The 57,671-nt window shown below is 34.3% G+C and carries 58 protein-coding genes and 1 tRNA gene (1 of these 59 running past the window's edge); 29 read left to right on the top strand and 30 right to left on the bottom strand.

Going from position 1 to position 57,671, the window contains the following annotated elements:
• Nucleotides 1–290 carry the 5' end (the start) of a DNA (cytosine-5-)-methyltransferase gene (gene dcm / locus B0A68_RS19550; RefSeq protein WP_035681686.1) on the bottom strand. It extends 706 nt beyond the left edge of the window, so 290 of the gene's 996 nt are visible here — the first part of the coding sequence; it begins with the start codon at nt 288–290; its stop codon lies off the left edge, out of view.
• 613 nt (nt 291–903) lie between these two features.
• Between dcm and B0A68_RS19545 the strand changes: the two genes are divergently transcribed.
• Nucleotides 904–1,146: a hypothetical protein gene (locus tag B0A68_RS19545; RefSeq protein ID WP_035681689.1), complete on the top strand. Its 243-nt coding sequence runs from the start codon at nt 904–906 to the stop codon at nt 1,144–1,146.
• Between the two features lie 32 nt (nt 1,147–1,178).
• Here B0A68_RS19545 and B0A68_RS19540 read toward each other — a convergent pair whose 3' ends face one another.
• On the bottom strand, nt 1,179–1,769 hold the full coding sequence (locus B0A68_RS19540; RefSeq protein ID WP_035681691.1) for a riboflavin synthase: 591 nt from the start codon (nt 1,767–1,769) through the stop codon (nt 1,179–1,181).
• A gap of 57 nt (nt 1,770–1,826) precedes the next feature.
• Here B0A68_RS19540 and pdxA point away from each other — a divergent pair, with 57 nt between their 5' ends.
• From pdxA to B0A68_RS19480, 12 genes are all read left to right on the top strand, one after another.
• Complete coding sequence (pdxA, locus tag B0A68_RS19535) at nt 1,827–2,876, top strand: 4-hydroxythreonine-4-phosphate dehydrogenase PdxA (protein WP_035681693.1); 1,050 nt, start codon at nt 1,827–1,829, stop codon at nt 2,874–2,876.
• 105 nt (nt 2,877–2,981) lie between these two features.
• Nucleotides 2,982–3,524 (top strand): YceD family protein, encoded by a 543-nt coding sequence (locus B0A68_RS19530; protein ID WP_035681695.1) that lies wholly within the window; start codon nt 2,982–2,984, stop codon nt 3,522–3,524.
• Nucleotides 3,525–3,533: 9 nt separating this feature from the next.
• Nucleotides 3,534–3,728 carry a 50S ribosomal protein L32 gene (gene rpmF, locus B0A68_RS19525; RefSeq protein WP_031455170.1) on the top strand — a complete coding sequence of 65 codons (195 nt, stop codon included), beginning with the start codon at nt 3,534–3,536 and terminating at the stop codon, nt 3,726–3,728.
• 173 nt (nt 3,729–3,901) lie between these two features.
• Complete coding sequence (locus tag B0A68_RS19520) at nt 3,902–4,900, top strand: beta-ketoacyl-ACP synthase III (protein ID WP_035681698.1); 999 nt, start codon at nt 3,902–3,904, stop codon at nt 4,898–4,900.
• Nucleotides 4,901–4,923: 23 nt separating this feature from the next.
• The gene (gene accB / locus B0A68_RS19515) at nt 4,924–5,406 is read left to right on the top strand and encodes an acetyl-CoA carboxylase biotin carboxyl carrier protein (protein ID WP_035681701.1); all 483 of its coding nucleotides are present in this window, start codon (nt 4,924–4,926) and stop codon (nt 5,404–5,406) included.
• Between the two features lie 112 nt (nt 5,407–5,518).
• Nucleotides 5,519–6,865 (top strand): acetyl-CoA carboxylase biotin carboxylase subunit, encoded by a 1,347-nt coding sequence (gene accC, locus B0A68_RS19510; RefSeq protein WP_035681704.1) that lies wholly within the window; start codon nt 5,519–5,521, stop codon nt 6,863–6,865.
• Nucleotides 6,866–7,194: 329 nt separating this feature from the next.
• The gene (locus B0A68_RS19505; protein WP_035681705.1) at nt 7,195–7,491 is read left to right on the top strand and encodes a hypothetical protein; all 297 of its coding nucleotides are present in this window, start codon (nt 7,195–7,197) and stop codon (nt 7,489–7,491) included.
• Between the two features lie 51 nt (nt 7,492–7,542).
• Complete coding sequence (locus B0A68_RS19500) at nt 7,543–7,839, top strand: hypothetical protein (protein WP_035681706.1); 297 nt, start codon at nt 7,543–7,545, stop codon at nt 7,837–7,839.
• Between the two features lie 24 nt (nt 7,840–7,863).
• Nucleotides 7,864–8,154, top strand: coding sequence for a hypothetical protein (locus B0A68_RS19495; protein WP_035681709.1), 291 nt, complete (start codon nt 7,864–7,866; stop codon nt 8,152–8,154).
• Between the two features lie 18 nt (nt 8,155–8,172).
• Nucleotides 8,173–8,469 (top strand): PepSY-like domain-containing protein, encoded by a 297-nt coding sequence (locus B0A68_RS19490; protein WP_035681712.1) that lies wholly within the window; start codon nt 8,173–8,175, stop codon nt 8,467–8,469.
• A gap of 18 nt (nt 8,470–8,487) precedes the next feature.
• Nucleotides 8,488–8,790 (top strand): hypothetical protein, encoded by a 303-nt coding sequence (locus B0A68_RS19485; RefSeq protein ID WP_035681716.1) that lies wholly within the window; start codon nt 8,488–8,490, stop codon nt 8,788–8,790.
• Between the two features lie 128 nt (nt 8,791–8,918).
• Nucleotides 8,919–10,265, top strand: coding sequence for a sigma-54-dependent transcriptional regulator (locus B0A68_RS19480; protein WP_035681718.1), 1,347 nt, complete (start codon nt 8,919–8,921; stop codon nt 10,263–10,265).
• Here B0A68_RS19480 and B0A68_RS19475 read toward each other — a convergent pair.
• Both B0A68_RS19475 and B0A68_RS19470 read right to left on the bottom strand, forming a co-directional pair.
• Complete coding sequence (locus B0A68_RS19475) at nt 10,262–12,703, bottom strand: ATP-binding protein (protein WP_035681719.1); 2,442 nt, start codon at nt 12,701–12,703, stop codon at nt 10,262–10,264. The genes B0A68_RS19480 and B0A68_RS19475 overlap by 4 nt on opposite strands.
• 181 nt (nt 12,704–12,884) lie before the next feature.
• Entirely contained in the window at nt 12,885–14,786 is a 1,902-nt protein-coding gene (locus B0A68_RS19470; RefSeq protein WP_035681721.1) for a S9 family peptidase, read from the bottom strand.
• Between the two features lie 254 nt (nt 14,787–15,040).
• Between B0A68_RS19470 and B0A68_RS19465 the strand changes: the two genes are divergently transcribed.
• The 4 genes from B0A68_RS19465 to B0A68_RS24535 all read left to right on the top strand — a co-directional run bounded on the left by B0A68_RS19465 (nt 15,041) and on the right by B0A68_RS24535 (nt 18,204).
• A complete protein-coding gene (locus tag B0A68_RS19465) occupies nt 15,041–16,153 on the top strand; it encodes an NAD(P)/FAD-dependent oxidoreductase (protein ID WP_035687774.1) in 1,113 nt (370 codons plus the stop codon).
• Nucleotides 16,153–16,926: a monofunctional biosynthetic peptidoglycan transglycosylase gene (gene mtgA, locus B0A68_RS19460; RefSeq protein WP_035681724.1), complete on the top strand. Its 774-nt coding sequence runs from the start codon at nt 16,153–16,155 to the stop codon at nt 16,924–16,926. Before B0A68_RS19465 ends, mtgA begins: the two co-directional genes overlap by 1 nt.
• The gene (locus B0A68_RS19455; protein ID WP_035681727.1) at nt 16,913–17,872 is read left to right on the top strand and encodes a lipid A deacylase LpxR family protein; all 960 of its coding nucleotides are present in this window, start codon (nt 16,913–16,915) and stop codon (nt 17,870–17,872) included. Before mtgA ends, B0A68_RS19455 begins: the two co-directional genes overlap by 14 nt.
• Nucleotides 17,873–18,048: 176 nt before the next feature.
• Nucleotides 18,049–18,204 (top strand): hypothetical protein, encoded by a 156-nt coding sequence (locus tag B0A68_RS24535; RefSeq protein ID WP_165571321.1) that lies wholly within the window; start codon nt 18,049–18,051, stop codon nt 18,202–18,204.
• A 240-nt stretch (nt 18,205–18,444) separates the two neighbouring features.
• On the opposite strand, the gene tnpA is transcribed toward B0A68_RS24535, so the two are convergent.
• The 5 genes from tnpA to B0A68_RS19425 all read right to left on the bottom strand — a co-directional run bounded on the left by tnpA (nt 18,445) and on the right by B0A68_RS19425 (nt 21,605).
• Nucleotides 18,445–18,897 (bottom strand): IS200/IS605 family transposase, encoded by a 453-nt coding sequence (gene tnpA / locus B0A68_RS19450; RefSeq protein WP_035681730.1) that lies wholly within the window; start codon nt 18,895–18,897, stop codon nt 18,445–18,447.
• A gap of 632 nt (nt 18,898–19,529) precedes the next feature.
• Entirely contained in the window at nt 19,530–19,793 is a 264-nt protein-coding gene (locus B0A68_RS19440) for a hypothetical protein (protein ID WP_035687777.1), read from the bottom strand.
• Nucleotides 19,794–19,822: 29 nt separating this feature from the next.
• Nucleotides 19,823–20,635 (bottom strand): tetratricopeptide repeat protein, encoded by an 813-nt coding sequence (locus B0A68_RS24635; RefSeq protein WP_051892450.1) that lies wholly within the window; start codon nt 20,633–20,635, stop codon nt 19,823–19,825.
• A 32-nt stretch (nt 20,636–20,667) separates the two neighbouring features.
• Nucleotides 20,668–21,276, bottom strand: coding sequence for a DUF6000 family protein (locus B0A68_RS19430; protein ID WP_035681735.1), 609 nt, complete (start codon nt 21,274–21,276; stop codon nt 20,668–20,670).
• A 255-nt stretch (nt 21,277–21,531) separates the two neighbouring features.
• Nucleotides 21,532–21,605, bottom strand: a tRNA-Ala gene (locus B0A68_RS19425).
• Between the two features lie 103 nt (nt 21,606–21,708).
• On the opposite strand from B0A68_RS19425, the gene B0A68_RS19420 reads away from it, so the two are divergent.
• The 4 genes from B0A68_RS19420 (at nt 21,709) to B0A68_RS19410 (ending at nt 24,149) form a co-directional block, all read left to right on the top strand.
• Nucleotides 21,709–22,473, top strand: coding sequence for an enoyl-CoA hydratase/isomerase family protein (locus tag B0A68_RS19420; protein WP_035681737.1), 765 nt, complete (start codon nt 21,709–21,711; stop codon nt 22,471–22,473).
• A gap of 177 nt (nt 22,474–22,650) precedes the next feature.
• Complete coding sequence (locus B0A68_RS24530; protein ID WP_165571322.1) at nt 22,651–22,827, top strand: hypothetical protein; 177 nt, start codon at nt 22,651–22,653, stop codon at nt 22,825–22,827.
• A gap of 31 nt (nt 22,828–22,858) precedes the next feature.
• On the top strand, nt 22,859–23,308 hold the full coding sequence (locus tag B0A68_RS19415; RefSeq protein WP_035681740.1) for a 6-pyruvoyl trahydropterin synthase family protein: 450 nt from the start codon (nt 22,859–22,861) through the stop codon (nt 23,306–23,308).
• Nucleotides 23,309–23,405: 97 nt separating this feature from the next.
• Nucleotides 23,406–24,149, top strand: coding sequence for a UDP-2,3-diacylglucosamine diphosphatase (locus tag B0A68_RS19410; RefSeq protein ID WP_035681742.1), 744 nt, complete (start codon nt 23,406–23,408; stop codon nt 24,147–24,149).
• A 176-nt stretch (nt 24,150–24,325) separates the two neighbouring features.
• Here B0A68_RS19410 and B0A68_RS19405 read toward each other — a convergent pair whose 3' ends face one another.
• The 8 genes from B0A68_RS19405 to B0A68_RS19370 all read right to left on the bottom strand — a co-directional run bounded on the left by B0A68_RS19405 (nt 24,326) and on the right by B0A68_RS19370 (nt 32,772).
• Entirely contained in the window at nt 24,326–25,534 is a 1,209-nt protein-coding gene (locus B0A68_RS19405) for a cytochrome c3 family protein (RefSeq protein ID WP_035681745.1), read from the bottom strand.
• An 82-nt stretch (nt 25,535–25,616) separates the two neighbouring features.
• Nucleotides 25,617–25,973: a hypothetical protein gene (locus tag B0A68_RS19400; protein ID WP_035681747.1), complete on the bottom strand. Its 357-nt coding sequence runs from the start codon at nt 25,971–25,973 to the stop codon at nt 25,617–25,619.
• A gap of 241 nt (nt 25,974–26,214) precedes the next feature.
• Nucleotides 26,215–27,129: an alpha/beta hydrolase gene (locus tag B0A68_RS19395; RefSeq protein WP_035681749.1), complete on the bottom strand. Its 915-nt coding sequence runs from the start codon at nt 27,127–27,129 to the stop codon at nt 26,215–26,217.
• Nucleotides 27,130–28,410: an MFS transporter gene (locus tag B0A68_RS19390; RefSeq protein WP_035681752.1), complete on the bottom strand. Its 1,281-nt coding sequence runs from the start codon at nt 28,408–28,410 to the stop codon at nt 27,130–27,132.
• Nucleotides 28,400–30,109: a single-stranded-DNA-specific exonuclease RecJ gene (gene recJ / locus B0A68_RS19385; protein WP_035681757.1), complete on the bottom strand. Its 1,710-nt coding sequence runs from the start codon at nt 30,107–30,109 to the stop codon at nt 28,400–28,402. The genes B0A68_RS19390 and recJ overlap by 11 nt, the downstream gene beginning before the upstream one ends.
• Nucleotides 30,110–30,396: 287 nt before the next feature.
• Nucleotides 30,397–30,741 carry a HopJ type III effector protein gene (locus B0A68_RS19380; RefSeq protein WP_035681760.1) on the bottom strand — a complete coding sequence of 115 codons (345 nt, stop codon included), beginning with the start codon at nt 30,739–30,741 and terminating at the stop codon, nt 30,397–30,399.
• 151 nt (nt 30,742–30,892) lie between these two features.
• Entirely contained in the window at nt 30,893–31,609 is a 717-nt protein-coding gene (rsmI, locus tag B0A68_RS19375) for a 16S rRNA (cytidine(1402)-2'-O)-methyltransferase (RefSeq protein ID WP_035687783.1), read from the bottom strand.
• Between the two features lie 104 nt (nt 31,610–31,713).
• On the bottom strand, nt 31,714–32,772 hold the full coding sequence (locus B0A68_RS19370; RefSeq protein ID WP_035681762.1) for a hypothetical protein: 1,059 nt from the start codon (nt 32,770–32,772) through the stop codon (nt 31,714–31,716).
• A gap of 236 nt (nt 32,773–33,008) precedes the next feature.
• Here B0A68_RS19370 and B0A68_RS19365 point away from each other — a divergent pair, with 236 nt between their 5' ends.
• Together B0A68_RS19365 and B0A68_RS19360 are read left to right on the top strand one after the other, a co-directional pair.
• Nucleotides 33,009–33,599, top strand: a complete 591-nt coding sequence (locus B0A68_RS19365; RefSeq protein WP_035687786.1) for a thymidine kinase — start codon at nt 33,009–33,011, stop codon at nt 33,597–33,599.
• Nucleotides 33,600–33,640: 41 nt separating this feature from the next.
• The gene (locus B0A68_RS19360; protein WP_035681767.1) at nt 33,641–34,078 is read left to right on the top strand and encodes a hypothetical protein; all 438 of its coding nucleotides are present in this window, start codon (nt 33,641–33,643) and stop codon (nt 34,076–34,078) included.
• 227 nt (nt 34,079–34,305) lie between these two features.
• On the opposite strand, the gene rpoN is transcribed toward B0A68_RS19360, so the two are convergent.
• The 4 genes from rpoN to B0A68_RS19340 form a co-directional block, all read right to left on the bottom strand.
• Nucleotides 34,306–35,766, bottom strand: a complete 1,461-nt coding sequence (gene rpoN / locus B0A68_RS19355; RefSeq protein ID WP_035681769.1) for an RNA polymerase factor sigma-54 — start codon at nt 35,764–35,766, stop codon at nt 34,306–34,308.
• A 149-nt stretch (nt 35,767–35,915) separates the two neighbouring features.
• Complete coding sequence (gene asnS, locus B0A68_RS19350) at nt 35,916–37,361, bottom strand: asparagine--tRNA ligase (RefSeq protein WP_035681772.1); 1,446 nt, start codon at nt 37,359–37,361, stop codon at nt 35,916–35,918.
• Nucleotides 37,362–37,590: 229 nt separating this feature from the next.
• Entirely contained in the window at nt 37,591–38,436 is an 846-nt protein-coding gene (locus B0A68_RS19345; RefSeq protein WP_123947529.1) for a hypothetical protein, read from the bottom strand.
• A gap of 38 nt (nt 38,437–38,474) precedes the next feature.
• On the bottom strand, nt 38,475–40,841 hold the full coding sequence (locus B0A68_RS19340; RefSeq protein ID WP_035681774.1) for an efflux RND transporter permease subunit: 2,367 nt from the start codon (nt 40,839–40,841) through the stop codon (nt 38,475–38,477).
• A 180-nt stretch (nt 40,842–41,021) separates the two neighbouring features.
• Between B0A68_RS19340 and B0A68_RS19335 the strand changes: the two genes are divergently transcribed.
• The 5 genes from B0A68_RS19335 (at nt 41,022) to B0A68_RS19315 (ending at nt 45,740) form a co-directional block, all read left to right on the top strand.
• Entirely contained in the window at nt 41,022–41,351 is a 330-nt protein-coding gene (locus B0A68_RS19335) for a DMT family transporter (RefSeq protein ID WP_035681776.1), read from the top strand.
• Between the two features lie 37 nt (nt 41,352–41,388).
• Nucleotides 41,389–41,832: a hypothetical protein gene (locus B0A68_RS19330; RefSeq protein ID WP_035681779.1), complete on the top strand. Its 444-nt coding sequence runs from the start codon at nt 41,389–41,391 to the stop codon at nt 41,830–41,832.
• 4 nt (nt 41,833–41,836) lie between these two features.
• Entirely contained in the window at nt 41,837–42,598 is a 762-nt protein-coding gene (locus B0A68_RS19325; RefSeq protein WP_035681782.1) for a histidine kinase, read from the top strand.
• A complete protein-coding gene (locus tag B0A68_RS19320; RefSeq protein ID WP_035687790.1) occupies nt 42,561–43,280 on the top strand; it encodes a LytR/AlgR family response regulator transcription factor in 720 nt (239 codons plus the stop codon). The genes B0A68_RS19325 and B0A68_RS19320 overlap by 38 nt, the downstream gene beginning before the upstream one ends.
• A 189-nt stretch (nt 43,281–43,469) precedes the next feature.
• Complete coding sequence (locus B0A68_RS19315; RefSeq protein WP_035681783.1) at nt 43,470–45,740, top strand: cation:proton antiporter; 2,271 nt, start codon at nt 43,470–43,472, stop codon at nt 45,738–45,740.
• A 205-nt stretch (nt 45,741–45,945) separates the two neighbouring features.
• Here the strand turns inward: B0A68_RS19315 and B0A68_RS19310 are convergent, their stop codons facing one another.
• The 3 genes from B0A68_RS19310 to pyrH form a co-directional block, all read right to left on the bottom strand.
• On the bottom strand, nt 45,946–48,441 hold the full coding sequence (locus B0A68_RS19310) for a DUF5686 family protein (RefSeq protein ID WP_035681784.1): 2,496 nt from the start codon (nt 48,439–48,441) through the stop codon (nt 45,946–45,948).
• Between the two features lie 119 nt (nt 48,442–48,560).
• Nucleotides 48,561–49,124, bottom strand: coding sequence for a ribosome recycling factor (frr, locus tag B0A68_RS19305; protein WP_035681785.1), 564 nt, complete (start codon nt 49,122–49,124; stop codon nt 48,561–48,563).
• A 114-nt stretch (nt 49,125–49,238) separates the two neighbouring features.
• Nucleotides 49,239–49,946, bottom strand: a complete 708-nt coding sequence (gene pyrH / locus B0A68_RS19300) for a UMP kinase (RefSeq protein WP_035681787.1) — start codon at nt 49,944–49,946, stop codon at nt 49,239–49,241.
• Nucleotides 49,947–50,141: 195 nt separating this feature from the next.
• On the opposite strand from pyrH, the gene B0A68_RS19295 reads away from it, so the two are divergent.
• Nucleotides 50,142–50,759, top strand: coding sequence for a thioredoxin family protein (locus B0A68_RS19295; protein ID WP_035681790.1), 618 nt, complete (start codon nt 50,142–50,144; stop codon nt 50,757–50,759).
• Nucleotides 50,760–51,109: 350 nt separating this feature from the next.
• Here B0A68_RS19295 and truB read toward each other — a convergent pair whose 3' ends face one another.
• The 6 genes from truB to B0A68_RS19265 form a co-directional block, all read right to left on the bottom strand.
• Nucleotides 51,110–51,799 carry a tRNA pseudouridine(55) synthase TruB gene (gene truB / locus B0A68_RS19290; RefSeq protein WP_035681792.1) on the bottom strand — a complete coding sequence of 230 codons (690 nt, stop codon included), beginning with the start codon at nt 51,797–51,799 and terminating at the stop codon, nt 51,110–51,112.
• On the bottom strand, nt 51,799–52,596 hold the full coding sequence (locus B0A68_RS19285) for an undecaprenyl-diphosphate phosphatase (RefSeq protein ID WP_035681795.1): 798 nt from the start codon (nt 52,594–52,596) through the stop codon (nt 51,799–51,801). Before B0A68_RS19285 ends, truB begins: the two co-directional genes overlap by 1 nt.
• Nucleotides 52,597–52,730: 134 nt before the next feature.
• A complete protein-coding gene (locus B0A68_RS19280) occupies nt 52,731–52,979 on the bottom strand; it encodes a DUF3098 domain-containing protein (protein ID WP_035681798.1) in 249 nt (82 codons plus the stop codon).
• A gap of 79 nt (nt 52,980–53,058) precedes the next feature.
• Nucleotides 53,059–53,934, bottom strand: a complete 876-nt coding sequence (locus B0A68_RS19275; RefSeq protein WP_035681801.1) for a cell division protein FtsX — start codon at nt 53,932–53,934, stop codon at nt 53,059–53,061.
• Between the two features lie 442 nt (nt 53,935–54,376).
• Nucleotides 54,377–56,938, bottom strand: coding sequence for a TonB-dependent receptor (locus tag B0A68_RS19270; RefSeq protein ID WP_035681802.1), 2,562 nt, complete (start codon nt 56,936–56,938; stop codon nt 54,377–54,379).
• 215 nt (nt 56,939–57,153) lie between these two features.
• Entirely contained in the window at nt 57,154–57,501 is a 348-nt protein-coding gene (locus tag B0A68_RS19265; RefSeq protein WP_035681804.1) for a winged helix-turn-helix domain-containing protein, read from the bottom strand.
• Nucleotides 57,502–57,671 lie beyond the last annotated feature (170 nt).

The following is a 57,671-nucleotide window of genomic DNA, read 5'->3' as shown; positions in this document are numbered from 1 at the left end:
TTAAAAAAATGATTACCTCTGCTGTCTTCAAAACCTTTTCTGTAACCTGCCACAGAAAATGGCTGGCACGGAAATCCTGCAGTCAGAATATCGATTTTTTTTAGAGCACTTACATCCAGAGACATCACATCTCCTTCGATAAGATTATGTTCAAAATTGTTTTTATAAGTAATACAAGCATTTTTATCAAATTCATTTGCCCATTCTAGTTTAAAACCAGCATTTTGAAAACCTAAACATATACCGCCGACACCAGCATATAAACTTCCTACTGTATATTTATCTTTCATCTATTTTGTTTGATATAATGAATTCTGATTCTTTAAATTAAAGAATAAAATCTTAAAGGCAATTTGAAATTAGTTTTCAAAAAGGTATTTTTTATTTTATGCAAATATATTAATTCGGCAGCATTGTTTTGCCGAATCGACAATTTAAAAGAAAGGCGACTTTTAAAATTTTAAAAAGAAAATGACCTTCACAGTTTTTTCTTATTTATTTAAAAGAGCAGTATGTTCCTGCAAATTTATAAGGAGTAAATATTTTTATTAGTTTAAAATTTTAAATTTAACATTATTTACTATTTTATAACTTACAGTGTATGTTTTTAAAAGTCATAGTAAGGAAGTGTTCCTTGTTTATAAGGCTTTGAAAAGGATAAAATAAATAAAACCATAAGACTGATCTTTACGTATATTAAAACGATTTCGTAATTGAATCTGCAGTGTTTTATAAAGAAATGGTTAGATTTTTGCAGACCTTTTTTTACTTTAAAAGTTGCATTTCTGCGAAAATCTTATACTTTTGTCAAAGATTTTCGATGTAAGCATAATGTTTGTGCGAAATTTCTATTAAGTAAGATTATTAATAATATATAATACTGCTCGCTTGCAGTTTAGTTTTATGAAGATAATAAAAACTTTATTTCTGGTATTTGTTTTAATTTTATTAAATGCGTCAAATGCCGCTGCTGCCGATATGCCGACTCCTGAAACTAATGCTTCAGCCGATGACGACTGTCCAGCTTGTCCGCCTGATCAAAATCAGGTGCCGATCAATCAAAATATTACTTTGTTATTAATAGGAGGCTTAGTTTTAGGAGCCTTTGTAGTATATAATAATAAAATAAAAAAAGCTTCAGTATAAACTGAAGCTTTTTTTATGAGTAGTTGCTGCCATTACTTATTTATGGCATAAAGTCGGGAAATGTATTTTCCGACTACATCAAATTCTAAATTTATTTTTGTTCCTTCTTTAAAACTTTTAAAGTTTGTATGCTCATACGTATACGGAATAATCGATACGCTGAATTCATTTGTTTTAGAGTTTACAACAGTAAGGCTGACTCCGTTTACCGTAATAGATCCTTTTTCTATGGTAATGTTGTTGAGATCTTTGTCGTATTCAAAAGTATAATTCCAGCTTCCGTTTGCTTCTTCAATTTTAATGCAGGTTCCGGTTTGATCTACGTGGCCTTGTACGATATGCCCGTCCAGACGATCTCCAAGTTTCATTCCTCGTTCCAGATTTACAATATCATTGGTTTTCCATTCGCCAATATTGGTCTTTAAAATTGTTTCTTCAATTGCAGTTACGGTATAAAAAGAGTCTTTAACAGCCACGACCGTTAAGCAGATTCCATTATGCGAAACACTTTGGTCAATTTTTAATTCGTTAGTTATAGAAGAATCTACCGTAATATGAAGATTGTTTTGATCTTTTTGTATTTCGTGAATCCTTCCGAGGGTTTCTATAATTCCTGTAAACATTGTAGTTTTATTTTACTAAATTTGCACATCAAAATTAGTAATAAATAACCTCAGGTCATGAATAAAAAAGCAGAAAATATAATTGTTGGAATTTCAGTAGGAGATTTAAACGGTATTGGAAGCGAAGTTATCTTAAAAACATTCGAAGATGCCCGCATGTTAGAAATGTGTACGCCGGTTATTTTTGCCAATGCCAAAATACTCTCTTTTGTAAAAAAGAGCTTTACTTCAACAGTTCAGTTTCATGGAATTGATAAACTGGATCAGGCTTTACCGGGAAAAGTAAATGTTTACAATCTTTGGAAAGAAGGTGTTGATATTAATTTTGGAGTTAATGATGAGAAAATTGGAGAGTATGCCGTAAAATCTTTTTTAGCAGCAACCAAAGCATTAAAAAACGAAGAAATTGATGTTTTAGTTACCGCTCCAATAAATAAATATAATATTCAGTCAGAAGGGTTTAAATTTCCTGGACATACAGATTATTTAGATCAGGAACTAGAAGGCAATGCGTTAATGATGATGGTGCAGGATAATCTGAGAGTTGGTCTTTTGACCGATCATGTGCCTTTGAGTGAAGTTACTTCACATCTGACAGAAGAATTAATTACGAGAAAAATTGAGACTGTAAGAAAATCCCTGATTCAGGATTTTAGTATAGTAAAACCAAAAATTGCTGTTTTAGGATTAAATCCACATGCAGGCGACGGCGGTGTAATAGGAAAAGAAGATGATTTGGTTTTGAAACCAGTAATTAAAAAAATCTTTGAAAGCGGTACTATGGTCTTTGGTCCATTTCCTGCCGATGGTTTTTTTGGAAGCGCTCAGTTTGAGAAATATGACGCCGTTGTGGCTGCATATCACGATCAGGGATTGATTCCTTTTAAAACACTTTCATTTGGTAAAGGCGTTAATTATACAGCGGGATTAAACAGAGTAAGAACGTCGCCGGATCACGGAACGGCTTTCGATATTGCTGGAAAAGATATGGCAGATTTTAATTCTTTTAAAGAAGCAGTTTATCTCGCAATTGATATTTATCGCTCGCGTAATCTGTATGAGGAGATTAGCCAAAAACCTCTTAAAATAAAAGAAAAACAGTTATAAACAAAAAAAGGTGAATAAGATTATTAGATTTATAATAATTTTATATCTTTGCACCCCAATTCAGATATCTGTTTTTAGATCTGAATTGATCAAATTGATGTTGAAATGAGCAAAACAAAAGAATTTTTAATTCCTTTCGTAGGATTAAAACTAGGAAAACACCATTTTGAGTATCAGATAAATAATGCGTTCTTTGAGAACTTTGAGTATGAAGAATTTCAAAATTCGGATATCAAAGTAAATTTAGTTTTAGATAAGAAGAGCACTATGCTGGAGTTAGATTTTAAACACAAAGGAACTGTAAATGTACCTTGTGATCTAACGGGAGAAGATTTTGATCTTCCCTTAAAAGGTAAAATGAAGCTGATTGTTCGTTTTGGAGATGAATTCAATAACGATAATGAAGAATTGCTGATTCTGCCTCACGGAGAGTTTGAAATAGATGTAGCACAATACATTTATGAGATGATTGCTCTTTCAGTGCCGCTAAAACGAGTTCATCCAGGTGTTAAAGACGGAAGTTTACAAACAGAAGCCCTGACCAAACTGAATGAGCTAAGAGTCAAAGAAGAAAAAATTGAGAATAAACAAGAAGAAGATATTGACCCGCGCTGGGAAAAATTAAAGAAACTATTAACGGATAAATAATATAGTAAAATGGCACATCCTAAGAGAAAAATCTCGAAAACAAGAAGAGATAAGAGAAGAACACATTATAAAGCTACTGTAGCTCAGATCGCTACATGTCCTATTACTGGAGAAGCACATTTATACCACAGAGCTTACTGGCATGAAGGTAAAATGTATTACAGAGGGCAAGTTGTTATCGATAAATCTGAAGCGGTTGCTTAATACGTTTTTGTAAATTATACTGGAACTCTCACATAGTGAGAGTTTTTTTTGTTGGTTATAATTTTTGTTTTTTAGGAAAATATAGACAAATTCGCTTCGTTTTTTTTTGTAATTTTCAAGTCTTTTAAAAATTTTTCAAATAATATATATTTGGAAGGAAATAATAGAATATAATGAATACAATCACAGCCGCAATTACCGCTGTTGGAGCTTACGTTCCTGATTTTGTACTTTCGAACAAAGTATTAGAAACAATGGTTGATACCAATGACGAATGGATTACCACTCGTACCGGAATCAAAGAAAGAAGAATTCTTAAAGATGCTGATAAAGGAACATCCTATCTTGCTATAAAAGCAGCACAAGATTTAATAGCAAAAGCCAATATAGATCCTTTAGAGATTGATATGGTAATAATGGCAACAGCAACGCCAGATATGATGGTAGCTGCTACAGGAGTGTATGTTGCTACAGAAATTGGAGCTGTAAATGCATTCGCGTACGATTTGCAGGCTGCATGCTCAAGTTTCTTGTACGGAATGTCAACCGCTGCTGCATATGTGCAGTCGGGCCGTTATAAAAAAGTATTACTAATTGGTGCAGATAAAATGTCATCAATTGTAGATTATACTGATAGAGCAACTTGTATTATTTTTGGAGATGGAGCGGGTGCCGTTTTATTCGAACCAAATTATGAAGGCTTAGGCTTACAAGATGAATACTTACGCAGTGATGGAGTAGGACGTGATTTTCTTAAAATTCCTGCTGGAGGATCTTTAATTCCTGCTTCTGAAGAAACCATAAAAAACAGGCAGCATAATATTATGCAGGACGGTAAAACCGTTTTTAAATATGCTGTTACCAATATGGCAGATGCAAGCGAATTGATTTTGCAAAGAAATAATCTGACAAAGGAAGATGTAAGCTGGCTGGTGCCGCATCAGGCAAACAAACGTATTATTGATGCAACTGCCGGAAGATTAGATCTGGACGAATCTAAAGTGTTAGTAAATATCGAAAGATATGGTAACACAACTTCAGGAACTTTGCCTTTAGTGTTAGCAGATTTTGAACACTTGCTTAAAAAAGGAGATAATGTTATTTTTGCCGCTTTCGGCGGTGGATTCACTTGGGGATCTATTTACCTTAAATGGGCTTACGATAAGAAATAAATTAAAACTAAAAACGAATCATTATGGATTTAAAAGAAATTCAAAACCTAATCAAATTTGTTGCAAATTCGGGCGTTGCAGAAGTGAAGTTAGAAATGGATGATGTAAAAATCACTATCAGAACAACTTTAGAAACAAATGTAACCGAAGCAACTTACGTGCAGCAATTACCTGCTCAGGCAGTATTGCCACAAGCTGCTCAGCAAGTTACTGCTCCTACAGTTGTAAATGTAACTCCAGAAGCGCCGGCAGCCAACGATTCTAAATATGTAACTATAAAATCTCCAATCATTGGAACTTTTTATAGAAAACCGTCTCCAGACAAAGCTGTTTTTACTGAAGTAGGAAACACAATCGCTAAAGGTGATGTTCTTTGTGTAATTGAAGCAATGAAATTATTCAACGAAATCGAATCGGAAATTTCAGGTAAAATTGTAAAAATTCTTGTTGATGATATGTCTCCAGTAGAATTTGATCAACCTTTATTCTTAGTAGATCCATCATAAATAAATTTAGATTTTAGATTTTAGATTTTAGATCGATCTACATTAAAGTAATTTTGTTAATCATCTAAAATTATCTAATTATCAAATTGTCTAATTATCTAATTAAAATAAGATGTTTAAAAAAATATTAATTGCGAATAGGGGAGAAATAGCACTTCGCGTAATTCGTACATGTAAAGAAATGGGAATCAAAACTGTAGCAGTTTACTCTACAGCAGATGCAGAAAGCCTACATGTTAAATTTGCTGACGAAGCGGTTTGTATCGGACCTCCTCCAAGTAACTTATCGTATTTGAAAATGTCAAATATTATTGCTGCTGCAGAAATTACAAATGCAGACGCAATTCACCCAGGATACGGTTTTCTTTCTGAGAATGCTAAATTCTCTAAAATTTGTCAAGAGCACGGAATCAAATTTATTGGTGCCGCTCCTGAAATGATTGATAAAATGGGAGATAAAGCTTCTGCAAAAGCTACAATGAAGGCTGCAGGAGTACCATGTGTACCAGGTTCAGACGGATTATTAGAATCTTTCGAACAAACAGAAAAACTGGCCAAAGAATTTGGTTACCCAGTAATGCTTAAAGCTACCGCTGGTGGTGGTGGAAAAGGAATGCGTGCTGTCTGGAAAGAAGAAGATCTTTTGAAAGCCTGGGAAAGTGCACGTCAGGAAGCTGCTGCTGCTTTTGGAAATGATGGTATGTACATGGAGAAACTTATTGAAGAACCTCGTCATATCGAAATTCAGGTAGTTGGAGATTCTTACGGAAAAGCTTGTCACCTTTCTGAAAGAGATTGTTCTGTACAGCGTCGTCACCAAAAACTAACTGAAGAAACACCTTCACCTTTCATGACAGACGAATTGCGTGCTGCAATGGGAGCGGCTGCTGTAAAAGCTGCTGAGTTTATTAAATATGAAGGAGCTGGAACAGTAGAATTTCTGGTTGACAAACATAGAAATTTCTATTTCATGGAAATGAATACCCGTATTCAGGTAGAGCATCCAATTACAGAACAAGTTATTGATTATGATTTGATCCGTGAGCAGATTATGGTGGCTGCTGGAATTCCGATTTCAGGAAAAAACTATTTACCAGAATTACACGCTATAGAATGTCGTATTAATGCAGAAGATCCATATAATGATTTTCGTCCTTCACCAGGAAAAATTACTACGCTTCATATGCCGGGAGGACATGGTGTACGTTTAGATACTCACGTTTATTCAGGTTATACAATTCCGCCAAATTACGATTCAATGATTGCCAAGTTAATTACAACGGCGCAGTCTCGTGAAGAAGCGATCAGCAAAATGCGAAGAGCTTTGGATGAATTTGTTATCGAAGGCGTAAAAACTACAATCCCTTTCCATAGACAATTAATGGATGATCCAAAATATATTGAAGGAGATTATACTACTGCATTTATGGATACTTTTAAAATGAATCCAATCGAATAATTTAAAGGCTGTCAATTTTGACAGCCTTTTTTATTAAACTTATATATTACAGTAACCCGACAGGTTTTTAAAACCTGTCGGGTTTATTTGTTACTGAAAAAGAAGATCTTAAAAACTATTTTCACCAAGTATACACATTTTGTGTATACTTTTTACGCACTTTTTTGTTTAAGTAAACACATTTTTGATTTTTTTGTTTTTGGTATATTTTAAATAAATCCTTTAAAATAAAGGCTTTAGCCAGTTTGGCATACTAGTTTTTGATTACGGCATAATATTTTCATTATCTAAAGCGTAAACAACTAGTAAATAATTAAAATATACACATTATGAAAAATCTATTTTTATCAGCCGCAATTGTTTTAGGAAGTTTAACTTCATTCGCTTCAACTTCTCCGATTACAAATACTATCGTAAAAGTTGTTTCTGTTGAAGACGAATACACAGAAATTAAATTAGAAGAATTACCATCAGCTATCTCAGAATCTTTGAAAAAAGCATATCCGGAAGCGGTAATTACTAAAGCCTATAAAAACGAAAAATCAGAATATAAATTAGACGTTACCGTTGGTGACAAAGTAGGAAATCTTTTTGCAAATGCAGATGGATCTTGGATTAAAAAATAAGCAGCTTTCTTACAATCTAATTTCAATTATTAATACTTAAATATACACATTATGAAAAATTTATTTTTATCAGCCGCAATAGTTTTGGGAGGTTTAACTTCATTTGCTTCAACTTCACCAATAACAAATACAATCGTAAAAACAATTTCTATTCAGGACGAATACACAGAAATTAAATTAGAAGAACTTCCGACAGCGGTAACAGACGCTCTTAAAAAAGCATATCCGGATGCAGTTCTTTCTAAAGCATACAAAAATGCAAAATCAGAGTACAAATTAGATGTAACTGTTGGAGATAAAACAGGAAATCTTTTTGCAAATGCAGACGGTACCTGGATTAAAAAATAAAACATTAACTAAAAAACTACTATTATGAAAAAGTTAATCTTATCGGCAGCAATTGTTCTAGGAACATTGTCGATGCAGGCAGAGAATGTTGTTGTAAATAGTGCAGCGTTTCAATCCGTAAATGTTCAGGACGATTATAAAGAAGTTGATGCTGTTCCGGCAGCCATCAAAACAGCTCTAGATAACGAGTATCCAGGTGTAAAATTAGAAAAAGCCTGGGTAAACGATAAAAAAGAATACAAAATCGAAGTAACTGTTCGTGGAGAAAAATCAATTGTTTACACAGATGCTTCAGGAAAAATTATTAAAAAATAATTTAAACTATAAACTATCATGAAAAAGCTAATCTTATCAGCAGCAATTGTTTTAGGAGGTTTGTCAGTTCAGGCTGCAGCTCCATCCCTGGCCACTAAAATGGCTCAATCTGTAACTATTCAAGATGAATTTACTGAAGTTGGCGCAGATGCTGTACCAGCAGCTGTAAAGTCAACAATAGAAAAATCATTTCCGAATACTAAGCTCGAAAAAGCATATAAAAATGCTAAAAATGAGTACAAGTTAGAGATTTCAAGTGGAGACAAAAAGTATGTTGTATATACTGATGCTTCGGGAAATATCATTAAAAAATAATAAATAAAAATCAGCATTATGAAAAAGTTAATCTTATCGACAGCTATCATTTTAGGGAGTTTGTCTATCTACGCAAGTACATCAACAACTACTGAAAAGACAGAAGTAACGACTGTTTCTGTACAGCAAAAAGAATATACAGAAGTTAGTGCTGACGCTGTTCCCGCAGCTGTAAAAACAGCATTGCAAACTGCTTACCCTGGTGCTAAACTAGAAAAAGCTTACGTGAATGAAAAAAAAGAGTATAAACTCGAAATATCAGTTGGAGACCAAAAGGCTACTGTGTATTCAGATGTCAATGGTAACTGGTTGAAGATATAATTAGGTGAATTTAGATTTATGTTTTTGGTGAAAAAGAGATTGCTTACAGCAATCTCTTTTTTTTTGCATAATTTTGTGAAAAGACAATTTTAATAGTCTTATTTTAGCAAAAAAGTCCCAAAAAGCAAATGCCAAAGATATTATTAATAGAAGATGACATTTCGTTTTGCAAATTATTAGAAAAATTTCTAGTTAAAAAAGCATACGATGTAACGATAGCTTTCTCTGCTGCAGAGGCACGGCTTGCGATTAAAAACGAATCTTTTGATTTGATTTTGACCGATCTGCGCCTGCCTGATTCTGATGGCATTGGACTAATGTCTGAAATCAAAAATGATTATCCTGAAATTCCCGTAATCTTAATGACGGGCTACTCTGATGTAAATACTGCCGTTAAAGCAATTAAGAACGGTGCTGCAGATTATATCTCCAAACCTTTTAATCCGGATGAAGTTTTACTGGTTATTACAAATGCATTACAGCTTCCAAAAGAAGAAAAAGAAACGCCGGTAAAAGAGAAGAAATCAAATAAAAAGCCCGCAGCAGTTGAAAATGAATTTGTAAAAGGAATTTCTACTGCCTCAAAAAAATTATTAGATCATATTCAATTGGTAAGTCCAACAGATATGTCAGTTTTAATTATTGGCGAAAGCGGCACAGGAAAAGAAATTATTGCCAAAAGTATTCATCAGCAGAGCAATAGAAAAAACAACAATTTTATTGCAGTCGATTGTGGTGCAATTCCAAAAGAATTGGCGGCCAGTGAATTTTTTGGTCACTTAAAGGGATCTTTCACCGGAGCAATCAGTGATAAAATGGGATATTTTGAAGCAGCAAACGGCGGAACATTGTTCTTGGATGAAATAGGAAACCTTTCTTATGAAAACCAGATTCAGCTATTGCGTGCGCTTCAGGAACGAAAAATAAAACCTGTTGGAAGCAATAAAGAAATAAACGTCGATATAAGAATTATTACCGCTACAAACGAAGATTTACGGGAAGCAGTAAAAAACGGTGATTTTAGAGAAGATTTATACCATAGAATCAACGAGTTTTCGATTCAGTCGCCATCTTTAAAAGACCGAGAAGAAGATTTGATGGTTTTTGCTGATTATTTTCTGGAAAAAGCCAATCAGCAGCTCAATAAAGACATCGTCGGATTTTCTCCAGAAGTTGTTACTATATTTCAAAATTACAGCTGGCCGGGAAATTTACGTGAATTGCAAAACTGCGTTAAACGAGCTACACTTTTATCTCAGGGCGATTTTATACAAACAGATGTACTGCCGGCAGAATTTTTTCAAATACAAAGATCACAAAGCTCAGGAGGTAATTTTTCATTATCAGAAAATGAAAAAGAAGCCATTATTCACGCTTTATCTAAAGCGCAGAATAACAAATCTGAAGCTGCAAAACTGCTTAAAATTACCAGAAAAACACTTTACAATAAATTGAAGCAATACAATATAGACTAAGCCAATTCCTGTTTTAGCTCAGCAAACAGCAAATCGGTTCTGTTTTTTAGATCTTTGTACATGACGTTCATCTCAGAAATATCAATTTCCTGTTTTTCTATTCTTTTCAGCATTTCACCAATTTCACGTGCCTGAATTTGTTTAAACATAGGTGCAATTCGGTGCGCAATAGATCTGGCTTCCTCTGTATTCTGTTCTGCAATAGCAGTTTGCAAAAGAGCAAGATTTTCTATGCTACTGTCTATAAAGGATTTTATAACTTCTTTTAAAGCTTCGTTGTCATTGCCTAAAAACTCGTAAAGAGTATCCAGCGAATACAATTGAGACGAATTATGATCTTCGATATCACTAATCTCAACATTTGGAAGCACATCATTATCTAAAATATGATGAATGGTTTCTAACAATATCTTTGGAGAATAAGGTTTTTTTACCACCGTAGTAAAACCCGCATCTTTGTACACAGAAAAATCTAAATCTGTTCTTCCTGTTAAAGCAATTACAGGCTGTTTATCATACACAGACCCGGGAAGTTTTTTTAGTTTTTCCAGAAACATAAAACCATCCATTTCCGGCATCTGAATGTCGGTAATCACAAAATCATAATTCGTGCTCTGAATTGCCTCAAGTGCTTTTGCAGCATTATTAAAGGATAAAACTTTATGGTTTTCCTGTTTTAAAACGCTGCTGGTTAAATTTAAAAGATTGATGTCGTCGTCTACAACAACAAAGGTTTGCTGCGTAGTATTTCTTAAAATAGGTTTTTTAACTTCTTCAATCGTATTTTGACTGTGGTCGAAAAGCAGCGGAAGCGTAACTTCAAAGGTGCTTCCCTTTCCAAATGTACTTTCCAGATTTAATTTTCCGCCCAGAATCGAAATTATTTTCTGGCAGATTGCCAATCCTAAACCTGTTCCGCCGTATTTTTTTTCAATGTTTTCATTCGCCTGCGCAAATTCTTCAAAAACCAATTTTTGATTTCCTTTTTCAATTCCAATTCCGGTATCTTCAATATTTACTACAAAAAAGTTATTGTCGTCTGTTATGTAAGCGCCAATTTTGATGTAGCCTGTTTCTGTAAATTTATAAGCATTCCCGATAATGTTGGTTAAAACCTGCTTCAATCGAAACGGATCTCCAACAATTCTGGTCTGCAGTTTTTCATCAACATTAATAATTAAATCAATGTTTTTCTGTTTGTAAACGGTTTGAATGTTACGCGCAACATCTTCAACAATTTCCGGAAGTAAAAACGGAACTTTTTCTATTGTAATTTTTCCGGCTTCAATCTGAGAAAAATCCAATAAATCCTGTACCAATTGTGTAATGTACTCTGACGAATTTTTGATGTTTTTTATAAAATAAGACTGCTTCGTATTTACCTCTGAATTCCCTAAAAGTTCAGAATAACCTACAATCGTACTCAACGGTGTTTTTAAATCGTGGCTTACGGTTGAGATTAATTGTTCACGACTTTTTAGAAGATTTTTGGTTTTAAAGTTGGCAATTTCCAGCTGTTTTTTATACAACTGAGATTTAGTCGAATCGCTTACAATAAGAATTGAGAAAAATACAGTAAGCAATAAACCGATTACGGCAGAAGCAGTAACAATCTCGTTGACCCTTTTTAATGATTTCTCTTTAAGTGAATTATTTTTTATGGAGTTGATTATGATTTCGCGCTCAATAATTCTAAGAACTTTTCTAAGCTGATCAGAAATCGCCATTTCGGTCTGCAGTAATTTATTCTCTTCAAAATCCAGTGATTCTTTCTTTTTTTCGGCACGCAGTTTTACCGAACTCAAGAGTTTCTTCGAATTAGCCAAAATAGAATCTGAGGCTCGTTTGCTCAAAGTATTAGTGCTGTCGTCAGGAATATTTTGATTGAGATAATCTACATACTGCTGCAAGACATTACGCTGGTAACTCCCAAGCTGATTCGGATTTTTGGTAAAATCCTGAAGTTCTAATTTACGTAAGTTAAACTCCATTTTTGTAATCTCGTCAATGGCCGAGTTTACAGAAACTTCGTCATCTGCCTTGTTTTTTATTTCTTTTAACTGCTTTATATTCTTGGTTTTTTCAGCCAATAAATAGGTTACGCTGTCTAGCAGTGTTTTCTGATATTGCGTCGTAACAATTTGTTTTAAAGTATCTATACGCAGACGCAGCGAATCGGTTTCGATCAGGTAATTATTAAAATCTTTTTGCGAATTGTTTTGAATGGTTTGTCTCGCTAAACTCTCCGTTTTATATACGTTAGAAAACAATTTGCTAACTCTCAAAATTTTGGTTTTTTCAAACGCAATCTTGTCTTCCAGTTTATTATAAACTACATTTTCAGAATATAAAAACCAACCTACAGTAACTACCAATGCCAATAAAGCAACATAACTAAAGAGAACCTTGACTGGCATGTAATTTTTTTTGCTTTCCATAAATGCGGCGTTGGATTTGTGGTGTTATTCTGTGTCTGTAAACATTTGCAATTTATCTAAAAAATCTATTTAAAAGATAAAATGCCAACTCAAAGTTTTATATAATTTTAATTTTTTGAAAACAAAAAAGCCGTAGATTATATAATAAATCTACGGCTTTGCTGTGTTTGTCTGAATTAAATTACAAGGTCTCGTTCAGCCATTTAAAAAATTCTCCCTGCCAAACCTGAGCATTTTGCGGGTGTAAAACCCAGTGATTTTCATCTGGAAAATATACAAATCTGCTTTTGATTCCTCTTAACTGTGCAGCCTGAAAAGCTTCTTGCCCTTGTCCAATCGGCACACGGTAATCTTTTCCTCCCTGAAAAATCAAAATTGGTTTGTTCCAGTTTTGCACCAAAGTTGCAGGATTAAAAGTAGTATAAGCTTTTTGTGCTGCCACATTATCTTTTTCCCAGTACGGTCCGCCAAAATCCCAGTTGTTAAAGAAAACTTCTTCTGTAGTTCCCAACATACTTACAGTATTAAAAACTCCGTCATGAGCGATAAAGGTTTTGAAACGATTTTTGTGGATTCCAGCCAGATAAAACACAGAATATCCTCCGTAACTTGCACCCACACAACCTACACGGCTTTTATCAACGTAGCTTTCTTTAGAAACATCATCAATTGCAGAAAGGTAATCGTCCATAACCTGTCCGCCCCAGTCTTTACTAATCTGTTCGTTCCATTCAACACCATGACCCGGCATCCCGCGGCGGTTTGGCGCTACTACTACATAACCTTTTGCAGCCATCAAAGAGAAATTCCAACGGAAAGAATACGATTGTGTCAGCGGACTTTGTGGTCCTCCCTGACAGAATAATAAAGTTGGATATTTTTTAGACGCATCAAAATTTGGAGGAAGGATCACCCATACCAGCATTTTTTTGCCGTCTGTAGTCGTAACATAACGTTTCTCGGTTTTGCTTAACGTCAATGTTTTATAAGTTTCAGTATTTACATTAGACAATTGTTTCCAGCTATTTTTCTTTAAGTTGAAAGAAAAAATTTCTGCAGCATGATTCATATCAGTGCGGGTTACAATAATCTCATCGCCAGAAAAACCAACCAAATCATTTACATCAAAATCACCATTGGTAAGCTGGCGAACCTGAACTGCAATTTTGGTCAGTCCGGGAAAGTTTACTTCAAAAAGTTGTTTTGTACCGTCGGTTGCTGCAACAAAAAATACTTTTTTGCCATCTTTACTCCAGATAAAATGATCTACAGTTCCGTCCCAATTAGCTGTTAAGTTCATTTTCATTCCCTTAAACTCTACAATCAAATTGTTTTTATCCGCCTCATAACCGTCGCGTTTCATTTGCAGCCAGGTTAGATTTCCTGTTGGAGAAAATTGAGGAGCCGTGTCGTAACCCAAATTGTCTTCGGTTCTGTTTATTGTTTTTTGAGTTTCTAAATTGTACTCATAAATATTAGTATTTGTAGAAATAGCATAATCAGTTCCGGCTTTTTTCTTGCATACATACAAAATGCTTTTGCTGTCCGGCGACCAGATGTAATCTTCGTCGCCACCAAAAGGTTTCTGAGGACTGCCAAAAGTTTCACCTTTTAAAATGTCGATTCCGGCAGCACCGTTTTTGTTTTCTTTATAAAAAACATGATTAAATTTACCTTCGTTCCACGTATCCCAATGGCGATAATCTAAACCGTCATAAATCTGGGCATCAGATTTGTCTAGGCTTGGGTAAAAATCTTTTCCTAAAACTTTCTCGATTTTTACTTCTTCATTGTACACTAAAAATTTTCCGTCTGGCGAAATATTTTTGTCTTTCAATAATTCTTTGATTTCCTTAACTTCAGTTGCAGTTCCGCCGTTTACGGGCAGAATGTAGAATTTAGAATTCGACTTGTTTTCTGCTACAGAAGGTGTAGAAACTTTAAAAACAATATTTTTTTCATCTTTAGAAAGACCAAGCGGTGTTACTCTTCCTAATTTCCATAACAATTCTGGTGACATTACATTTTGTCCGATAGCATTTAAACTCATCATTATTAAGGTTGTTACTACTATTTTTTTCATATAAAAAATCTATTTTTTTGTGGCGCTAAAAATACGAATATAATTTTGCAACAAAATGTTAAAAAAGGTTAAACCATGTAAGTTATATAAGTTCATCAAATTTAGATTTTTAAATATTTTATTCGCCAGATTAACAAGCAATACTTAATTTTCTTCATCTCTTAATGGTAAAGAATAAAGATTTAGAATGTTTAAATGAACTTATATTACTCATATGGTTCAAAAAAATTATTATTTTTATAAAAAAGTCTAAAATGGAATTAAGTTATTGGGAACTAAAAAACTGGTTCACAGCTGTAGATTACACAATTGTCGGGAGCGGTATTGTGGGTCTGCATGCAGGATTGCGCTTGCGCGAAAGATTTCCGGCGGCCAAAATTCTGATTTTAGAAAAAGGCATGCTTCCACAAGGCGCCAGTACAAAAAACGCCGGTTTTGCCTGTTTTGGAAGTCTTTCTGAAATCATGGAGGATTTAAAAACGCATTCAGAAGAAGAAGTTATTCAATTAATAGAAAAACGCTGGAAAGGGCTGCAGCTGCTGAGAAAAAGAGTAGGAGATCAGGAGATGGATTTTAGACCCCACGGCGGATACGAATTATTTTTGAAAGACGATGATTTTGGTTTTAATGAATGTGTTTCGAAACTTCCGTTTATTAACGAAATTCTAAAACCGCTTTTTAAGGCAGATGTTTTTTCGAAAGAAGTGGACCGATTTAGATTCGAAAATATTCAGGAATATTTGATTTTTAATCCCTTTGAAGCCCAGATTGATACTGGAAATATGATGCAGGAATTATTAAAACAAGCTATTGCAGCAAATATTTTAATTCTGAATCAGCAAACAGTAACTTCATATTCAGACGCCGGAAATCATGTAGAAATCGTGCTGGATGATTTTAGTTTTAAATCAAAAAAAATACTTTTTGCCACCAACGGATTTGCCGGATCTTTGACCAATGGAGCCGTAAAACCTGCCAGAGCCCAGGTTTTAATTACAGAGCCCATTCAGAATTTAGATATAAAAGGAACATTTCATTTAGACCGCGGTTATTATTATTTTAGAAATATTGGCGACAGAATTTTACTTGGCGGAGGCCGAAACTTAGATTTTGAAACCGAAACCACGACCGAATTCGGCCAGACGAAAATTGTACAAAATAAGTTGGAAGATTTACTTAAAAATGTAATTTTACCAAACCAAGAATTCCAGATTGCCCATCGATGGAGCGGCATTATGGGTGTTGGAAACAGTAAAAAACCTGTTGTTACACAACTGTCTGAAAACGTGTTCTGTGGAGTGCGTCTCGGCGGAATGGGTGTAGCAATTGGAAGTTTAATAGGAACAGAATTAGCAGATATACTATAATGGCAGTCAAGAAACCAGCACCAAAACCTACAACCGCAAATAAACCAAAACCAAAGACAGCGCCTAAGAAATCGAAGCGTTCTCTGGGAGAAAAAATAAAATGGTTTTTTATAAAAGCCGCATTATGGTTTTTTGGATTATCGATTGGCTCGGTAATTTTTTTCAAATACATTCCCGTGCCTTTTACGCCCTTAATGATCATTCGTGCCATTGAGAATAAATTAGACGGAAAAGCAGTGTACTTTGATCACGACTGGGAACCTATAGAAAAAATTTCTAAAAACCTTCAGAAAGCAGTAATAGCCAGCGAAGACGGAACTTTTTTAACGCATAATGGTTTCGATTTTAAGGCATTGCAAAAAGCGTATAAAAGTAACGAACGCGGACGCAGAATTCGTGGCGGAAGTACTATTTCGCAGCAAACAGCCAAAAACGTATTTTTATGGCAGGGGAAAAGTTATTTCAGAAAAGGTCTCGAAGCTTATTTTACTGTTTTAATTGAAGTAATCTGGGGTAAAGAACGCATCATGGAAGTGTATTTAAACAGTATTGAAATGGGCGACGGTGTTTACGGTGCATACGCCGCAACCGAACATTGGTACAGAAGAGATGCCTCTAGTTTAACACCTATGCAAGCCGCCGGAATTGCAGCAATTCTCCCAAATCCAAGAAAGTTTAAAGCCACAGGATCTTCAAGTTATATCAACAGACGCAAAGAAAGAATTGTTCGTGAAATGCGTGCAGTGGGAAAAATTAATTATGAAGGAAAATAAAAATGCCTTTACGGTATTGCTTTTATTGGCATCGGCTTTAATTTTTGGACAGGCAAAAACAAATGAAATTGGTTTCATTACCGATAATGACTTATACACATCGTCAAAAAATGATATGTATTACACCAACGGTTTAGAGCTTTTTTATCGGTTTTTGTCTAAAAATGAAAATGAGAAAATCAATAAAAAAATTACTGAGTTTCGCATTGGACAGTATATTTATAATCCGCGATTTATTAATGAAGCTGCAGTAACTATAAACGATCGTCCGTTTGCGGGCTATCTCTTTGCTGAGGCTGGAAGAAGTTTTTTTTACCAAAGCGAATCGGTTCTGAAAACCGATTTTCAGTTAGGTTACTTAGGTCAGAACGCACTTGGTAAAGAAATGCAGGAAGCTTTCCATCATGTTATTGGATATAAAAAAGTTTATGGCTGGGAAAATCAGATTCATAATGCGTTGGCACTCCAGGCACATGTAATGTATTCCAAGAAATTATTCCCCTCAAAACACAACGATTTTGTCGATCTTCATTTTCAGTCTGAAGCCAATTTGGGAACTGTTTTTACTGGCGTTTCAACAGGATTTCTAACCCGTATCGGATTTAAAAAACTGCTTCCTGTTTACGACTCCAATCTGCACGACGCTTCGATAAGTAATACAGAGCAGTATAATATCAGAGAATTTTACTTCTACGCAATGCCAAGTGTCAATTATCAGTTTTACGACGGCACAATTCAGGGAAGTATGTTTAATAACACAAGTCCCATAACTTTTGATTTAGAGCCATTGCGTTTCAACGCCGAAGCCGGATTAAAATACCGACACAACAATTTTAATTTTTCCTATTCTTTTATCTACCGCGGCAGAGAACTAAAAGATCCTGTTCATGATACCAATAGCGGTTATTTCTTTGGGAGTATTCGATTGGGGTATTTGTTGCGTTAGTCAGCTATTTTGGACTTTCAGCCCGTTCATAGTGCGCTGCACTATGTTGATGTCTGTTGGCTTTCAGCCCGTATTTGAGAACTGTTCAATTTATTGTTTTTAGTTTTTGCTTAATGTACAATATAGCTCTGAAAGAGCTCAAGCACTAGAATGGTGCATCGCACTATGGAATTAGAATGGTGCATAGCACTATGGAATTAGGATGGCGCAACGCAATATGGAATTGCACAACGCATTATAATGGTACAACACATTATGGATGGCGCAACGGGCTATGGAATTATAATGGCGCAACGCAATATGGAATTGCACAACCCATCATGGAATTATAATGGTGCAACGCAATATGAAATGGCACAACGTATTATGGAATTATAATGACGTAACGTAATATAGAATGGCGCAACGCATTATGGAATAATGCAACGCAATATAGAATGTCGCAACGCAATATGGCATTAAAATGTTGCAACACAAAATGGAATAATGCAACACATTATAGAATTAGAATAGTGCAACGCGCTATTGAAAATGTAACATTATAATTAATCCAGCCCTGAAAGGGCGAAAGCCTAATCCCAAAGATAACGTTCGTCATATTCAACATTATATTTGTTTAAAAATGCAGTTAATTCCTGTTTGAATGTTTTCTTATTATGATGTTCTTCCTGATTCTTAATGTATTTTATTACAATGTCTAATTGCGAGGGATTAACAGAAAAAATACCATAGCCATCCTGCCAGTAAAAGTTTGCATAACGATTATCGATCGTTTTTATCCATTTCGATGATTGCTTTTTTACTTCTTCAACTAATTTCATTTGTGTGATTTTTTTAGATAAAAGACATAAAATATGAACATGATCTTTATAACCTCCTACCTGAATAGGGTTGCATTCTAGTCCTTTGCAAATGCCTCCAAGATATGCCCATAATTTTTCTTTTATATCATCGTCAATAAATGGGTAACGTTTTTTAGTGCTGAATACTAAATGCACATATACTTTGTATAATGATTGTGGCATATTTTCTCTTTTTTATTGTGCCCTTTCAGGGTGGTTGTTTTTAATAATGTGGTTCACTATGGTATGTCTTTGTGTGCTTTCAGCTCGTTAATAGCGCGATGCACCATGTTAGTGTCTTTGTGTACTTTCAGCTCGTTAATAGCGCGATGCACCATGTTAGTGTCTTTGTGTACTTTCAGCCCGTTAATAGCTAGATGCACTATGGTGATGTCTTTGTGGACTCTCAGCCCGTTCATAGTGCGATGCACCATGTTAATGTCTTTATGTGCTTTCAGCCCATTTTAAGAGGTGTTCAATTTTATGTGTTTTAGCAACACAGCTCTGAAAGAGCGCAAGCATCAGAATGGTGCAACGCACTATTGATATGGTGCAACATATTATGGCATTATAATGTCACAACGTATTATCGCATCAAAATGGTGAAACACATTATCGCATTATAATGATGCAACGCATTATGGAACGGAGCAACACATTATGCATTATAATGGTTCAATGCATTATAGAACGTCACAACGCATTATCACATTATAATGGCGCAACGCATGGAACGTCGCAACACCTTATTACATCATAATGGCACAACACATTATGGCATTATAATAGTTCAACACGTTATAAAAACAACGATGTTAAAAAGCCTGTCCGTACGGAATTTCATGATCAGAGAAAAAATGATCCAATAAGCTGTTATAAAATGCTCTTTTGTTGTCTAAATACAACGGCCGATTTTCGGCATAAAACTCGTCAATTCCGTACAACTCATCTTCATACTCATTTGGAAATAAAGCATGTTTAAATTCAATTAATTCCAAATCTTCTTGTAATGAGTTTCCTTTTACCTTGTCAATATTCCCTCCTAATTTCTGAATTTGAAGCAGTATTTCTTGTTTCATGTTTTCGTTACATTACAGTTTTCTATTTTCTAACTTCCGCAGGCAATAAAGCAAGTTGGCAAACCTTCAACAACATACAGATTTTCGTCTGTGCCTTCAAAAAAGACATGATCTCCTAATTCTTTATTAGCCTGTTGATTATGTGCTTTTAATAAAAACTCGAGTGCCGTAAAATTTTTCCCGTTATCGGCTTTTAGTTTTGCTAAAATTTCAACCTGATGCTCTTTTTCCTCCGGATATTCTTGAAAAACATTTCTGTCTTCTTCAATTAAGATTTCATTTTCTAGCAAATCAGAAGGTTTTCTGATCCATGCCATGTATTGTATTTGAAGCTCAGGAACTTCAAATACAATTTCATTTGGTTTCCAGTTTTCATCTGTTTTATAAATTCTTTTTTGGTAGTCAATAACTTCTGCATTAAATTCTGAAGCATCATGGTATTGTTTTGAAGAAAAAACCCATGCAGTATTGTCTAATGTTCTCGTTGATTTATTGGGTTGAATTGAAGGCGGTTCTATTGTGCACCACTTTTCGTAATCGATCGCTGTTTTATCTCCCAGTGAAACACTTTTTTGAAAATAGGGAAGAGCTTTGTCTTTTTCATTTTTGTAATAAAATGCATAACCGACACGGAAATTCCAAAGCGCATCTTCTGTTCCTTTTTCACTTTGAGACAGAAGAATTTCAATAGCTTTATCATAATCAGAAGTATTGTTGTACGCTCTGCCCAAAAGGTTCGTGAGCTCATAATTTAAATCTGATGCAGGAAGAGCTTCAAGTGTTTGAATGATTTTAACATGCTGATCTGAATCATGCCATTGCTGTAATTCTGTTAATTCCATTTTTTTTGATTGATTCGGTTAATTAAATATCGTTAATCTTCGTTTGTCAGTGAGTTCATAAACTCAAACATACTCACAAAATTTTTATAATTTGCTTCAAAATCTCCCCATTTTGAACTGTCTTTCAGCTTTCCTCTAAATTCAAATTCAATAAACTTAGTCCAAAGTCCCGAAGGTTCTAAAAAAGGTTTAGAGAAATTGGTTTTATTTTTTTTATCAATATAAACTAGCGCATAAATAGCAGTGTCCTGAAATTTTTCTGTTGGGATTTTTTCAAATCGAAGCTCTTTTTCCAAATACCCGGCTAAATATTCACTGCATTTTGGAGTTGCAAATTTTGCTAATGTATAGCAATAACCAATTGTTCCAGCTTTTCCTGAAAGTAAAAGTGTTCCAATTTCAGTTATAAATTCGGTTTTGTTTTTTGCAAAAATTAGCCAGGAACCAACCATACTAAAACGCCAGTTATCATTCCAAAGTAATTTTTTTATAATGTCATCAGAAGCATCAGCCGCGATTTCAGTAAATTTTTGTTTAAAATCGTTTTGCTCTTGATCCGGCTTTTTAAAAATATCTGTATGCGTCATTAAATGACCATAAACCGGATTAACATAATTAGTTGAAAGAAATTCGGTATCCATTTTTATCAGGCTTTTATTGGTCAAAAGTTCATAGGTCAATAATTCTTCAATACGTTCTTGTAAATGTTCTAATCTTTCTTCATCAGATTCAAAAGATGAGGTTTTATATTATTTTCTTCATCAAGCGAAAACAGGATACCTAAACATGTCGTAATAATATAGTTTTAAGAATTTTAAAGTATAGGTATTCAAAAGTATAAAACATATGCCAAAATAAAAAAACCGTATCACAATTATGTAATACGGTTTTGTTTGTGGAGAATATCGGATTCGAACCGATCACCTCTTGCCTGCCAGGCAAGCGCTCTAGCCAAATGAGCTAATCCCCCAAAGGTGTAGCAAATAAAGGCAATTTATTGTATAAAAACAAATTTCGGGGAGTTTCGGGAGAATTATTTTTCAAAATCGTAACTTTACGAATAAATCTATTTTATGAGTTCAGAAAATTTAAACGGAAGTTTAGAAACTTCTTTTGAAAATACAATTGCCACGGTTCAGTTTGGGCATCCGGCCAGTAATTCTTTTCCGCGTGAACTGCTCGATCGTTTAACTGCCGAGATTAATTTACTAAGCCGAAATGATGCGGTTTCGGTTATTGTTTTGAAAAGTGAAGGAGCCAGAACTTTTTGTTCCGGAGCTTCTTTTGATGAACTTTTGCAGGTAGAAAATGAAGAACAAGGAACTGAATTTTTTTCTGGTTTTGCTCATTTAATTAATGCAATGCGTAATTGCAATAAATTGATAATCGGTCGTGTACAGGGAAAAGCGGTAGGTGGCGGTGTCGGAATTATTTCGGCCTGCGATTATGTTTTTGCAACTCCGGAAAGTGCTGTTAAATTGTCTGAATTGGCAATTGGCATCGGGCCGTTTGTTATTGAACCCGCTGTTACCCGTAAAATTGGAAAGAGAGCAATGACCGAAATGACGCTGGCAGCACACGAATGGAAATCGGCAGAATGGGCACTTCAAAATGGTCTTTATGCCTCATTGCACAATGCAGAAGAATTAGATACTGAAGTTTCTAATTTTGTTCAAAGGCTCAATTCTTACAATCCTGAAGCATTATACGAAATGAAAAAAATCATTTGGGAAGGCACAGAACAATGGGAATCGATACTAATCGAACGTGCTGCAATTACAGGTAAACTTGTTTTGTCTGATTTTGCAAGAAAGGCTTTGCTTCAATTTAAAAAATAAAAAATACTAATAATTTTAACACATAGAAACGTAGTTTTTTACCTTTCGTTAAAGCCGTTTCACTTGCATTAATGTATCACGACGCTTCGGGACTATGTTTTAGAAACTAGTTTCTTTCCATTACCTTTCAGAAGAGAAAAGCCTATGTTTCTATGTGTTAAAATCAAATATTTGAATATGTATATTATTTCCTTATTCCAAAAAGTCGACGTTGCAGCGAAAATTAAAGATGCACCAGACAGTGGTTATCAAATTGGAGTTTTGATTGGATCTTTCATTCCATTTATACTTTTAATAGGAATTGCCTATTGGATGTATAACAGAGCTAAAAAAAGAGATGAAAACGGTTATTAATTTGTAAATTTGCAACCTAAAATTCAAATCGATGAGTAATATCAGAATTACAAAACAATTTAATTTCGAAACCGGGCATGCTTTATACGGTTACGATGGAAAATGCAAGAACGTTCACGGTCATAGTTATAAATTGTCGGTAACAGTGATTGGTTCGCCAATTACAGATCGATCGAATGTGAAATTCGGAATGGTAATTGACTTTTCTGATCTAAAGAAAATTGTTAAAGAAGAAATCGTCGATCAGTTTGATCATGCGACCGTTTTTAATCAAACTACACCGCATATCGAATTGGCAAATGAATTAAAAAATCGAGGTCATCACGTGATTTTAGTTGATTATCAGCCGACAAGCGAAAATATGGTAGTCGATTTTGCAGAAAGAATTATCGGAAGACTTCCCGCTGAAATTTCTTTATTCTCCCTTAAACTTCAGGAAACAGAATCGTCTTTTGCAGAATGGTACGCGTCTGATAATTAAATTAGTCTGAAAGGTTCAAAGTCCAAAGTCTGAAGTCCAAAGTTTAAAAATCTAAGAAGTCTAATAATCTAAGAAGTCTCAAATTCTAATAATCTAAATGAAAAAAATATATTTTGCTTCAGATCAGCATTTTGGTGCGCCGACTCCAGAATTGAGTTTGCCGCGCGAGAAAAAATTTGTGGCTTGGTTGGATGAGGTTAAAGAAGATGCAGAAGCAATTTTTTTATTAGGTGATTTATTTGATTTTTGGTTCGAATACAAAACTGTTGTGCCAAAAGGCTTTGTTCGTGTTTTAGGCAAATTGGCGGAAATTCGCGACAGCGGTATTCCGATTTATTTTTTTGTAGGAAATCATGATTTATGGATGCATGATTATTTTGAAACCGAATTGAATATTCCGGTGTATCATGATAATGCGGCATTTACTTTTAACGGAAAAACCTTTTTAATTGGACACGGTGACGGAAAAGGTCCTGGTGATAAAGGCTATAAAAGAATGAAAAAGGTATTTACAAATCCGTTTTCAAAATGGCTTTTCAGATGGCTGCATCCAGATGTTGGTGTCAGCCTGGCTCAATATTTATCTGTAAAAAACAAATTGATTTCCGGAGCCGAAGATGTAAAATTCCTTGGAGAAGAAAACGAGTGGCTGGTACTTTATGCCAAACGTAAACTGGAAACCAAACATTATAATTACTTTATTTTTGGGCACCGCCATTTACCGATGATTATTCCCGTTGGTGAAAATTCAGAATATGTAAATCTGGGCGATTGGATAGGATATTTTACCTACGGCGTTTTTGATGGCGAAACTTTTGAGATTCAAAAATTCGAGCAATAAGATAAGTCCAAAGTCGAAAGTCCAAAGTCGAAAGTCGAAAGTCCAAAGTCGGAAGTCTAATGTTGAAAGTCCAAAGTTGAAAGTCTAAAATTGAAAGCAAAAAATGACATTAATGTGTCGTAAATCATATTTCGACATTGTTATAATTTCAAAAAGCAAAACCTGTTTGTTATTGTTTATTTTGTCATTGGATAAATGCCAATTTTATGAGTTCTCAAGATATAATTGGATAATTGTTTGCTGTTTGAAAGCTGAAATTTAATTGCTCCTGACGCTTTTTTAGGCATATGACATTCTACACAATTATCTGCTAATAATTTTTCAGGCATTGTTTTTAATGTTGTGTCATTATGTTTTAGACCCTGATGACAGCTCATACAGATTTTAGAATAAGAGGCCATATTTTTTGAAGCATTCTCGTGCGGATTGTGGCAGGTAATACAATCCATTTTTTCGCTTTTAATAAAACATTTGCTTTGAGCCATCAGACGAAATTGGTTTCCGTGAACATCAAATTTTGCAGTATCGTTTATGCTTTTAGTTTCACGAAAAAATTCAGAAAGCTTATCTCCGGGTTTAAAATCAAAACGAGATTTTAATTTCATTCCGTCATTTCCGGCGTGACATAAAGCGCAGGCATCCAGTCTTTGCTCTCTGCTTAATGTTTTAAAACTTGTAATGCTGTTTGCAGTTTTAACGTTAGGATTTTTTAAGTGAAATTCAGCATGTTGTTTTGCAGGTCCGTGACAGCGTTCGCAGTCAATTCCGTATACAATCGTTTTTTTATTGATGATATCTTCAACCTCCATTGACATGAAATTCCTTTCTGTCGAATTTTGATTAACGGTTCTCGAGCTTATATTGGAGCTGTGACAGGCATAACAATCCTTCATTATCATTCGGTCAAAATAAGGTTTATCAGCAGGAAAACCGGGACTAGTCGCCCAATTGTTTATAGAATGATAAAAAGAAACCGGTAGTTCGTATGTATTACCCTCTTTCCAATACACAGAAGTCTGAGCATGTTTGGCGCCAAAAACAATTTCAAAACGATGTGCTTGTACTTCTTTTCCGTTTTTGTAAAGAACTTGATATAAACTGTCGCCGCGTTTTTCCATAACCAATTTAGTGTCTTTATCATACATAAAAGTATGATTACGGCTGTCAAAATCGCCTAGGATATTTTCTGGAATTGCAGGTGCGGTGGCTTTAAAGTGGGAACTTTTTGAGGCCATTTCATATTCGGCCTTATGACATTGAATACAGCTTTCAGAACCGGCATAATCAGTGCCCCGCGGGTCAATATATTCTTCAGATTTAGTACTGCAGTTTGTAAATAGTACTGCAATAAATATAAAGACAAAGAGAATTGTAGCATTTTTCATTGTCGTAAATATACTTTTTTTTGAATAAAGTAAAAATATATTTCAATAATGAAAAAATGATGTTAAAATATTTAGAATGTTTCTAGTTTAATCCTGTTCCATAAACATATTCATCCAGTTCAATTCGGAATAAGGAACCTTCAACCAAGTCTTTAATCGATTTTAATTCTGTCATCGAAACGGCAAGATCAATAGAATTACATGGCGTTTTTAATAGAAATTTATGGCAGGAATATTTCATTTCGCAAGCTTCACAGCACGCATTTTCGATGAGACTGTCTTCTATTAAATCACAGAAGAGATTCAATTCCTGAACTGTAAAATAAAAACCGGTTTCCTTAAAAACCAGTTGTACTTTTTCTGAAATGGTTTGGTTTTGATCCTTCCAATAAAAGGCGATTCCAAAATTGTTGTGATATATCTGTTCGATTTCTCTCATCTTAAAAACTTTTATTGCAACAAATATAAATATTATTTATATTAATTCTAAATAAAAAACCTTAAATTAAATGAAATTTCGACAGCATTGGAGTGATATAAGTTAATTTAGACAATGTGACGTTAGGATTGCAAACTAATTTATATCATAAAAATATATTTAGATGTAAATCAATGTTTTAAGTTCATCGGTAAAATTTACTTCTAGAATGTTGAAGAGGAAGATATAATAAATAAAAGCACTATTTAATCCAATTTTTAATTTTTGAAATGAATTTATCTTGTTGATCTACAAATAAATAATGCGAACAATTGTCAAGAAGCGCAAAATTGTTTTTACCAGTAATTTGCTCAATTGAACCCATTTGTTCAGGCGAAAAAATACCGTCATTTTTTCCGTAAATAGCAAAAATGGGAACGCCAGAAGTTTTTATTTTTTTTAATAGAGGCCGACTGTCAATATTATTTTGTTTTTCATTTTTATAGAAAACCAATGGAGCGTTTTTATTTCTGATGTTAGTTTTAAAAAACTCTCCCGATTCGTATTTGGCGTATAATTTTTTAGAGGCTTTTGTTGGTTTTGGCATTTTAAAATAATTTTCATCACTTGCCAGCTCAAAACAATATTTTCTATATCCAGCAGAATTTTTATCGAGTTTTTCTATGTAAGCGATTTTATTTAATGTTTTAGAATCGCCGTCGTGTATTTTCTTGATAGAATTTAAAATATGATCATACGTTTCCTGCTGTGCAAATAAAGCTCCTGCCAAAACTAAAGCACTGACATTTTTAGGATATTTATGTGTGTAAAGTGTCGAAACCAAACCTCCAAAACTGTGGCCAATAAGCACTGCTTTCTTTAAATGATATTTTTTATAAATAGAATTTAGATCCTGAAAAGCTTCTTCATAAGTAAATTTTGCGTCGTTATCTGCAGATCTTCCTTCGCCTCTTCGGTCGTATACAATTACATAAAAACCATTTTCGGCTAATTTTTGTGCCGTAGTTCCTTCAAATAAAGTGGAGTTGCCACTTGGTCCTCCATGAATAAAAACAACAGCTATGTTTTTTTTATCACCATAGGATTTACTATAAAGGTTTTGTGCCGTTGCAGAAAAAGACAGCGCAAGAAATAAGCAAATTAGAAACGATTTCATCTATTCTAATTTCTGATGATCGTCCATATCTCTTTGAAGATCCAGATTTCTAAAAGTCGGTGATTTTAATGCAGTTACTACAACAGTCAAAAGTGTAACACTTCCGCCAAAAATAACCGAGGTTACAGTTCCCATTAATTTAGCCGTTGCCCCGCTTTCAAAAGCACCTAATTCATTAGAAGAACCAACAAAAATTGAATTTACGGCACCTACGCGTCCACGCATATGATCAGGAGTTTTAAGCTGTAAAATTGTCTGGCGGATGACTACCGAAATTCCGTCAGCCAATCCGCTTAAAAATAAAGCAAAAACAGAAAGCCAGAATGAGGTAGAAAATCCAAATAGTATAATAGATAATCCAAAAACAAATATGGCAGCCAAAAGTTTCTTTCCTGCGTTTTCATACAAAGGCACATAAGCAGAAACGAGCATCGTAATAAAAGCTCCTACTGCAGGAGCGGCTCTCAATATGCCAAAACCTTCAGCTCCAACTTTTAAGATGTCCTGGGCAAAAATAGGCAGTAAAGCTACCGCACCTCCAAAAAGTACAGCTACCATATCAAGCGATAAAGCACCAAAAACAATTTTATTGTTATATACAAAATTTAAACCTTCTTTAAGACTCTCTTTTACTGATCCACCAATCTTTGGATTTATGATTGGTTTTTTGCTGATTTTTGATAAGGCAATTAAGGAAAGAATCGAGAATGCAAACACCAGACACATTGACCAGTGAACACCAATCCAGTTAATGGAGAATCCTGCCAGCGCCGGACCCATAACTGCTCCAATCTGCCAGACAGAACTACTCCAGGTTGCGGCATTTGGGTATGCTTTTTTAGGGATAATTAACGATAGAAGAGAGAAAATAGTCGGCCCAAGAAAAGCACGAACCAAACCGCCTAAAAATACTAATGCGTAAATTGAATATAAAATTACATGAGACGACCAGCCGCCGACTATTTTTGGCCACGTTAATAAAAATAATCCAAAACTGATTACTGAAAATCCTAAAATACATTTTACCAATAATCCCTTTTTCTCGCTTTGGTCCACAATATGACCTGCAAACAATGCCATAGAAACTGCCGGGCTAACTTCCATTAAACCAATAACTCCTAAAGCAAACGGATTTTTAGTTAAACTGTACACTTCCCATTCGATTACAATAAACTGCATGGACCAGGCGAATACCATTGCAAAACGCAATAATAAAAAAACATTAAATTCTCTGTAACGTAGTGCCTGATAAGGATCTGGCTTGTTGGATTTAGTTGTCATTTGTTCTGATATCTTTTAATATAAGTTGTGTTGAAACGTTTCCGTTCCATTCATTTTCTGCTAGAGAATAGGCCAGTTGAAAAAGATTTTGATTTTTTGCAAGGTCGATTTTTTTTCCAAGTCCAAAACCAATTGCGCCGATTCCTTCTGTTTCGGAACTTCGGGACTGTTTTACAAAAAGTCTCAAATGTTCATCTTCTGAACCTAAGGTTTTAGCATAACCTGTATCTTTTAAATCTTTTGACATAAAAACAGGCGTCATATTCTGCGGGCCAAAAGGCTCGAATTGTTTTAAAATCCGGATGAGTTTTGGCGTTATATCTGAAAAGTTTATTTCGGCATCAATCTCGATTTCCGGAGTTCGCATTTCCGGGAGAATTGTTGCTGAAACTTGTTTCTCGAAAGCTTCTTTAAAAGGTTTGTAATTTTCTGCCTTTATGGTCATTCCTGCGGCGTACATATGGCCTCCAAATTGTTCCAAATGGTGCGAGCAGGCATCCAAAGCATTGTAAACATCAAAACCTTTTACGGATCGTGCCGAAGCTGCATATTTGTCGCCGCTTTTAGTAAAAACCAAAGTCGGACGATAATAGGTTTCGATCAATCTTGAAGCGACAATTCCGATTACGCCTTTGTGCCAGTCTTCCTGAAAAACAACAGTAGAGAATCGTTCTTGTTCCTTGTTTTCTAAAATCTGCTGAAAGGCTTCTTTTGTAATTCTTTTATCCAAATCTTTACGGTCGGCATTGTATTGTTCTATTTCTGAAGCAAACTGCTGTGCCTGATCAAAATCGAATTCAGTTAACAATTCAACCGCATGATTGCCATGTTTAATTCTTCCTGCCGCGTTAATTCTCGGAGAAATAATAAAAACAACATCAGTAATATCTAAGACTTTCTTTTTTACCTGATGCGTCAGCGCTTTGATTCCCGGTCTCGGGTCGCTGTTGATGACCTGTAATCCGAAATAAGCCAAAACTCTGTTTTCGCCCGTTATGGGAACAATATCTGCAGCAATTGCTGTGGCCACCAAATCAAGATACGGAACCAAATCTTCAATCGTTTCATTGCGATTTTTTCCTAAAGCCTGAATCAGTTTAAAACCAACACCGCAACCGCATAGCTCATCATAAGGATAAAAGCAGTCGTCTCTTTTTGGATCTAAAATTGCCACCGCATCTGGAAGAATATTTCCAGGTCTGTGGTGATCGCAAATGATGAAGTCAATGTTTTTTTCTTTTGCATAGGCGATGTGGTCTATTGATTTGATACCACAGTCTAAAGCGATAATCAATGAAAATCCGTTGTCGTCTGCAAAGTCAATTCCTTTAAACGAAATTCCATAACCTTCGTCGTAACGATCCGGAATGTAAGTCGCAATATTTGGATAATGTGATTTTAAGTACGAAGAAACCAAAGAAACTGCCGTCGTTCCGTCAACATCATAATCGCCAAAAACCAAGATGTTTTCCTGATTTTCAATTGCCGATTCTATTCTCGCAACAGCTTTGTCCATATCTTTCATCAGATACGGATCGTGAAGATGTTCTAAAGAAGGACGAAAGAAATTCTTAGCATCATCAAAAGTTTCAATTCCACGCTGAATCAAAAGTGTTGCTACAAAATCTTCTACATTTAAGGCTTGCGCCAAATGTTTGATTTTATCTTCAGAAGGTTTTGGTTTTATTGTCCAACGCATGGTTGATTTTAGATTTTAGATTATTGATTTTAGATTGTTGATTTTAGATTGTTGATTTCTGAAATCGTTTAATCTGATTGGTAATTTTTTTTGCCACGAATTGCACGAATTTCCACTAATTCTATTCGTGGTAATTTTTGTAATTAGTGGCAATCTTTAATCTGCGAAATCTGTGGCAGAAATATGTTTTTAACTTTGTCAAAGTTTCAAACTTTGACAAAGTTTTTAGGGATTTAGAATTAAGCAGCTTTCAGCAATCTAAAATCTACATTTTAAAATCTAAAATATTATTTTGCTTCCAAAGCATTTCCTTCAAACTTAATTCCGTCCCAGCCTAAATTGATAAAATTTCTAATGTTTTGATGATTTGTTCCGTTTGGATCTCCCAGAACTTCTTCAAAATAAAAAGCTCCAAAGCACGCTAAAGTTTCTTCTTTGCTTAAATTTTGCAATTTTGCGAAAGAAAATAATTTACATGAACCAGAATTTTCTCCGGCTGCATTATGCTGCGTTCCGTTTTGAAAAGCAGTTGGGGTAAAGTTGTAATTTTCCTCAATTACCGCAATAGTTTCAGGAAATGTTATTTGGGTTGGAGTTTGTTTTACTTTTTCTAAAAAGGCTTGTATGCTCATGATTTGTATTGTTTTTCTGCTTTAGTTTTCGTTTTCTGCCACAGATTATAATGATTAAATTTTTTTTTCTATGGTTTTTTTTAAACCACAAATTACACAAATTTCCGCTAATTAAATTTGCGATAATTTGTGTAATTTGTGGTGATTTTTTTTAATCTTCATCCTTAGAAAATTTACTTTTCTTAGGTTCTTTTACTATTGTTTTTCCTGCAACGACAACGACAATTTCGCCACGCGGCGCTGTTTTTTCAAAATGTGCTAAAACCTCTTTGGCAGTTCCTCGAACATTTTCTTCGTGTAATTTTGATAATTCACGCGAAACGCAGACTTGTCTGTCTTCTCCGAAATACTGAATAAATTCGGCCAAAGTCTTAACGAGTTTATGTGGAGAAACATATAAAATCATCGTTCTGGTTTCTTCGGCTAAAGCCAAAAAACGCGTCTGACGTCCTTTTTTATCTGGCAGAAAACCTTCAAAAATAAACTTGTCGTTTGGTAATCCGCTGTTTACCAATGCTGGAACAAAAGCGGTTGCGCCAGGAAGGCATTCTACTTCGATTTTGTTTTCAACACAAGCGCGCGTCAATAAAAAACCAGGATCGGAAATTGCTGGAGTTCCTGCGTCAGAAATTAAAGCGATAGTTTCGCCGGCTTTCAAGCGGGCAATCAGGTTTTCGGTGGTTTTGTGCTCGTTGTGCATGTGATGGCTGTGCATGTGAGTGCCAATTTCAAAATGCTTCAACAATTTCCCACTCGTTCTGGTGTCTTCGGCCAAGATCAAATCGACTTCTTTCAGAATTCTAATGGCTCTAAAAGTCATGTCTTCAAGATTGCCAATTGGCGTTGGAACGATATATAATTTTGACATAATTAATTTTAAATATTTAACACAGATTGCACGAATTAACACGAAATGATTAAAGTGCTAAAATTTCACAAAAATTAATTAGTGTAAATCTGTGAAATTCGTGTTTATGAGAATTTCTTTTCTACAATTCCTAGAAAACGCTCTGCGTAATCGTCTTTTCCTTCCCAATTATTATAATCTGGTTTTACCATGTTTTCGATAAAATCAACTGCTTCGCTGTACGAATCAAAAGTTAATAATTGATTTAAAACGCGGCTGTAATCTTCAGTGCTGTTTCCGAAAAGATTTTTGGTAAAGGCAATTCGATCATTCAAATCAATATGAAAACCTTTTGCTAGTTTTTCATTTAGCGTTGACGGTCTTGATTCTGTTTTTTCTATAACGACATTTGGTGCTGTTTTAGTCTCTTTAAAGTCAGGAGTTGATGGGGCAGGAGAAACGGCTTCAAAGCTGTCAACTTTTACAAACTGAGCATCAGCATAATTAATTCCTAAATCCTCAAACAGTATTTGAGCCGGATTTGGTTTTGTTTCAATAGTTTCTTTTATTTCTTCCTTTGGCTCTTCTGTCAATTCAAAAGCAGGCTTAAAATCCGGAATTGGATTTAAAATGCTTTTTGTCGTAAAAGAAAGTTCCTCAATGTCATTTTTAGGCTCTTCTATTTTTTCACTTTCTTTCTCCGCTTCTAATTCAATAATTTCTGAAACAATCGGTTCTTCTGTTTTTTCTATAACAGGTTCAATGATTTCAGCAGCAATTGGTTCTTCTGTTTTCTCAGCGATGGGTTCAATAACTTCTGCAGCGATTGGTTGTGCTGCTTTCTCAGTAAGTGGTTCATTCACTTCGGCAGCCTTTTCTTCTGTAACTTCTGGTTCATAAGATGCTGCAAGTTCTATTGTGCCAACTGCAGCTGGAGTTTCTATTGAAGTTGCTGCAGGTAATGTTTCCTCTTTGTCAAAAATTGTTTCTAATTCAGAAGTAATATCACTTTGTCCGATTGTTGGTTTTACAGCGTCAAAATTCTCTTCTACAAATTTTAATATTGCTAATTTTTCATATAATTTCTGTGTTTCAAGATACAATTGATTGATATCGGATTTGTTTTTAAGCTTTAAAATTCGATGTGCAATGCTGATTAAATCGGCTTCCAATTTTTTTTTCATAACTGTTGAAATTATAGTGAATAGGGTATTTTAGTATGTTTTGTAATTGAATGTCTTTATTCTAAATAGAAATCTAAAAGATAATTTTTTATTTCTGTTAATAAGTGATTGCTCATCCCTGATTTGATAAAATTTTTCTATTTTTGAAAAACGTAGAACAGCAATTTTTTTACGTCAGATTATTACCAGTACAAAGTAATAAAAACTATTCATCTTTAAAGGTAGAAAAATACAAAATGTTTCTCGAAAATACAGTAAATCACAAAGAACAGTTTGGTTGGATTGAAGTTATTTGTGGATCAATGTTTTCGGGTAAAACCGAGGAGTTAATCCGCAGATTAAAACGTGCTCAATTTGCCAAACAAAGAGTCGAAATTTTTAAACCTGCTATTGATACCCGCTATCATGACGAAATGGTAGTGTCTCACGATTCTAACGAAATTCGCTCAACACCAGTTCCCGCAGCTGCCAATATTATGATTTTGGCGCAAGGTTGTGATGTTATTGGTATTGATGAAGCGCAGTTTTTTGATGACGAAATTGTTACCGTTTGTAATGATCTCGCCAATCAGGGAATTCGCGTGATTGTTGCCGGACTCGATATGGATTTTAAAGGAAATCCTTTTGGACCAATGCCGGCACTTATGGCAACTGCAGAATATGTGACTAAAGTTCACGCCGTTTGCACCAGAACAGGAAATCTGGCTAATTACAGTTTCCGTAAAACAGATAACGATAAATTGGTAATGCTGGGCGAAACAGAAGAATATGAGCCGTTAAGCCGCGCAGCTTATTATAATGCAATGAAAAAAAGCCAGGGGAAATAGATTTCTCTTTTGACGTAAAACAATAAAAAACAAAAGTTACAATGCAGAATAAAGAAACTAAGAAAAAACAGAATATTTGGTTGTTAATTACAGTTGGAGCTGCATTGATTTTAGTTGGTTTTATTCAGTTTTATTTTTACAAAAATGTTGATACTGTAAAAACAGAAATCTCTGAGTTAGTAGATAAATACAATAAAAACTGCCCTTTGGTAATTCAGGAAGGAATTCGTCTGGATAGCGTCAATCTGCCTGAAACCCAGATTGCACAATACAATTTGACATTGCTTAATGTCGAAAAAGAAACGGCAGAGGTGAACGTGATAAAAGAAGAAATCGAAAAAAGTCTGATAAGTACTGCCAAAGCAAATCCAGGACTTCAGGTTTTTAGAGAAAATGACTTTATATTGGTCTACAGTTACTCCGACAAAAAGAAAGCGTTTTTGTTTAATGTGAAAATATTACCGGATCAGTATAAATAATTGAACGGATATAATGTTGGTAAACCCGACAGGTTTTTTGAAACCTGTCGGGTTTGTTCTTTAAAATCAAATGGTAATTTGGGCGTATAAACTGGACTGAAGTCCAGTTTAATAATGAATATGGATGTTTTTATATTAGGAAAAGCAAAAAAAACAGCCCCGATAAACTTTCGTTTGTCGGGGCATTTCTTAAAATAAACTTATATTTCTTATATGGTTGAAAAAAACTAAATCTTCTTTCTCATTCTCGCAACTGGTATATCTAGTTGTTCTCTATATTTTGCAATAGTTCTTCTTGCAATTGGATATCCTTTTTCTTTTAAGATTTCGGCCAATTGATCGTCTGGAAGCGGTTTCTTTTTATCTTCTTCCTCAATCGTGTTTTTAAGAATCTTTTTGATTTCTAAAGTCGAAACATCTTCTCCCTGATCATTTTTCATCGCTTCAGAGAAAAATTCCTTGATTAGTTTTGTTCCGTATGGCGTTTCAACATATTTGCTGTTGGCCACACGCGAAATCGTCGAAATATCCAAACCAACCATATCGGCAATGTCTTTTAAGATCATTGGTTTTAGCTTGGTTTCGTCGCCGTCTAAGAAAAATTCTTCCTGATAATGCATAATCGCATTCATCGTTACAAAAAGCGTTTCCTGACGCTGTCTGATCGCATCAATAAACCATTTAGCCGAATCCAGTTTTTGTTTAATAAACTGAACGGCATCTTTTTGTGCCGATGATTTATCACGAGAATCTTTGTAGGTCTGCATCATTTCCTGATAATCTTTAGAAACGTGCAAAGACGGAGCATTTCTTCCGTTTAAGGTCAACTCCAGTTCGCCGTCAATAATTCTGATGGCAAAATCAGGAACCACATTCTCGGTAACTTTATTGTTTCCGGTGTATGATCCTCCCGGTTTTGGGTTCAATCTTTCAATTTCGTGAATCGCTTTTTTAAGCTGTTCGTTCGAAACACCGTATTTTTGAAGCAGTTTATCGTAATGTTTTTTGGTAAAAGCATCAAACTGATTTTCGATAATATCAATCGCCAGATCAACGTATTCTGTCGGCGTTTTATGCTTCAATTGCAATAGTAAGCATTCCTGCAAGTCACGCGCGCCAACGCCCGAAGGTTCGAGTTCGTGAATAACATGAAGCATTTTTTCGACCATTGCGTCATCAGTATAAATTCCCTGAGTAAAAGCCATGTCGTCTACAATATCCGGAACGCTTCTGCGGATGTAACCCATGTCATCAATACTTCCCACAAGGAATTCAGCGATTTCACGCTCTTGGTCATTCAGGATAAAAGTATTCAGCTGATTGATCAAATCCTGATGAAAACTAATTGGAGAAGCAAAAGGCGTTTCGCGTTCTTCGTCTTCGCTATAATTATTAACCTGAGTTTTGTAATCTGGAGTATCGTCGTCGCTTAAGTATTCGTCAATATTAATGTCGTCTGCTTCAATTCTGTCTGATTCAGCATCATCATAATCGTCATATTCTTCATTAGCGAATTCATCGGCTTCGTATTCGTCTTCTTTTCCAGCTTCCAAAGCCGGATTTTCGTTCATTTCTTCTAATAAACGCTGTTCAAAAGCTTGCGTTGGCAATTGAATTAACTTCATCAGCTGTATTTGCTGTGGAGATAATTTTTGGGATAATTTTAAATTTAAAAATTGCTTTAGCATTTGATTTTGTTAAAAGTTTCAAGTTTCAAGTTTCAGGTTGCAGAACGTGCTACAACTTGAAACTTGAAACCTGAAACAAATATTATTATTTTAGTTCGAGCTCCAATAACTTGAAACCTGAAACTTGAAACTTTTTTAAACTAAATCGATTAAAACTCCGCACTTCCAGGAGTTCTCGGGAAAGGAATTACGTCTCTAATGTTTGTCATACCTGTAACAAACAATACCAAACGCTCAAATCCTAAACCGAAACCAGCATGCGTTGCAGAACCAAATCTTCTCGTGTCTAAATACCAGTATAATTCTTCTTCGTCGATTTCTAAGGCTTTCATTTTTTCAACCAAAACATCGTAACGCTCTTCTCTTTCAGAACCACCAACGATTTCTCCAATTCCTGGGAAAAGGATATCCATTGCACGAACCGTTTCTCTTCCTGGTTCTGTGTTGTCGTTCAAACGCATGTAAAACGCTTTAATGTTTGCTGGGTAATCAAACAAAATTACCGGACATTTAAAGTGTTTTTCCACCAAGTAACGCTCGTGTTCTGACTGTAAATCAGCTCCCCATTCGTTGATGATATATTGAAATTTTTTCTTTTTATTTGGAGTTGAATCTCTTAAAATATCAATTGCTTCAGTATAAGAAACACGTTTGAAGTTGTTCTCCAAAACAAAGTTCAATTTCTCCAACAACGCCATTTCACTTCTGTCTGCTTGTGGTTTTGATTTTTCTTCTTCTAAAAGTCTTCCTTCCAGGAATTTCAAATCATCCTGACAATTGTCTAACGCATATTTAATTACGTACTGAATAAAATCTTCAGCCAAATCCATGTTGTCATCAAGGTCATTGAAAGCAACTTCCGGCTCAATCATCCAGAACTCTGCCAAGTGACGAGAAGTATTAGAATTTTCAGCTCTAAAAGTTGGTCCAAAAGTATAAATCTGACCCAAAGCCATCGCAAAAGTTTCCCCTTCTAATTGTCCAGAAACCGTTAAGTTTGTATGTTTTCCGAAGAAATCTTTTTTGAAATCAATGTTTCCTTCTTCATTTTTTGGCAAATTATCCAAAGGCAATGAAGTTACCTGAAACATTTCTCCTGCACCTTCAGCATCAGCTCCCGTGATAATTGGCGTATTTACATACACAAATCCTTTTTCCTGAAAATATTTATGAACCGCAAATGACAATACCGAACGCACACGCATAATTGCTCCAAAAGCATTTGTACGAACGCGTAAATGTGCATTTTCACGTAAAAATTCCAATGAGTGTTTCTTTGGCTGCATTGGGAATTTCTCTGCATCAGAATCTCCAAGAATTTCAATTTTTGAAACTTGAATTTCATATTTCTGACCAGCACCTTTACTCTCTACCAAAGTTCCAATTACTGAAACCGCAGCTCCAGTCGTGATTCTTTTTAAAGTTTCTTCCGGTGTATTTTCAAAATCAACAACACATTGTATATTATTAATGGTAGAACCGTCGTTAAGCGCGATGAACTGATTATTTCTAAAAGTTCTCACCCATCCTTTTGCATTAACCTCCTGAAGCGTCGTCGTACTGTTTAATAAGTCTTTAACCTTTGTGTGTTTCATTTTATATATAATATTGAAATTAAATTATTGTTGTGTAATAACTGCAAATATAAACGATAATAATTAATTTTTGAAGCTGTTTCCTGCTATCCGCTATATCTTTTTCTTGCTAAAGGAGCAAGAAAAAGGATGTCGCTTCTATCAGGGCTAGGGCACTCGTTTTTATAAGAACCATTTTTGGGCGAAGTTGTCATTCCGCGGAACGAGGAATCGAACTAGTATTCTACAATTAAGAAAACACCAATTGGTCTTTTACTTCCTTAGGAATTTGATCTTTCTCTTCTATTTTTTCGTAAATGCTTAATGCCTTCTTTTTCATTTTGTCATCTTTCTTTTCTTCGGAGACTTTTAAAAGAGACAAAGAATAATAAACTTTAAAATTGAAATCTTTTTTATATGAAGAATAAACTTTCTCTAAGTTTTCCAAAGCCTCATTGTGCCTATTATTCATTGAAAGTAAAATTCCTTGTAAATAAATCACATCATCCTTTAATTTTGGATTTATGATTTTGTATTTTTCAACCGCAATATTTATATTTTCTAATCCTTTTTCGTAATCTCCTAAAATAGGTGAAGTAAGTGCAAACCCATAATAGCCCTCGGGACTTTCTGGCAATAGTTTGATTATTTCAGTGTATTTTTTTCTAGCAATTTTGATAGTTTTTTCATTGCCATATCTTAAGCATTCTGCTGCTAAGTTGGTTTTAAATTCAATCGATTTTTTAAATACACTATCTGCAGCAATATAAAGAGGCAGAGCTTTTGGGTCATTTAACAGTCTTAAAGTGTAACCTGTAAAAAATAATGCATCACAAAATGTCGTATCTTTTTTATAAGCACTAAAGAAACAAGACATGGTTTTTTCAAGATATTTTTTATTTAAAGAACTATTTAGATATAGTGTTTCTATTCCTACATTAAATAATTTTAAAGCCTCAGGATTCTCAGATTTGCAGTATAAATTTTTTCCCTCAAAATAATTTTGAGAAGACATTAAGTTTAGATTCGCAACATAATTTTGAGAGAATGTTGAGTTGATATTCAATATAAGAATTAACAGGATTATTTTTTTCATACTTGTGAATGACTTTTGTTCGTGTGCTTTACTGAAACTTACTTATCCAATCCCTCCAATTCCTCTTTCTTAGTTTTCTTCTTCTCAAAAGTCAAAACCAGTGAAGGCAATACAACTAAATTTGCAAACATCGCAAAAGCCAAAGTGCAAGAAATCAATCCTCCAAGCGCAATGGTACCGCTAAAGCTTGAAAGTGTAAAAGTGGCAAAACCTAAAATTAAAACTACAGATGTATAAAAAGTACTAATTCCGGTTTCTCTTAATGCACTGAAAACAGATTTTTTAACTTTTCCGTTACTTTGAAGTAAATCGTGTCGATACTTCGCCATAAACTGAATTGCATTATCTACTGAAATTCCAAAAGCAATGCTAAATACTAAAATTGTAGAAGGTTTTAGCGGAATTCCAAGATAGCCCATTAATCCTGAGGTAATGCAAAGTGGTAAAATGTTTGTAATAACAGAAGCCAAAACCATTTTGAAAGAACGGAATAAATACAAAATTAAAACTGCAATAGTCAAAATTGCAAAAATCAAGGACTCGATTAAGTTGTCTACCAAATATGAAGTTCCTTTCTGGAAAACCAATGCTTTTCCGGTAACGGTAACCTCAAAACGATCTTTAGGAAAAATTTCATCAATTTTAGAATGTAATTTTTTCTCCACTTTTGCCATTTCATCGGTTCCGATGTCTTTCATAAAAGTCGTAATTCTCGCGTATTGTCCGGTAGAATCAACATAAGCTTTCATCAAATTTTCTTTGCTGTTTTTCGTTGCATTCTTCGCATAACCTAAAATAAAAGTCTGTTCCTGAGAAGTCGGCAATTGATAATATTCTGGTTTTCCGTTGTAAAAAGCCTGCTTTGCATATTTTACCAAATTAACAACAGAAACCGGCTTAGATAATTCTGGCATTTCTTCAATAGTACTTTGCAGTTCATCCATTTTACGCATCGTCGACAGCTTCATGACACCTTTTTTATGTTTGGTGTCAATCATAATTTCGAGTGGCATTACACCGTTAAACTCTTTTTCGTAAAAAATAATATCTTTAAAAAACGAAGCGCTTTTTGGCATTTCACCAATTAAACTTCCGGAAACTTTCATTTGTGAAACTCCAATTACACTAAAAACTAAAAGCAGTCCGTAAATAATATAAACCGTTTTTCTTTTATTTTTAACTACGTTTTCAACCCCATTCAATAAAGTCGAAATATAAGTTTTAGTCAAATGATATAAATGTTTTTCTTTTGGCAGCGGCAGGAAACTATAAACAATTGGCACAATAAAAAGTGTCAGTAAATAAACAGAAATCACATTAATAGATGTTACCAGACCAAATTCAAAAAGCAAATCATTTCCGGTAATCATAAACGTTGCAAAACCAATTGCAGTGGTCAAATTCGTCATCAAAGTTGCAACTCCAATTTTAGAAATAACACGCTGTAAAGCTTTTGCCTGATTGTTGTGCAGTTTGATTTCCTGCTGATATTTATTAATCAGGAAAATACAGTTGGTGATACCGATTACAATAATAAGCGGCGGAATAATTGCTGTTAAAATCGTGATTTTATAACCAAATAATCCGAGTGTTCCAAACGACCAGATTACACCCACAATTAAAATACAAATCGAAATAAAAGTGGCTCTGAAAGAACGAAAAAAGAAAAAGAAAATCAGAGAAACAGTAAGCAAAGCTGCACCAATAAAAAGACCAATTTCGCCTTTCATATTATCTGCATTGATCGTTCTGATGTAAGGCATTCCCGAAACGCGAAGATCAACTCCGGTTGTTTTTTCGAATTTATCGATTTTTGGAACTAAGTTTTCAAGAATAAAAGTCTTTCTTTCGGCAGTATTTACTAAATCTTTGTTGATGTAAATCGCAGAACGAACACTGCCGCTTTCTTTGTTAAATAATAATCCTTCGTAAAAAGGCAGATTGTGAAACAAATCATACTGAACACTTTTTAAATAAGCAGGATCCAGCGTTTTACTTTGATCTATAAACGGAGCTAAAATAAATTTTTGGTTTACAGTATCTTTTTCTAATTTTTTTAAATCATTTAAGGAAACTACCAAATCTACTTCTTTCGATTTTTTTAAACCGGTCATCAATTCATTCCAGGCAGCGTAATTTTTTGGAGTAAAAAACTTTGGGTCTTTAAAACCTATAACCACAAGATTACCTTCTTCGCCAAATTTGGATAAGAATTTCTGATATTCTTTATTTGCAATATGATCTTTAGGAAGCAGATTTGCTTCTGTATAAGTCATAGAAAGGTTTTTCCATTGAAAAGCAAGGAATATTGTTAAAGCAGAAAGCACAATTAGTATTGTTATTCTGTTTTTAAGTATAATTCGGGCAAGTTTTTCCCAAAATCCAACTTGAATCGTGTTTTTCATAAAATCTTTAAAAATGGATGCAAATGTAGTGAAAAGCGCTAAGAATCATAAACAATCGCTTTGGTTTTTACCGTATCTTAACACAAATTTACAATACAGTTTTTAAGAATTTTTTGACGAATTAATAATTTCTCCATTAGGTTTTCTCATATTTGCAGTTAATTTAAAAATGAAACGAAAATGAATTGGATTTTATTAATTATTGCAGGCCTTTTTGAAGTTGGATTTGCATCATGTTTAGGAAAAGCGAAGGAAACATCAGGACTTGCATCAACTTATTGGATGATTGGTTTTTTTGTTTGTCTTTCAATTAGTATGATTTTACTATATAAAGCAACTCAGGTTTTGCCAATAGGCACTGCGTATGCTGTTTGGACAGGAATTGGCGCAGTTGGAACTGTTTTGGTGGGAATTTTTATTTTTAAAGAACCTGCCGCTTTTTGGAGAATATTTTTTCTAACGACTTTAATCGCTTCAATTATTGGGCTTAAGTTTGTTTCCAGCCATTAGGATTTACTAACCGAGAAAATAAATTTTTAATATAAATATGAATTCTAAGAAAATAAAGATTTTAATTACCGCCGTGAGTTTAATTGTTTTAGTGTTTGCACTCACGCAAAATTCGATTGTAGTAAAATTTAATGATGAGATAAAAGTAATGCATTCTTTAGATTATTTTTTAATGGGAGCAATCTCTTTTATGGGTGGAGGCTTGCTTGAAGAAATTATCTGGCTGGCCAACCCTTTGTCTCTTTATGCAATTATATTATTGTTTAAAAATAACAAGAATGCCGAGGTTTTAAGTTGTGTGGCATTGGGTTTGTCGGTTTCTTTTTTCTTTTGGAAAGAAATTTTAGGATCTGAGAGCGGCAGCATGGCCCAAATTATTTCTTTCGAATTAGGTTATTATCTTTGGGTGCTGAGTATTTTGATATTAACAGTTAGTATCTTTATTTATTTTAAAAAATTTAAACCGGTTTTGCAGCCATAACATTATGCACGAAAGCAATACTATTACTTTTATTTTTCTGGCAATTATTTTATTGCTGATTGTCATCATTTGTTTTGTGGTGTATCAATTAATGGAATCTAAAAAAGCAAAAGATATTGCTGAAAAAAGCTTTTATGCACTCGAAATGAAAGTAAACGATCTACAGTTAGAAACTTTAGAATCAAAACTAAATCCGCACCTTTTTAAGAATATTTTAAATTCAATTCAGTCGCATGCTTATCAGACCTATTTTGCTTTGGATAAGCTTGCGAATGTTTTGGATTACATTTTATACGAAAGCAAAAAGAAATTTGTAACCGCAAAAGAAGAAATTGATTTTGCATTGAATTTAATCGAAATCAATAAAATCAAAATCAGTCCGCTTTTTGAACTGAAGATTAAAACCAATATTAACAAAGAAGATAAATTATACGAACAGCCTTTACTGGCGCCGTTAATTTCTATCGATTTAATCGAAAACGCTTTTAAACATGCCGATCTGCAAAGTGCCGATGCTTTTATTTCGGTTGTTTTTGAGTTTAGAGACAATGCTTTTTTTATGACGGTCTCCAATAAAATTTCAGACAAAAGAGTCTTGAAAAAAGAGCGAAGCGGTTTCGGACACGCCACTCTGGAACATCGCCTTAGAATTATTTATAAAAACAACTTCAAACTGGACCGGTTTGTAGAAAACGATGTTTATATTGCTCATCTAAAAATTGATTTACTTGAATACAAAACTGAAATGCTTACTTCTGGACGATGAGCTTCCTGGATTAACGTACCTAAAAATGCTTTGCGAGCAGATTTCCGAAGTAGAAATAGTAAAAACGTACAACAATCCTGAGAAACTTCTTGCCGAAATGCCGCAGCTGGATTTTGATCTCTTAATTTCGGATATTGAAATGCCGGGAATTAACGGTTTAGATCTTGCCATAATGGTACAAGATAAATTGGTGATTTTCTGTACAGCGTATAAAGAATATGCAGCCGATGCTTTTAATATTGATGCTGTAGATTATATCACAAAGCCCGTAAAACTGGAACGTTTGCAAAAAGCGATTTCAAAAGCCGCAGAACGTTTTCATAAACCAGACAGCACTAAGAAATTTATACAGCTCAATACAGATAAAGGCAAAACGCTTTTGTATTTCAATCAGATTCAATATATAAAAACTGCAGCCAGCGACAGCCGCGACAAAATCGTTCTTCTAACCAACGGAAGTTTTCTGAATCTGAAAAACGTTAAATTTGATACACTTTTAAATGAATTGCCTGAACTTGATTTTTGCCGTATAAACAAAAAAGAAATTGTTGCCGTAAAAGCCATCAAATTCTTTAATCATAATGAAATCGTGCTGCACTATATAGAGGGAGATCAGAAAAACACAGCCCTTATTTTGAGCGAAACCTATCGTTCTGAATTTTTGAAAAAAGTAAAAATTTAGTTCACTACAAATAATTTGATTTAGCTTTTCTATCGTTTTATTACTATAAATCGGTACAATCTTTTTATAGAAACCCAACTTATTACAATATTTTTCGGTCTTGTTACATAGATTGAAAATTAGGTTTGAAATTCCTTTTTCACGTAAGGATCAGTTTAGATATTTGTCCAACAAATTTAATATAGAGTTATGAATAATATTAAAAACTCACTGTTTTACGTTTCTGTAATTGGAGGCTTTACAGCTTTAATTTACTGGGTGATTTCAAAAGGAGCTTCGCTTGAAGCCGGTCGTCAAATTGTACATAAAAAAATAGAAAGTAATCACTGGAACGATTTTCTGCATTCTATGGTCGAAAACCTGCAGCATCCTCTGGCTATTTTATTGGCACAAATTGTTACAATTATATTAGTCGCACGTTTATTTGGCTGGGTTTTTAGAAAAATCGGGCAGCCGTCTGTAATTGGAGAAATGATTGCCGGAATTGTTTTAGGACCCTCTTTAGTCGGAATGTATTTTCCGGAATTTTCTGCGGCATTATTTCCAAAAGAATCATTAGGAAATCTTCAGTTTTTAAGTCAGATTGGTTTGATTCTTTTCATGTTTGTGATTGGAATGGAATTAGATTTGAAAGTGCTGAAAAACAAAGCACATGACGCAGTTGTAATCAGTCACGCCAGTATTGTGATTCCGTTTGCTTTAGGATTGAGTCTAGCTTATTTTATATACCACACTTTTGCTCCAATCGGAGTTGAGTTTGCCTCTTTTGGTTTGTTTATGGGAATTGCCATGAGTATTACTGCATTTCCGGTTTTGGCCAGAATTGTTCAGGAACGAGGCATGCAGAAAACAAAGCTCGGAACTATTGCTATAACCTGTGCCGCAGCCGACGATATTACGGCCTGGTGTATTTTGGCCGTTGTAATTGCTATTGTAAAAGCAGGTTCTTTTACTAGTGCATTATATGTAATTGGTCTGGCTGTTTTGTATGTTATTATCATGCTAAAAATAGTACGTCCTTTCTTAAAAAGAGTAGGTGATTTAAACTCAACGCGCGAAAGCCTGAATAAGCCTGTAGTTGCCATTTTCTTTTTAACGCTTTTGTTTTCTGCATATGCAGCAGAGCTTATCGGAATCCATGCTTTGTTTGGAGCGTTTTTAGCTGGAGCTATTATGCCGGAAAACAATAAGTTTAGAAATATTTTTATAGAAAAAGTAGAAGACGTTTCTATAATTGTCTTATTGCCTTTGTTTTTTGTTTTTACAGGTCTGCGTACCCAGATTGGTTTATTAAATGATCCTTATTTATGGAAAATAACAGGTCTTATTATTGCTGTTGCGGTGGCCGGTAAGTTTTTTGGAAGTGCTTTGGCAGCCAAATTTGTCGGACAAAGCTGGAAAGACAGCTTAGCAATAGGAGCTTTAATGAATACCCGAGGTTTAATGGAGCTTGTAGTTTTAAATATCGGTTATGATCTGGGGGTTTTGTCTACAGAAATTTTTACCATGATGGTAATTATGGCCTTGGTAACCACTTTTATGACCGGACCAGCTTTGGATTTTATAGGATGGATTTTTAAAGATAAAATCACAGCTGTTCCGCAGGAAATAGGGAATAAGAGTAAATATAAAATACTGCTTTCGTTTGCCACTCCTGAAAAAGGAAAAAAGCTGCTTAAAATTGCCAACAGTCTGGTTAGAAAACAGTCTGATAATTCTATCGTTACTGCAATGCATTTGTCATTAAGTACAGAAGTCCATTCTTTTGATGTAAAAGATCACGAACGCAAAATGCTCAATCCTGTTATTGAGGAATCAGAGCGTCTGAATCAAAATATGGTGAGTGTTTTTAAAGTTACAAATGATATTGATACCGATATAGTAGATACGGCAAATCAAGGCGAATATGATTTATTACTGGTGGGTTTGGGACAATCTATTTTTGACGGAACGCTGCTGGGTAAAATACTTGGCTTTACCACAAGAATTGTTAATCCGGACCGATTGATTGATAAGTTTACCGGAAAAGAAGGTCTCTTTGAAAATTCACCTTTTGATGAAAGAACACGTCACATTATTGCAAAAAGTAAAATGCCGGTCGGAATCTTTATCGATAAAAATCTAGAAGAAGTAAACCAGATTTTTATGCCTGTTTTTAATAAAGAAGATGCTTTCCTGATTGAATATGCTAAGAAATTAATCAATAATAATGGTTCTCAGATTACAGTTCTGGATGCTGGCGGAGAAGTGAAAAATACCCGCGAAATTCAGGAAACCATTCGTTCGATAGAACAGATTGCGCCAAATCATATTATGATTATGCACGACAGAACAATTAAAAAGGAATTTTTAGAAAGCCAGAATCTTATGATTATTAGTTTGGACAGCTGGAAAAAGCTAATCGAATCGCAAAGTACATGGCTGAATAATACGCCTTCGGTTTTGATTCTTAAACCATAAGTTTGAAAGTCTCAATATTTTAAATTCCAAATTCCAATTTTATGATTGGGATTTGGAATTTTTTTTGCGCAGCACTTTGACAAAGTTTTGGAAATATCAAGTCACATAATTCCTCAGATTAATTTTCCAATATTTGTCGAAGTTATAGTGTGATCCTTCCTCCGTCAGGATGACAAAAAGGCGATAAATTAAAATTTATAACTATTTACAATCCAAGGTCAATAACATATGAAATCTTAACCGCAATGTTATTTTCAAATTTCAAGAGCTGATTGGGTCCGTAACGATAGAATCCTGCTAAGCCAAGACCTTTGTAGATTTTGTTCAATTCTATTCCAGATTCAAAGAAACCTTTGTCTAATGTTTTGTAAACAGGACCAACATGCTGTTCCGGATTTTCCAGATGTCCCCATGCCATTCTGGTAACCAAAACCAATGACGGGCGGACTTTTTTCAGGATTTTAATTCGGTCGAAACCATGTTTAATCTGAAACATAAGATATTGACTGGAGAAAAACTCATTAAAATACATGGTTTCAAAAGCATTTCTTCCCGAAAAAGTAATACGTTGTACAACAGTTTCTTTAGTTAAATTGTTCGGAGCAGTGTTGTAAAGATGTGTCAGCGGAACATCTCCAAAAGCGTAACCTGCCTGAAGCAGTAAACTTGTTTTTTGACGGTTTAAATATTTCTTTTCATATTCGGCTTTAAAGTCGATTTTGCCAAAATTAAAATCATTTCCTAATACATCTGGTAAAGTCTGCGTGTATTGAAAAGTAAATCGTGGAAATCGTTTGTCAGATTCTGTTCTGCCTGTCGGAGTCTGCATGAAATCACTAAATGGCGCCCAGACAATAGAAAACATTGCTGTTGTCATAACATAGCTGGAATATAATTTTCCGTTTAAATTAAAAAGATAATCAAATTTTGGCTCGATATAATTTCTTGATAATTCTAAAACCGCCTCTGTTTTCGGAATAAATTTGCTCTGTAAATTAGTTCTCCAGCCTGTATATTCGTAAAAAGTACTGATGTTAATTGGTCGTGGATCGTAAATCTTGAATACGCGTTTATCAACAGCAAAAACAGTACTGGCAATTTCCCTTACATCATCTGTGTAATAAACGTTAAACCATGTATTTGTGCTTTTATCGACTAAAACTCCAGAGCCGGCACTGTATTTAAAAACACCATCTTTTGTACCATAAGCTCCATAACCTTCAAGACGAAAGTTTTTAGAAAAACGTTCGTTTGTGATGCCGCCAAGTCCAAGTCTAAAACCTTCGTAATTATTGTAGCTTACGATTTTCTTTAAATCAAGATCAACCGGACCGATCGGATAGAAACCATTAATGATTTTTCTGCCGATTCCGAGGCGTTTTTCGACTCTGTTTCGAATAGAAAGACTGTCCAGTAATAAATAACTTCTTTGGCTCTTTAAATCAAGATTTTCTTTTCTATATGCCTGCCAGAAACTTTCAGGCTTTTTGCTCGCATCATCAGCAATTTCGATATAAAGCGAAGGGTTTTTTATTGGAGTTGTAGTGTTGTAATGAATATCAAAGCTATTGCTCTCAGAAAGTAAATATGTAAAATCTGATGCCGCTTTTTTTCTTTTTTCGAAATTTTCTTCAACATCACCATCAAATTGAATTGTACCGCCTAGAATCTTAATGTCGTCATCATTTTTTCCTTTCACAATTTTGAAAGTAGTATTGCTTTGAAACCAGATCTTTTCGCTCGGAACGTATTCGAATTCGTGAATACCGCTGATGTCCAAAATGCCTTTTATACGCATTACAGCTTTGGCAACAGCAAAATTTTCCTGGTCAATGTACAAGACGCCTTCAAGACCAGATGATTTTCTTTTCTTTTTATTTTTAAAGTAAATCATATACGTCGTGCGGCCTTTTATGTTTACGCTGTCTAATAGTTTGTAATTATAACTATTCGGTGCTCCGTTAGAAATTGGATTTTCATATTTGGTTTCAAACAGTTCGTATTTAGGATCGTAAATCGAAATTGACTGCAGGTTAAAAGCAATAATTTCATAAACAGGCTGATTAAAACCGGCCATTTTTGTTCCCAGAATGGTTTCTTTCAATTTGTTGTTTCCAAATTGATATTGAGAAACTTTTTCGGTCTGGAATAAATGCTGTCTGCTTATGATTTCTTTAAACTTATAATCAGATGAATCAATGTTTATAGATTTTTTATTAAGATCCTTATAAGCCGCAGACGAATCAATTCTTCCGTCTATAGAATCCTGATTGGCTGTTACGATAAGTTTATTGTAGGTTTTATATTCAAAACTCCTTAATTTTTTCTGCGGATCGTTTTTGTCTCTGCTTGCAATTACTTTTTTTATAATGGTCAAAGCAGGATTTTCATTAGAAACCACGACTTCTTTTAAGTTATCAGTCTGCTGTAAAAGAGCTACCGGATAAAACTTTTTATCATTTAGTATAACAATAGTTTTGGTTTGAAATCCGATATAAGAAACCGTAAAACTTGCAGGTCTTACTGTAGAGTTAAGAATAAATTTTCCGTCAACATCTGTAATGGTGTTGTTATTGTCTGAAGTTGAAATAGTAGCAAAAGGTAGTGGTTTGCTGCTGGGATCGGTTACAATTCCATTTATTTGAAATTGTGCCTGAATTGTAAGCGTAAAAAACAAAGTCAAAAAACAAAATAGCTTCATACAGAGTAGTCTAGTTTCAAAAACGAAAGATTGTTATTTTCGGTACGGCAAAAATAACAATAAAAAAATCCGTCTAGTACAATTTAACTAAACGGATTTTTATTTTATGTGAAATAAAGTTACACTTTCATGATTTCGGCTTCTTTTGCAACCAATAATTCATCAATTTTTTTAATATAAGCATTAGTTAAATTCTGAACTTCTTCTTCTGCAGATTTACAAACGTCTTCAGAAGTTCCTTCTTTTTCTAATTTTTTAATATCAGTATTAGCGTCTTTACGTACGTTACGCACACCAATTTTTGCATCTTCAGCTTCAGATTTTGCTTGTTTAGCCAATTCTCTACGGCGGTCTTCTGTCAAAGGCGGTACGCTGATAATGATCATGTCTCCGTTATTCATCGGATTAAAACCAATGTTAGCGATCATGATTGCTTTTTCAATTGGGTGAAGCATACTTTTTTCAAACGGCTGCAATGTGATAGTACGCGCGTCTGGAACACTAATTTTTGAAACTTGAGAAAGTGGAGAAGCAGATCCGTAATAATCTACAAAAACACTTCCTAACATTGCAGGAGAAGCTTTTCCTGCACGAATGTTTAGAAATTCTTTTTCTAAATGCGCAATCGAACCATTCATTGATTCTTCTGTACTTTCTAATATAAAATCTATTTCTTCGCTCATTTTTTTATTTTTTATTTTTTTTGAAGATTGTTTTAAAGAGTATCGGTTTTAATAAGTCTAATATTCTAATCCCGTCTCGAAGTTTCGGGATTGGGGATCAACAATCTAAGTAGTTTAAATATTAACTACAGTTCCTATATTTTCTCCTTCGCAGATTTTTAATAAATTTCCAATTTTGTTCATGTCAAAAACAACGATTGGCAATTTGTTTTCCTGGCTTAAAGTAAAAGCAGTGGTATCCATTACATTTAATCCTTTTTTCAACACATCATCAAAAGAGATAAAGTCGAATTTTACTGCCGAAGCATTTTTTTCTGGATCAGAATCGTAAACACCATCCACACGAGTTCCTTTCAGGATTACATCTGCATTAATTTCGATTCCTCTTAAAACTGCAGCTGTATCTGTAGTAAAATAAGGGTTTCCTGTTCCGGCACCAAAAATTACAATTCTTCCTTTTTCAAGATGACGGTCTGCTCTTCTTTTGATGTAGGGTTCAGCAATAGACTCCATTTTTAGCGCCGTCTGAAGACGGGTTTTCATTCCTTTGTCTTCAAGAGCACCTTGCAGCGCCATTCCGTTGATTACAGTAGCAAGCATTCCCATGTAATCTCCTTGTACTCTATCCATACCAGCACTTGCTCCCGCAACGCCTCTAAAAATATTTCCTCCTCCAATTACAATAGCAATTTCTACTCCTTTACTATGAATCTGTTTGATTTCATCAGCATATTCGGCTAATCTTTTTGGGTCAATACCATATTGTAAATCACCCATTAAGGCCTCGCCGCTAAGTTTAAGAAGAATTCTTTTATATTTCATTTGTGTGTTGCGTTAATTTGTGCAAATATAGACATATTCTGATTTTTAGAAATAATGTTTTAAAAAATAATTTTGATCTTCTTTTTTTTAAATTTCAGATCATTTTTTCAGCTTCAATTATTCCGAATGTGACAAAAGTCATTCCTGCGTATTTCTAAAATTGTTATTTTTATTGTATCCTAAAAACGAAGTGATATGAAAAGTATTGTAGCCAAAGCGTTATTCAACAGTTACTCGTATTCTGAGTATCGAAAATTAGTTACCGATTTGTTATCCGAAGGAAAATCTACCGGCGATCAGCAGTCAGAAAGTCTTACGAACTACACAAGTTTGAATGAAGCCCGAATGAACCGCCTTGAAAAAACCATCAAAATATCTGAAGATGCAATTGACAAATTGCAGAAATTAAGCAATCATTACATCTGGCTCGTAATTTCTGAAGGTTGGTGCGGCGATGCGGCGCAGATACTTCCTGTATTAAATAAAATGGTAGCGGGATCCAATAAGAAGATTGACCTGCGAATTGTTTTGAGAGATCAAAATGACGAATTAATGAGTCAGTACCTGACAAATGGCGGAAGGGCAATACCAAAAGTTATTGTGATTTGTAAAGAAGCCGGAATTGTTCGTACAGATTGGGGGCCAAGACCAAAAGGCGCCTCTGAACTGCTTGCCAATTACAAAAAGGAATTTGGAGTGCTGGATGATAAAATTAAAACCGATCTGCAGTTATGGTATCTGGCAGACAAAGGGATTTCTGTACAGGAAGAATTACTGGATATTATGGAAAAAATTAAATACAACCGATTATAAAACTAATTTTTGTAATAATTGTTTAGTGGTAATGCATTGATAATAAATATAATAATTCTAAAAAATATGTTAAGAAGGTTTTTTTGTGCAATATTTTTTGTAAATTAGTAATGCAACCCACTTCTATTATTTATTTTCTGATTTACTCTTTGTACTGGTGTCTATTTAATGTCTAACAACCAAAAAATGCACTATTATGAAAAAGTTATTCGAAAGATTTTACGATTTTTTTTCAATGTACTTGTTTGGAGGAAAAAAAGTTCCTCACTATTGAGTAAAAGTACCTGTATTGAACTATTTAGAAGTTGGCACATTACAATTCTTGCGTAATGTGCTTTTCGTTTTTATAACTACTTAAGACTTTCTTCAAACAGTGTAATGTCGATCGCATTATTTACATCGTAATCACCAATTTTTGTTCGGCGTAATACCGTTAAATGCGATCCTGAATGCAGTGCTTTTCCAAAATCATAAGCGAGCGAACGTATGTAAGTTCCTTTGCTGCAAACTACTCTAAAATCAATTTCGGGTAATGCAATTCGGGTAATTTCAAATTCGTGAATGGTTGTTTTTCTGCTTTCAATTTCTATCGTTTCTCCCGCACGTGCGTGTTCGTATAAGCGAACTCCGTCTTTTTTTATAGCCGAAAAAATGGGTGGTTTTTGGTCAATTTCGCCTAAAAACTGTTTTACCGTTTCATGAATCAAAGCCTCGTCAATATGGTCTGTTGGAAAAGTCTGATCGATTTCGGTTTCTAAATCATAAGATGGAGTAGTGGCGCCGATATAAAATGTTCCGGTATATTCTTTGGCCTGACCCTGAAGCTCAGAAATTCTTTTGGTAAATTTTCCGGTGCAGATTAATAAAAGTCCGGTTGCCAGAGGATCTAAAGTTCCGGCATGACCAATTTTAAACTTTTTTGGAAGTCCGACTTTATTAATCAACAAGTATTTTAATTTATTGACAGCTTGAAACGAACTCCATTTTAAAGGTTTGTCTATCAGTAAAACTTGTCCGTCTAAATATTCTTCAGGTGTCATTATATAATGGTAAGCGGGTGAATGAAAAAGTGAATCAATAATAAAACGATTCCGGCGATGATTCGGTAATAACCAAAAATTTTAAAACCGTTTTTAGTCAAAAATCCAATGAAAGTTTTAATAGCCAAAAGTGCTACAATAAAGGCAACTACATTTCCTATAATTAATAAAGTAGTTTGATCATGAGATAATTCAAATCCGTCTTTATAATAATCGTAACATTTTTTTACTGTCGCTCCAAGCATTGTTGGAACCGCTAAAAAAAATGAAAACTCTGCGGCTGTGGTTCTCGTAAGTTTTTGAGACATTCCGCCAACAATACTGGCACCGCTTCTTGAAACTCCCGGAATCATAGCAATACATTGAAATAATCCAATTTTTAAAGCTTGCAGATATGTGATTTCCTGAGAGGTTTCGGCTGTGTTTGGATTGTTAAACCATTCGTCGACTTTTAATAAAATCAATCCTCCAATTAAAAGAGAAACAGCAACCGTAACAGGATTTTCTAACAATCCGTCGATGAAATCACTCAGCAATAATCCTAAAACTACTGCCGGAATAAAAGCAACTAAAAGTTTAAAGTAAAAATCAAGCGTCTGAAAGAAACGTTTGAAGTATAAAACCACAACAGAAAGTATTGCACCAAGCTGAATAACAATTGTAAAAAGTTTAGTAAAATCTTCGTGGGCAATTCCAAAAAAAGAAGAGGCAATAATCATATGGCCAGTTGAAGATACAGGTAAAAATTCTGTAATTCCTTCAATAATGGCAAGAACGATAGCTTGTAATGTATTCATTTAATTTAGATTATTAGATTGTAGATCTTTAGATTATTAGATTTTAGACTTCTTAGATCTTTAGATTAATCTCTTCGGAAAAGTCTAAAATCAATAATCTAACAATCTAAAATGTCTAAGTAGTCTAAAAAAGTCTATTTAGATTTTTTGAAAATAGAATAAATCGTGATTCCAAAACCAATTAAAACTGTTGTTGGAGCCAATCTGATACGTCTAAAACTAAAAACATCTTCATTAAAAACATTTGGGTTGTCGCTTCCTCCTCCAGACATTAAAATAAATCCAAGAGCGATAACGCCAATTCCGATCAATAAGATTTTATAATTAATCCCGTCAAAAAGGAATTCATGTTTTTGTTCTTCTTCTGTATTATTATTTTTCATTGTTATTTTTTTGTTCCTCTGAGTAAAATTAAAAGGTTTGTTTATTTAAAATCTGCGATCTAAAGTCTGAAATCTAAAATTAATAAAGATCGTCAGTTCTTAAATTCAGAAAACGCTGCGTTGCGAAGTGCGTGCTTACATAAGTGATTAAAACACCTAATCCAAAAACGCCTAATAAAACCAGTCCAATTAGTACTTTGTCTTCTAAAATTCCTAATCCAGGGAAATTAGTTTCTACATAAAGTAAAAGTGCAATTAACGCAATAATTGCCAAACCAGCACCCAGCATTCCTAGTTTTACGCTTCTCATAACAAAAGGTTTACGAATAAACGATTTTGTTGCTCCAACCATCTGCATTGTTTTAATAATAAAACGGTTAGAATGTATAGATAATCGCAATGAGCTATTGATTAATAATACAGCAATTACAGTTAAGAATCCGCTGATAATTAGAATCCACATACTTACTTTTCTAATATTGTCGTTTACCAGATTTACCAATTGTTTGTCATAAACAATATCTTCAATCATCGTGTTTTGACGTAAAGTGCTTTCGATTTTTTTAATGCTGTCTCGCTCTACATAATCTGCTTTTAGGTGAATGTCGAAAGAATTCAGCAATGGATTTTCTCCCAAAAATGTTAAGAAATCTTCTCCAATAATATCAGTATGTTCTTTCGCAGCTCTTTCTTTAGTTACATAAGCATAAGATCTTGCAAAAGGCGCTCTTTTTAATTCAGTATTAAAAGCTTTGATAACGCTGTCATTTGCTTCGTTTTTAAAGAAAACGGTCATGGCGATTTTTTCTTTAAAATCATCTGCCAGTTTTTTAGAATTAATAATGAATAATCCTAGTACTCCCAAAAGGAATAAAACTAAGAATACACTTAATACTACCGAAAAATAAGAGGAAATTAACCTGCGTTTTTGAAATTTATCAAAGTTAGAACTCATAGTATGCTTAAATTATGTGGTAAAAATAATAAAGAATTTCTTTAAATGAAGTTAATAAAGACCAAACTTTTAACTTTCTACCATAAATGTACAACTAAAGATCAAAACAATCAAGATAAAAACCTGAGCATCGTATAATCTTAAAAGTTGATTGAACCGCAAAGGACGCTAAATTTTTAATTTTTTGGTTTTATACTATCACAAAGTTCGCAGAGCTTTGTGTTGATTAAGCTTTGCAAACTTTGCATTTTTCTGCAAACTGTTTAATAAAAAAACCTTGCGTACTTTGCGGTTAAATTTTACTCGTTTCCCAAGTTAAAGATAAACAATATAACCCGTCAATTGCCGGCCCGCCAAGTTCGCAAAGCTTTGTGTTGATAAAGCTTTGCGAACTTTGCATTTGTCTGCTCACTGTATAAAAAAAACCTTGCGTACTTTGCGGTTAAATTTTACTCGTTTCCCAAGTTAAAGATAAATAATATAACCCGCCAATTGCCGGCCCGCCAAGGATTGAAGTATAAGGTTTGTTTAGGATATTAGTACCGCCTAATTTGGCTTTAATGCCCGATTTTTGAAAATTGTAATTTATCTGCGCATCCATAGACCAATAAGCAGGAACCGTTCCGCTGACTAAAAAAGAAACATAATCGAAGTTGTTTTGATAACGTGCTGTTGCGCTTGCACCAAAATTCTTCCAAATGTTTTCTGCGATCAATGTTCCGTTTACGTTAAATTCCGGTGTGTTGAAGCCGTCTTCTAAACCATCTTTGTCATCGGTTCTGTCCAGTTTTGTATAAGTAACATTTGTTAAGGCACTAAAAGTATTGTCAAATCGATATTTCAAGCCTAAACTTCCTCCGTAATTATAAATTTTACTTTTAGAATTGGTCCATAAACGATATCTGCTTTGTGTTGTTCTGGAATATAAAGAGGTTGGAAAAAGATTTGGATCTGTCGTATTTGGAATGCTGGCTTCAACCTGGGCAATAAAATTTTTATAAGAGTTGTAATAGAAATCGGCATCAATAAAAAGGTTTTTGTTTAAAGCCATTCCTCTAAAGCCAATTTCAAAAGATTTGACAAATTCAGGTTCCAGATACGTGTAAGGATTTTTTTGAATTGTATTTTTATTTTTCTCGATGGCCTGCGCCTGAGTTAAGCCAAGCGTATTTACGTCACTGTTTACCTGTGCCTGAAATTTGTCTATTGAAGCTTTTGTATACGAATTTTCAAAAATCCCATCAGACATGATGCGCAATCCGCCCACACGTTTTACACCTCCGGAATTTACATTAGAAAAACCTTCAAAAATACTCGGAAATCGATAACCATTTTGATACGAAGCCCTGAAGTTTAAACTTTCTTTTGGCGAATAGACAGCGGTAAACTGAGGCGTAAATTTAGCTTCAAAATAATCAGCTTTGTCCATCCTGATTGTCGCGCCCAAACGTAATTTACTGCCCAAAAAATCTTTTGTTACTTGCGTAAAGGCACCCGTTTTTTGATACGTTAAATTTTTTGAGGCACTTACAGGATTGATGAAATAATTTCCGTCGGGAACAATAATATAATTTCTATAATCCAGACCGCTCAATAATTTAGTTTCAATTTTTTCAAAGAATGAAGCAAAAGCCTTGTCCCAATTGATTAATCCTTCACCATGTACCAAAGTCGATTTTACACGCAAAGCAGCGCCAATATCCCAATTGTTGATGTTGATTAATTCGTTCTCTTTATTTTCATAAGCTTCCGTTCCCGGTTCAAATCGGCCTTGATCAGAAGTAGTTCTGGCAATTTTGTGTGCATCTGCAATTGCAGCTCCGTTAGTTATTGCATTTTTGTACGCCGTTGTATAATCTGCAAACCATTTATCATCAGATTTATACGCGCGATCCATGTTTTCTGCCAGTGAGCGCAGATTATAAGAGTTTCCGGTATTTTCTGTCGTTGCATATGCTTTTACCTGAAAAATTGGCGTATGGTAATCGACCGCCACTTGATTTAAAGTATAATCGTCTAATCTAAAACGGTTCGAACGCTGGTAAATCGTATTAATGAGCGCCGTTTTGTATGTTACCGCAAGTTCGTTTCCTGTTTTTGGACGGAAATAAAAACCAACATCAGCTTTGTAATTTTTAATGTCATAATCTGTAATGTCAGTTTCGCGATACCCCGTTCTGGCAACTACATAATTTTTGCCATTTAAATTTAATGTTTTTCGGTTAGCCGATTCATTTCCGTAGCCATTAACTTCATCATAAGCAGGATTATCAGCTCCGGATAAATTTGTAGAGATATTGGCATTCGGAGCCAAATCTGTTCTGTCATCTGCCACCCAGTCTGTTCCGCCGGTTGTAGAAGCATTTATTTTAAAAGCAAATTTTTGATTGAAAGCTTTTGCAAATCTCAAATTAAACTGGGAATATATTTTTGGTGAAAATCGATCAATATTACCAACATGATTTACGCCTGTTAACTGCTGAATACTGACACCTTCATATTCAAAAGGATTTTTAGTCTGGATATTTGCTAAACCATTAATCGCATTCATTCCATATAAAGCAGCTGCAGTTCCAGGAATAATTTCTATTTTATCAATATCAAGATCATTTGCTCCTAAAGCATTTGCAATTGGTGCGCCCAAATGCGGCGCCTGATTGTCAATACCGTCTACTAGTTGTGCAAATCTAACATTTGTAGAATTTGCAAAACCTCTTGTGTTAATCACTTTGAATCCCAGACTCGGCGTTATAATCTGAACCCCTTTTACATTTTCGAGCGCTTCATAAATACTTGGCGATCCCATTTTTTTGGCTTCCGCCGATTTTAATTGCTCGATGCTGATAGGAGAATGCATAAAATTTTCTGAACGTCGGGAAGCTGTAATGACAATTTCATTAAGTTCTTCTTTTTTTATGCTATCCTGCTTTGCTTTTGAGTTTTCGACTTGAGAAAAGCTTTTCAGACTTACAAAAATAAAAAGCAGATATAGTTTTTGGTTCATGTTTTTGGTTTTGTTTCAGTATGTTTTAAAATGAATACTGATGGTTAAAAAAAAGATTTTGGTTAAAATGCTTAATCTACTCTGGGTTTTATTAATCTCGCAAAGACGCAAAGGCGCAAAGTTTTTTTCTTTTTTAAGTTTGAATATTATTCTCTTTGCGACTTAGCGTCTTGGCGAGATTAAAAATATAAACATTACGAATTGGTTTCTTTAAATTAAAATTTTAGATTTTGAGTTTCTTTTTGGGCAAATTCTTTAATGCGTTTTTCGATTTCGTAAAAAACAGAAATTGCTTTTTCGCCAGCTTCTGTCAATCTTGCGCCGCCGCCGCCTTTTCCTCCAAGAAGTTTTTCTACCAAAGGACTTTCGGCACGCTGATTCATTTCTTCAACCAATTGCCAGGCCTGGCGATACGCCATTTTCATTTCTTTTGCGGCATTGGTAATCGATCCCGTTTTTTGGATATTTTCCAAAAGCCAGATTTTCCCAATTCCAAGAAACGCACCTTCGGCTTCTTCAATCCAAACGCGAACTTCAATCGAATATTTTTTATTTATACTCATTTTATTCTTTAACTAACTTTGTAAAAATAAAGATTAATGCATAAAATAATTCTTTCTTTTTTTTTCAAATTTTTTATAGAAAGAAAATATTTTATACGTATTTTGAATTACGAATATAAGTGTTTTTACGTAATCAAAAATAAGTATTTTGTTATTTTATTTGTTTGTCA

The sequence above is a fragment of the Flavobacterium reichenbachii genome (assembly GCF_002217435.1).
GTDB lineage: Bacteria > Bacteroidota > Bacteroidia > Flavobacteriales > Flavobacteriaceae > Flavobacterium > Flavobacterium reichenbachii.
The sequence above is the reverse complement of the archived record's forward strand: the minus strand, read 5'-3'. Positions and strand labels throughout refer to the sequence as shown.

Coding starts and splice junctions, on each gene's coding strand:
- B0A68_RS19530 (WP_035681695.1), top strand. CDS start 2,982: ATGAGCAAAACAAAAGAATTTTTAATTCCTTTCGTAGGATTAAAACTA.
- B0A68_RS19390 (WP_035681752.1), bottom strand. CDS start 28,410: ATGACAACTAAATCCAACAAGCCAGATCCTTATCAGGCACTACGTTAC.
- B0A68_RS19440 (WP_035687777.1), bottom strand. CDS start 19,793: ATGAAACAAGAAATACTGCTTCAAATTCAGAAATTAGGAGGGAATATT.
- B0A68_RS19270 (WP_035681802.1), bottom strand. CDS start 56,938: ATGAACCAAAAACTATATCTGCTTTTTATTTTTGTAAGTCTGAAAAGC.
- B0A68_RS19405 (WP_035681745.1), bottom strand. CDS start 25,534: ATGAAAAATGCTACAATTCTCTTTGTCTTTATATTTATTGCAGTACTA.
- B0A68_RS19310 (WP_035681784.1), bottom strand. CDS start 48,441: ATGAAGCTATTTTGTTTTTTGACTTTGTTTTTTACGCTTACAATTCAG.
- B0A68_RS19360 (WP_035681767.1), top strand. CDS start 33,641: ATGCAGAATAAAGAAACTAAGAAAAAACAGAATATTTGGTTGTTAATT.
- B0A68_RS19485 (WP_035681716.1), top strand. CDS start 8,488: ATGAAAAAGTTAATCTTATCGACAGCTATCATTTTAGGGAGTTTGTCT.
- B0A68_RS19505 (WP_035681705.1), top strand. CDS start 7,195: ATGAAAAATCTATTTTTATCAGCCGCAATTGTTTTAGGAAGTTTAACT.
- rpoN (WP_035681769.1), bottom strand. CDS start 35,766: ATGCTAAAGCAATTTTTAAATTTAAAATTATCCCAAAAATTATCTCCA.
- B0A68_RS19480 (WP_035681718.1), top strand. CDS start 8,919: ATGCCAAAGATATTATTAATAGAAGATGACATTTCGTTTTGCAAATTA.
- B0A68_RS19470 (WP_035681721.1), bottom strand. CDS start 14,786: ATGAAAAAAATAGTAGTAACAACCTTAATAATGATGAGTTTAAATGCT.
- B0A68_RS19465 (WP_035687774.1), top strand. CDS start 15,041: ATGGAATTAAGTTATTGGGAACTAAAAAACTGGTTCACAGCTGTAGAT.
- B0A68_RS19495 (WP_035681709.1), top strand. CDS start 7,864: ATGAAAAAGTTAATCTTATCGGCAGCAATTGTTCTAGGAACATTGTCG.
- mtgA (WP_035681724.1), top strand. CDS start 16,153: ATGGCAGTCAAGAAACCAGCACCAAAACCTACAACCGCAAATAAACCA.
- pdxA (WP_035681693.1), top strand. CDS start 1,827: ATGAATAAAAAAGCAGAAAATATAATTGTTGGAATTTCAGTAGGAGAT.
- B0A68_RS19415 (WP_035681740.1), top strand. CDS start 22,859: ATGAGTAATATCAGAATTACAAAACAATTTAATTTCGAAACCGGGCAT.
- B0A68_RS19340 (WP_035681774.1), bottom strand. CDS start 40,841: ATGAAAAACACGATTCAAGTTGGATTTTGGGAAAAACTTGCCCGAATT.
- B0A68_RS19545 (WP_035681689.1), top strand. CDS start 904: ATGAAGATAATAAAAACTTTATTTCTGGTATTTGTTTTAATTTTATTA.
- B0A68_RS24635 (WP_051892450.1), bottom strand. CDS start 20,635: ATGGAATTAACAGAATTACAGCAATGGCATGATTCAGATCAGCATGTT.
- rsmI (WP_035687783.1), bottom strand. CDS start 31,609: ATGTCAAAATTATATATCGTTCCAACGCCAATTGGCAATCTTGAAGAC.
- B0A68_RS24530 (WP_165571322.1), top strand. CDS start 22,651: ATGTATATTATTTCCTTATTCCAAAAAGTCGACGTTGCAGCGAAAATT.
- B0A68_RS19285 (WP_035681795.1), bottom strand. CDS start 52,596: ATGAATACATTACAAGCTATCGTTCTTGCCATTATTGAAGGAATTACA.
- B0A68_RS19325 (WP_035681782.1), top strand. CDS start 41,837: ATGCACGAAAGCAATACTATTACTTTTATTTTTCTGGCAATTATTTTA.
- B0A68_RS19365 (WP_035687786.1), top strand. CDS start 33,009: ATGTTTCTCGAAAATACAGTAAATCACAAAGAACAGTTTGGTTGGATT.
- B0A68_RS19370 (WP_035681762.1), bottom strand. CDS start 32,772: ATGAAAAAAAAATTGGAAGCCGATTTAATCAGCATTGCACATCGAATT.
- B0A68_RS19430 (WP_035681735.1), bottom strand. CDS start 21,276: ATGGATACCGAATTTCTTTCAACTAATTATGTTAATCCGGTTTATGGT.
- truB (WP_035681792.1), bottom strand. CDS start 51,799: ATGACACCTGAAGAATATTTAGACGGACAAGTTTTACTGATAGACAAA.
- accB (WP_035681701.1), top strand. CDS start 4,924: ATGGATTTAAAAGAAATTCAAAACCTAATCAAATTTGTTGCAAATTCG.
- B0A68_RS19265 (WP_035681804.1), bottom strand. CDS start 57,501: ATGAGTATAAATAAAAAATATTCGATTGAAGTTCGCGTTTGGATTGAA.
- recJ (WP_035681757.1), bottom strand. CDS start 30,109: ATGCGTTGGACAATAAAACCAAAACCTTCTGAAGATAAAATCAAACAT.
- B0A68_RS19280 (WP_035681798.1), bottom strand. CDS start 52,979: ATGAAAAATAATAATACAGAAGAAGAACAAAAACATGAATTCCTTTTT.
- B0A68_RS19275 (WP_035681801.1), bottom strand. CDS start 53,934: ATGAGTTCTAACTTTGATAAATTTCAAAAACGCAGGTTAATTTCCTCT.
- B0A68_RS24535 (WP_165571321.1), top strand. CDS start 18,049: ATGGTGCATAGCACTATGGAATTAGGATGGCGCAACGCAATATGGAAT.
- B0A68_RS19500 (WP_035681706.1), top strand. CDS start 7,543: ATGAAAAATTTATTTTTATCAGCCGCAATAGTTTTGGGAGGTTTAACT.
- B0A68_RS19345 (WP_123947529.1), bottom strand. CDS start 38,436: ATGAAAAAAATAATCCTGTTAATTCTTATATTGAATATCAACTCAACA.
- B0A68_RS19380 (WP_035681760.1), bottom strand. CDS start 30,741: ATGAGCATACAAGCCTTTTTAGAAAAAGTAAAACAAACTCCAACCCAA.
- B0A68_RS19455 (WP_035681727.1), top strand. CDS start 16,913: ATGAAGGAAAATAAAAATGCCTTTACGGTATTGCTTTTATTGGCATCG.
- B0A68_RS19315 (WP_035681783.1), top strand. CDS start 43,470: ATGAATAATATTAAAAACTCACTGTTTTACGTTTCTGTAATTGGAGGC.
- B0A68_RS19295 (WP_035681790.1), top strand. CDS start 50,142: ATGAAAAGTATTGTAGCCAAAGCGTTATTCAACAGTTACTCGTATTCT.
- frr (WP_035681785.1), bottom strand. CDS start 49,124: ATGAGCGAAGAAATAGATTTTATATTAGAAAGTACAGAAGAATCAATG.
- B0A68_RS19410 (WP_035681742.1), top strand. CDS start 23,406: ATGAAAAAAATATATTTTGCTTCAGATCAGCATTTTGGTGCGCCGACT.
- B0A68_RS19330 (WP_035681779.1), top strand. CDS start 41,389: ATGAATTCTAAGAAAATAAAGATTTTAATTACCGCCGTGAGTTTAATT.
- B0A68_RS19395 (WP_035681749.1), bottom strand. CDS start 27,129: ATGAAATCGTTTCTAATTTGCTTATTTCTTGCGCTGTCTTTTTCTGCA.
- B0A68_RS19490 (WP_035681712.1), top strand. CDS start 8,173: ATGAAAAAGCTAATCTTATCAGCAGCAATTGTTTTAGGAGGTTTGTCA.
- B0A68_RS19335 (WP_035681776.1), top strand. CDS start 41,022: ATGAATTGGATTTTATTAATTATTGCAGGCCTTTTTGAAGTTGGATTT.
- B0A68_RS19540 (WP_035681691.1), bottom strand. CDS start 1,769: ATGTTTACAGGAATTATAGAAACCCTCGGAAGGATTCACGAAATACAA.
- B0A68_RS19420 (WP_035681737.1), top strand. CDS start 21,709: ATGAGTTCAGAAAATTTAAACGGAAGTTTAGAAACTTCTTTTGAAAAT.
- B0A68_RS19520 (WP_035681698.1), top strand. CDS start 3,902: ATGAATACAATCACAGCCGCAATTACCGCTGTTGGAGCTTACGTTCCT.
- tnpA (WP_035681730.1), bottom strand. CDS start 18,897: ATGCCACAATCATTATACAAAGTATATGTGCATTTAGTATTCAGCACT.
- rpmF (WP_031455170.1), top strand. CDS start 3,534: ATGGCACATCCTAAGAGAAAAATCTCGAAAACAAGAAGAGATAAGAGA.
- asnS (WP_035681772.1), bottom strand. CDS start 37,361: ATGAAACACACAAAGGTTAAAGACTTATTAAACAGTACGACGACGCTT.
- accC (WP_035681704.1), top strand. CDS start 5,519: ATGTTTAAAAAAATATTAATTGCGAATAGGGGAGAAATAGCACTTCGC.
- B0A68_RS19475 (WP_035681719.1), bottom strand. CDS start 12,703: ATGGAAAGCAAAAAAAATTACATGCCAGTCAAGGTTCTCTTTAGTTAT.
- B0A68_RS19400 (WP_035681747.1), bottom strand. CDS start 25,973: ATGAGAGAAATCGAACAGATATATCACAACAATTTTGGAATCGCCTTT.
- pyrH (WP_035681787.1), bottom strand. CDS start 49,946: ATGAAATATAAAAGAATTCTTCTTAAACTTAGCGGCGAGGCCTTAATG.